This window comes from Marinobacter denitrificans (assembly GCF_008795955.1).
Classification (GTDB): domain Bacteria; phylum Pseudomonadota; class Gammaproteobacteria; order Pseudomonadales; family Oleiphilaceae; genus Marinobacter; species Marinobacter denitrificans.
In genome coordinates, this window is sequence record NZ_VMHN01000014.1 from 1 (window position 1) to 46,631 (window position 46,631).

At 56.8% G+C, this 46,631-nt stretch carries 41 protein-coding genes and 3 pseudogenes; 22 read left to right on the plus strand and 22 right to left on the minus strand.

Annotation, left to right across the window (positions count from 1 at the left end; translation table 11 throughout):
• From FO268_RS21755 to FO268_RS21795, 9 genes are all read right to left on the minus strand, one after another.
• Positions 1-932, minus strand: a 932-nt coding sequence (locus FO268_RS21755; protein WP_150995309.1) for an ABC transporter permease, incomplete at its 3' end; no start/stop codon positions are given.
• The gene (locus FO268_RS21760; protein WP_150995310.1) at positions 932-2,026 is read right to left on the minus strand and encodes an ABC transporter permease; all 1,095 of its coding nucleotides are present in this window, start codon (positions 2,024-2,026) and stop codon (positions 932-934) included. The genes FO268_RS21760 and FO268_RS21755, both read right to left, overlap by 1 nt.
• Positions 2,023-3,753, minus strand: coding sequence for an ATP-binding cassette domain-containing protein (locus FO268_RS21765; RefSeq protein WP_075195127.1), 1,731 nt, complete (start codon positions 3,751-3,753; stop codon positions 2,023-2,025). Before FO268_RS21765 ends, FO268_RS21760 begins: the two co-directional genes overlap by 4 nt.
• Positions 3,754-3,759: 6 nt before the next feature.
• Positions 3,760-4,722, minus strand: a complete 963-nt coding sequence (locus FO268_RS21770) for an HlyD family secretion protein (protein WP_191967028.1) — start codon at positions 4,720-4,722, stop codon at positions 3,760-3,762.
• Between the two features lie 175 nt (positions 4,723-4,897).
• Positions 4,898-6,253: an MBL fold metallo-hydrolase gene (locus FO268_RS21775; RefSeq protein ID WP_150995312.1), complete on the minus strand. Its 1,356-nt coding sequence runs from the start codon at positions 6,251-6,253 to the stop codon at positions 4,898-4,900.
• Positions 6,253-7,167: a ribose-phosphate diphosphokinase gene (locus FO268_RS21780; RefSeq protein ID WP_191967029.1), complete on the minus strand. Its 915-nt coding sequence runs from the start codon at positions 7,165-7,167 to the stop codon at positions 6,253-6,255. The genes FO268_RS21775 and FO268_RS21780 overlap by 1 nt, the downstream gene beginning before the upstream one ends.
• Before the next feature lie 2 nt (positions 7,168-7,169).
• Complete coding sequence (locus FO268_RS21785) at positions 7,170-8,681, minus strand: thymidine phosphorylase family protein (protein WP_150995314.1); 1,512 nt, start codon at positions 8,679-8,681, stop codon at positions 7,170-7,172.
• A gap of 48 nt (positions 8,682-8,729) precedes the next feature.
• Positions 8,730-9,188 carry an ATPase gene (locus FO268_RS21790; protein WP_150995315.1) on the minus strand — a complete coding sequence of 153 codons (459 nt, stop codon included), beginning with the start codon at positions 9,186-9,188 and terminating at the stop codon, positions 8,730-8,732.
• Positions 9,189-9,269: 81 nt separating this feature from the next.
• Complete coding sequence (locus FO268_RS21795) at positions 9,270-11,678, minus strand: phosphoketolase family protein (RefSeq protein ID WP_191967030.1); 2,409 nt, start codon at positions 11,676-11,678, stop codon at positions 9,270-9,272.
• A gap of 525 nt (positions 11,679-12,203) precedes the next feature.
• Between FO268_RS21795 and FO268_RS21805 the strand changes: the two genes are divergently transcribed.
• The gene (locus FO268_RS21805; RefSeq protein ID WP_191967031.1) at positions 12,204-12,635 is read left to right on the plus strand and encodes a hypothetical protein; all 432 of its coding nucleotides are present in this window, start codon (positions 12,204-12,206) and stop codon (positions 12,633-12,635) included.
• 67 nt (positions 12,636-12,702) lie between these two features.
• Here FO268_RS21805 and FO268_RS21810 read toward each other — a convergent pair whose 3' ends face one another.
• The 4 genes and pseudogenes from FO268_RS21810 to FO268_RS21825 form a co-directional block, all read right to left on the minus strand.
• Positions 12,703-15,066 carry a heavy metal translocating P-type ATPase gene (locus tag FO268_RS21810; RefSeq protein ID WP_150995316.1) on the minus strand — a complete coding sequence of 788 codons (2,364 nt, stop codon included), beginning with the start codon at positions 15,064-15,066 and terminating at the stop codon, positions 12,703-12,705.
• Positions 15,059-15,286, minus strand: coding sequence for a DUF805 domain-containing protein (locus tag FO268_RS21815; protein WP_075195217.1), 228 nt, complete (start codon positions 15,284-15,286; stop codon positions 15,059-15,061). Before FO268_RS21815 ends, FO268_RS21810 begins: the two co-directional genes overlap by 8 nt.
• Before the next feature lie 30 nt (positions 15,287-15,316).
• Positions 15,317-16,084 (minus strand): annotated as a pseudogene (locus FO268_RS21820) (amino acid permease); the annotation flags it as partial.
• An 87-nt stretch (positions 16,085-16,171) separates the two neighbouring features.
• A pseudogene (locus FO268_RS21825) lies at positions 16,172-16,618 on the minus strand (efflux RND transporter permease subunit); the annotation flags it as partial.
• Between FO268_RS21825 and FO268_RS21830 the strand changes: the two are divergent.
• Positions 16,618-16,848, plus strand: coding sequence for a hypothetical protein (locus FO268_RS21830; RefSeq protein ID WP_075195133.1), 231 nt, complete (start codon positions 16,618-16,620; stop codon positions 16,846-16,848). The pseudogene FO268_RS21825 and the gene FO268_RS21830 sit on opposite strands and share 1 nt — an antisense overlap.
• Before the next feature lie 30 nt (positions 16,849-16,878).
• Here the strand turns inward: FO268_RS21830 and FO268_RS21835 are convergent, their stop codons facing one another.
• Positions 16,879-17,493 carry a TetR/AcrR family transcriptional regulator gene (locus FO268_RS21835; RefSeq protein ID WP_150995317.1) on the minus strand — a complete coding sequence of 205 codons (615 nt, stop codon included), beginning with the start codon at positions 17,491-17,493 and terminating at the stop codon, positions 16,879-16,881.
• Between the two features lie 258 nt (positions 17,494-17,751).
• On the opposite strand from FO268_RS21835, the gene FO268_RS21840 reads away from it, so the two are divergent.
• Genes FO268_RS21840 through FO268_RS21860 form a run of 5 tightly spaced genes read left to right on the plus strand, consistent with a single transcriptional unit; the run spans position 17,752 to position 23,742 of the window.
• Positions 17,752-18,237 carry a PaaI family thioesterase gene (locus FO268_RS21840; protein WP_014422288.1) on the plus strand — a complete coding sequence of 162 codons (486 nt, stop codon included), beginning with the start codon at positions 17,752-17,754 and terminating at the stop codon, positions 18,235-18,237.
• Positions 18,234-18,725, plus strand: coding sequence for a PaaI family thioesterase (locus tag FO268_RS21845; protein WP_008170315.1), 492 nt, complete (start codon positions 18,234-18,236; stop codon positions 18,723-18,725). Before FO268_RS21840 ends, FO268_RS21845 begins: the two co-directional genes overlap by 4 nt.
• Positions 18,715-19,617 (plus strand): alpha/beta fold hydrolase, encoded by a 903-nt coding sequence (locus FO268_RS21850; RefSeq protein ID WP_053115258.1) that lies wholly within the window; start codon positions 18,715-18,717, stop codon positions 19,615-19,617. The genes FO268_RS21845 and FO268_RS21850 overlap by 11 nt, the downstream gene beginning before the upstream one ends.
• Positions 19,618-19,654: 37 nt before the next feature.
• Positions 19,655-20,707, plus strand: coding sequence for an efflux RND transporter periplasmic adaptor subunit (locus tag FO268_RS21855; RefSeq protein ID WP_150995318.1), 1,053 nt, complete (start codon positions 19,655-19,657; stop codon positions 20,705-20,707).
• Entirely contained in the window at positions 20,704-23,742 is a 3,039-nt protein-coding gene (locus FO268_RS21860) for an efflux RND transporter permease subunit (protein ID WP_150995319.1), read from the plus strand. Before FO268_RS21855 ends, FO268_RS21860 begins: the two co-directional genes overlap by 4 nt.
• Before the next feature lie 246 nt (positions 23,743-23,988).
• Here FO268_RS21860 and FO268_RS21865 read toward each other — a convergent pair whose 3' ends face one another.
• A complete protein-coding gene (locus FO268_RS21865) occupies positions 23,989-24,765 on the minus strand; it encodes an enoyl-CoA hydratase (protein ID WP_150995320.1) in 777 nt (258 codons plus the stop codon).
• 210 nt (positions 24,766-24,975) lie between these two features.
• Here FO268_RS21865 and FO268_RS21870 point away from each other — a divergent pair, with 210 nt between their 5' ends.
• From FO268_RS21870 to FO268_RS21890, 5 genes are all read left to right on the plus strand, one after another.
• A complete protein-coding gene (locus tag FO268_RS21870) occupies positions 24,976-26,640 on the plus strand; it encodes an AMP-binding protein (RefSeq protein ID WP_150995321.1) in 1,665 nt (554 codons plus the stop codon).
• Between the two features lie 36 nt (positions 26,641-26,676).
• Positions 26,677-27,444 carry an SDR family NAD(P)-dependent oxidoreductase gene (locus FO268_RS21875; RefSeq protein WP_053115253.1) on the plus strand — a complete coding sequence of 256 codons (768 nt, stop codon included), beginning with the start codon at positions 26,677-26,679 and terminating at the stop codon, positions 27,442-27,444.
• Between the two features lie 32 nt (positions 27,445-27,476).
• Positions 27,477-28,262, plus strand: a complete 786-nt coding sequence (locus tag FO268_RS21880; protein ID WP_150995322.1) for an enoyl-CoA hydratase-related protein — start codon at positions 27,477-27,479, stop codon at positions 28,260-28,262.
• Positions 28,263-28,316: 54 nt separating this feature from the next.
• Entirely contained in the window at positions 28,317-29,456 is a 1,140-nt protein-coding gene (aliB, locus tag FO268_RS21885; RefSeq protein WP_150995323.1) for a cyclohexanecarboxyl-CoA dehydrogenase, read from the plus strand.
• An 83-nt stretch (positions 29,457-29,539) separates the two neighbouring features.
• On the plus strand, positions 29,540-30,037 hold the full coding sequence (locus FO268_RS21890) for a MarR family winged helix-turn-helix transcriptional regulator (protein ID WP_041336258.1): 498 nt from the start codon (positions 29,540-29,542) through the stop codon (positions 30,035-30,037).
• Positions 30,038-30,234: 197 nt separating this feature from the next.
• Here the strand turns inward: FO268_RS21890 and FO268_RS23395 are convergent, their stop codons facing one another.
• Entirely contained in the window at positions 30,235-30,723 is a 489-nt protein-coding gene (locus FO268_RS23395; protein ID WP_404802940.1) for a GGDEF domain-containing protein, read from the minus strand.
• 48 nt (positions 30,724-30,771) lie between these two features.
• Here FO268_RS23395 and FO268_RS22895 point away from each other — a divergent pair, with 48 nt between their 5' ends.
• From FO268_RS22895 to FO268_RS21910, 4 genes are all read left to right on the plus strand, one after another.
• On the plus strand, positions 30,772-31,053 hold the full coding sequence (locus FO268_RS22895; RefSeq protein ID WP_041336255.1) for a carboxypeptidase-like regulatory domain-containing protein: 282 nt from the start codon (positions 30,772-30,774) through the stop codon (positions 31,051-31,053).
• 9 nt (positions 31,054-31,062) lie between these two features.
• The gene (locus FO268_RS21900; RefSeq protein WP_075195142.1) at positions 31,063-31,410 is read left to right on the plus strand and encodes a carboxypeptidase-like regulatory domain-containing protein; all 348 of its coding nucleotides are present in this window, start codon (positions 31,063-31,065) and stop codon (positions 31,408-31,410) included.
• Between the two features lie 324 nt (positions 31,411-31,734).
• Positions 31,735-31,968, plus strand: a complete 234-nt coding sequence (locus FO268_RS21905) for an acetyl-CoA hydrolase/transferase C-terminal domain-containing protein (protein ID WP_225316959.1) — start codon at positions 31,735-31,737, stop codon at positions 31,966-31,968.
• A 107-nt stretch (positions 31,969-32,075) separates the two neighbouring features.
• The gene (locus FO268_RS21910) at positions 32,076-33,653 is read left to right on the plus strand and encodes a hypothetical protein (protein WP_053115248.1); all 1,578 of its coding nucleotides are present in this window, start codon (positions 32,076-32,078) and stop codon (positions 33,651-33,653) included.
• A 50-nt stretch (positions 33,654-33,703) separates the two neighbouring features.
• Here the strand turns inward: FO268_RS21910 and FO268_RS21915 are convergent, their stop codons facing one another.
• On the minus strand, positions 33,704-34,174 hold the full coding sequence (locus FO268_RS21915) for a hypothetical protein (RefSeq protein WP_075195143.1): 471 nt from the start codon (positions 34,172-34,174) through the stop codon (positions 33,704-33,706).
• 245 nt (positions 34,175-34,419) lie between these two features.
• Positions 34,420-34,659, minus strand: a complete 240-nt coding sequence (locus FO268_RS21920; RefSeq protein WP_041336913.1) for an AbrB/MazE/SpoVT family DNA-binding domain-containing protein — start codon at positions 34,657-34,659, stop codon at positions 34,420-34,422.
• Positions 34,660-35,722: 1,063 nt separating this feature from the next.
• Here FO268_RS21920 and FO268_RS21930 point away from each other — a divergent pair.
• Positions 35,723-36,412 (plus strand): hypothetical protein, encoded by a 690-nt coding sequence (locus FO268_RS21930; RefSeq protein WP_150995324.1) that lies wholly within the window; start codon positions 35,723-35,725, stop codon positions 36,410-36,412.
• A gap of 2 nt (positions 36,413-36,414) precedes the next feature.
• On the opposite strand, the gene FO268_RS21935 is transcribed toward FO268_RS21930, so the two are convergent.
• Entirely contained in the window at positions 36,415-36,747 is a 333-nt protein-coding gene (locus tag FO268_RS21935; protein ID WP_053115231.1) for a hypothetical protein, read from the minus strand.
• Between the two features lie 253 nt (positions 36,748-37,000).
• On the opposite strand from FO268_RS21935, the gene FO268_RS21940 reads away from it, so the two are divergent.
• A complete protein-coding gene (locus tag FO268_RS21940; protein ID WP_041336099.1) occupies positions 37,001-37,963 on the plus strand; it encodes an IS1595 family transposase in 963 nt (320 codons plus the stop codon).
• A gap of 793 nt (positions 37,964-38,756) precedes the next feature.
• On the opposite strand, the gene FO268_RS21945 is transcribed toward FO268_RS21940, so the two are convergent.
• The gene (locus tag FO268_RS21945) at positions 38,757-40,370 is read right to left on the minus strand and encodes a methyl-accepting chemotaxis protein (RefSeq protein WP_150995325.1); all 1,614 of its coding nucleotides are present in this window, start codon (positions 40,368-40,370) and stop codon (positions 38,757-38,759) included.
• Between the two features lie 295 nt (positions 40,371-40,665).
• On the opposite strand from FO268_RS21945, the gene FO268_RS21950 reads away from it, so the two are divergent.
• Both FO268_RS21950 and tnpA (FO268_RS23400) read left to right on the plus strand, forming a co-directional pair.
• Complete coding sequence (locus FO268_RS21950) at positions 40,666-42,480, plus strand: phosphodiesterase (protein ID WP_075195212.1); 1,815 nt, start codon at positions 40,666-40,668, stop codon at positions 42,478-42,480.
• Entirely contained in the window at positions 42,453-42,965 is a 513-nt protein-coding gene (gene tnpA / locus FO268_RS23400) for an IS66-like element accessory protein TnpA (RefSeq protein ID WP_227716614.1), read from the plus strand. The genes FO268_RS21950 and tnpA (FO268_RS23400) overlap by 28 nt, the downstream gene beginning before the upstream one ends.
• A 66-nt stretch (positions 42,966-43,031) precedes the next feature.
• On the opposite strand, the gene tnpB is transcribed toward tnpA (FO268_RS23400), so the two are convergent.
• Complete coding sequence (tnpB, locus tag FO268_RS21965; RefSeq protein WP_053115228.1) at positions 43,032-43,367, minus strand: IS66 family insertion sequence element accessory protein TnpB; 336 nt, start codon at positions 43,365-43,367, stop codon at positions 43,032-43,034.
• Positions 43,364-43,684 (minus strand): annotated as a pseudogene (tnpA, locus tag FO268_RS23405) (IS66-like element accessory protein TnpA); the annotation flags it as partial. The pseudogene tnpA (FO268_RS23405) and the gene tnpB, both read right to left, overlap by 4 nt.
• A 145-nt stretch (positions 43,685-43,829) precedes the next feature.
• On the opposite strand from tnpA (FO268_RS23405), the gene FO268_RS21975 reads away from it, so the two are divergent.
• Positions 43,830-44,867, plus strand: a complete 1,038-nt coding sequence (locus FO268_RS21975; RefSeq protein ID WP_053115227.1) for an IS110 family RNA-guided transposase — start codon at positions 43,830-43,832, stop codon at positions 44,865-44,867.
• Positions 44,868-45,530: 663 nt separating this feature from the next.
• Complete coding sequence (locus FO268_RS21980) at positions 45,531-46,262, plus strand: reverse transcriptase domain-containing protein (protein ID WP_150995326.1); 732 nt, start codon at positions 45,531-45,533, stop codon at positions 46,260-46,262.
• Positions 46,263-46,631 lie beyond the last annotated feature (369 nt).

Below are 46,631 nucleotides of genomic sequence, written 5' to 3' on the forward strand. Positions count from 1 at the left end.
AGGAAAGCCGGCATGGCTTCTACCGGCGTCAGACTGCCCGACAGGAACATCAGCGGGAAAAGTCCGAAAAAGGAGAGCAGCAACGCCTGCTGAAGGGTCCGGCTGTAGGCGGCAATCAGTACGCCCAGCGCAATCGCACTGAGCAAAAAGATGGCGGTCAGCACCAGAAATAAAAGCAGACTGCCCTGAAGGGGCACATCAAAGACTCTGACAATCACCAAACTCGGAAAGATGGACAGTACGCCCATGATCAGCGTGGGTGTGACCTTGGCCAGGAACAGTTCCAGGGTGGAAATGGGCGTCACCAGCAGCTGCTCGATAGTGCCTCGCTCCTTTTCCCGGACAATAGAGGCGGCCGGGTGAATAACGCCCACCATCATGCCGGCCAGAGCAATCATCGATAACACGATAAAACCCGATGTTGTCAGATCGGGGTTATACCAGATACGGATGAGGGGTACCGCGCCCCCCTTCTTCCCGGCAGCAGGGAGCGCTTCGCGCTCCTGGCGCTGGACGATCTGCAGAGCATCATTGACGGCATTGGCGGCAATGTTGGAATTGGTGCCGTCCTGGAGCAACTGGAGCTGAGCACTCTTGCCAGCGAGAAGAGCACCTTCGAACCCGGCGGGAACGACCAACACCATGGTGGCATCGCCTTTCTCCAGGAGGTCAGTGGCGGTTGCCACACGGGTTTCCTGAAATTTCAGGTCGAAGGTTTCGCTCACCGCAAATTTCTGGATCAACGAGCGACTCAAGGCGCTGCGATCCTCGTCCACCACCGCCAGGGGCAGGTGGCTTACATCAAAACTGAGCGCAACGGCACAAATGACGACTTCAATGGTGTAAAGCCAAAGTATCAGGGTCAGTATCAACCGGTCACGAAAGAACTGCACGAGCTCCTTGCGCAACAAACCAAATAAGGCAATTCCCATCAGGCCACCTTCTGCTTCATTCGCCAAGCCGCGAAGACAAATACCAGGACCGTATAGACGATCAACATCATCAGATTCGGCAGAACGGCTTCAAGGCCGGCTGATTTCAACACGATGCCCCGGGAGATTTCCATAAAATAACCGGCAGGGAAAAGCCAGCTATACAGTTGCAGGGCAAGAGGCATGGTGAACAGGGGGAACAGAAAGCCGGAAAACAAAAACGACGGCATCAAGGTGACAATCAGCGTTATCAACATGGCCGCCAACTGGGTACGGACCAGCGATGAAACCAACAGGCCGATACCCACCGTGGTCAGCACATAAACGAAAGCTGACGTCAGCAGCAGTATGGGGCTGCCGGCAATGGGGACCTGAAACCAGGCAAACCCCACCACCATGACCATAAGAATCTCCAGGAAAGCCACCAGACCGTAGGGCACCAGCTTGCCGACAACAAACTCGGTTGAGGTGACCGGCGATGCATAGATCTGCTCGATCGTACCGGTCTCTTTCTCACGCACGATCGCCAGGGCGGTCAACAGGGGTGGGAACGCCATCAGGATCACGGCGAATAATCCGGGGATGACGAAATTGACGCTGCGCAGGGAGGGATTGAACCAGACCCTGGCCTGGACCCGGACGGCGCTCTGACGCGGGGCGGGGAAATTTGCGATTACCGCCTCGGCATAGGCCGATGCCAATCGACCCAGAACAGGATAGCCGCCGTCCACGATCACCTGGACAGGCGCCTCGTCGCCTCTGAGCAGTTGCCGGGCAAAGCCGGCTGGAATCACCACGCCCATGCTGATGGTCGAGCTTTGCAGTGCCGACTCCAGATCGCGGAGATCGGTCGTTTTCTGCTCTAATTGAAAATACCGCGAGCTGTCGAAACGGGCTGTCAGGTCGCGGCTTGCCGGCGTGTTGTCCAGATCGTAAATGCCCACGGCAACCTGTTCCACATCCAGATTGACCGCATAACCGAACAGAAAAAGCATGATCAGCGGCATGATCACGGCCAGCGCAACGGTAACCGGGTCGCGAATCAGCTCGCGACTTTCCTTGACGATGAGGGCTCCAAGCCGATGAGCCTTCATGGTCCCAGCGCCCGGGAATTGGCCGTTCCCGCCTGTTCTATGGCCGCCGTGAAGAGCGTCTCCACCGTGGCGTCGGCTTCGAGGCCGAGCGAATGATTCAGCGATGATCTGCTACCGTGTGCGAGCAGCCGCCCGTCCAGCATTAACGCGAGACGATCACAGTAGGCCGCTTCCTCCAGGTAATGGGTAGTGACCAGCACGGTCATACCGCTGGCGGCCAGCTCACGGATAACCCGCCAGAAACGGTACCGGGCGACGGGATCGACACCCGAGGTGGGCTCATCAAGGAACAGCACCCGGGGCCGGTGAAGCAGGCTGCAGGCCAGCGCCAGACGCTGGCGCAAGGCACTTGAAAGATCACCGGTGAGCTTGTCGGGAATGTCTGTCAGCCCCGTTACTTCCCTGGCCCAGTCGATCGCAGCCCGCGCCGCGCCTCCGGCAAGGCCGTAGGCATTGGCAAAGAAGCGGAGATTTTCCCAGGGGGTCAATTCCAGATAGAGTGAAAACCGTTGGGACATATAACCAATTTGCCGGCGCAATGCGGTGCTACCCCCACCGGAGCTCACCCCGGCTACCCGGGCGCTGCCCTCATCGATGGCCACCAGCCCGCACAAGGCCCTGATCAGAGTCGTCTTGCCCGCCCCGTTGGGCCCCAGCAAGGCAAGCAGTTCGCCAGATGGCGCCTCGAAACTCACCCGGTCAACGGCCTTGAAATGGCCGAAGCGGACGCTCAGACCGGTGGCCACCAGCCCTTCCTCTTTTCCCCTGTCTTGCCGGGCCAATTCCGGAAACTGCTGCTCGCCGGTCCTCTTCTCCGTCCGCAGCACAAACAGGTCCTCGAGCCGGGGCTCGGCCGCCGCCAGGTGGGTTCCCGCGGGCAATAACTCGGCGAGCTGGTTTTCAGCGATGTCCGCGTTCATCACCAGTCGCAGGTGATCCGGCAACCACTGCACTGAATGGACGCTTTCAATGTGAGCCAGGATGCCGGACAACTCCCGCAAGCCTCGTCCGGTATTTCCAGCATTTACAGTGAACACCCTTCCGGCGGCGGGCCTCAGCAACTCTTCCAGCGACCCATCCGCGAGAACGCGGCCTTGTTCGAGCAGCAGTATTCTGTCACAGAGTTCCGCCTCGTCCATGTAGGAGGTGGCCACAACCATGGTAAGGCCCTGCGCCCGGAAACGGTCGAGCATGGCCCAGAGGTGCCGCCGGGACAGGGGGTCGACGCCGAGCCCCGGTTCGTCAAGGATCAGCAGCTCCGGTTCATGGACCAGATTGGTACATAGCGACAACTTTTTCCGCATGCCACCGGACAGCTTGGCTGCGGGCCTGTCTGTAAAGCGGCCCAGCCCCGACATGGTTAGCAACCTCTCTGAACGCTCCCGATAGAGTTCGTCGGGCACATCCCGGATGCGAGCGGCAAATCTCAGGTTTTCCTTGACGCTGAGTCGATCGTAAAGCGTAAACCCCTGGGACATATAGCCAATCCGGGCAGCAATCTGCTTGGCCCCGCGGCGGGTATCGAAGCCCAGCACCCGGCATTCCCCCTCGGTGGGGTCGAGGATGCCGGCCAACATCTGTAACAGCGTCGTCTTGCCAGCGCCATCAGCACCGACAATGCCCACTCGTTGGCCGCGATCAACCGAAACATCCAGTGGCTCGATGACAACATTGTCTGCGAATTGGCGGCCAAGGCCCTTGGCGACGATGGGTTCCGGGGAAGACATGACGGCTCAGCGTGCCGGAACCGAGAGGGTCGCTGGCCACTCGGCGTCCGGGTCCCAGCGAATCCAGGCATCCGCCGGCATACCGGGTTTCAGAGCATCGGCCGGGTTATCCAGCACCAGGGTAACGCCATAGACCATCCGAACTCTCTCGTCGGGCATGTGGACATCGCGGGGGGTGAACTGGGCGAAATCATCGATTCGGCCGACTTCGGCGGAAAAGTCCCTGGGCAAACCGTCCACGCGGATTCTGGCGGGATCCCCGAGACTGATCCGGGTGACGACATCGCCGGGGACATAGACCTTGAGTTCGAGCTGCTGCAGGTTCACCATTGTGGCCAGCGGCTGGCCGGCATCGACAACCTCTCCCGTCTCCACCGCCCGGATCAGTATGGTTCCGGATAGGGGCGCGGCAACCTCCGCTTTGTCCAGTTGCGATTCAGCCAGCGCCACCTGCGCCGCCCTTGCAGCCACCTGTTCTTCGGCGGCATCCTTCTGCCGCTGGAGAGACTGGAGCCGGCCCCGGGCCTCACTGACGGCATTTTCCGCCTGATCCAGGTCACTCGAGCTGGCCAGATTGCGGGACCGCAAGTCCCGGATCCGCTGCCGTTGTTTCTCAGCATTCTTGAGATGATGACGCCAGGTGGTGATTTGGCTGTCGAAGCCGTCACGGACTTCCCGCGCGGCGGCCAGCTCGGCCTGTGCCGAGCGCAGGCGGTCTCTGGCATCGGCGGGGTCGATCACGGCGACCCTGTCGCCAGCCGAAACCTTGCTGCCTTCCACGAGATGGTGCTCGATGACCCGACCGGCCACTTCGGCCGCGATCCGCACTTCCCGCCCCTCGATATGGCCATTGCCATAGACGATTCCCTGAGGTAAGGGCTCTTCCCCGAACAGAACAAAAACCCCATAAGAACCGCCGGCGAGCACCAACACCGCTATCAGAGACCAGAGCCAGGATTGGGATTTCACCAAACACTCCTTATGACATTATTGTTCAGGTTGGAGCCGGGACCAGGGCCACTGCCTCTCACTCCAGCCAATGAGTTCACCCACTCTAGCACTTGGCAGCCGCCGCGACCAAGGTCGTTGCCGGATTTCAAGCGGCTCATTCAGGTCGCCCTCGAAGATGGCCGCCAGGGCATCGTCAAAGACGCAAAATGGATTGGTAGCCAGCCACATCCACCTCAAACCGGGTGTTCTGACGCAGGTGATCCCTCATCGCCTCCAGCGCCTCCGGATCACCGTGGATCAGATTAATCGGCATTTCGGGGTCCAGAGCACTCTGGGCAAGCCACTGTTCAATCTCTGCGGAATCCCCGTGTCCGGAAAGCCCACTCAACACCTCCAGCCGAGCCTTGACGGGGAACCAGTCACCGTGGATCTTCACCCTCTCCGCTCCACCAACCATCTTGGCCCCTCGTGTTCCCCCGGCCTGATAGCCGGCAAAAATAACGGTTGTGCGGTGGTCGCCAAGAAGACGTTTGAAGTGATGAAGTATGCGTCCGCCTGTTGCCATGCCACTGCCGGCAATAATTACGTGGGGGTATGCCTGGTCAGCCAGCGCCTTGGAGTCCTGAACACTACGACTGTAATGAACGGTGTCGCACATGTCCTGACACTCTGAAAGGCTCAGCCGGTGCTGATCTTCATAGCGGCAGTAAACCCCGGAGACTTCGATAGCCATGGGGCTATCCAGGTATACTGGCAACTTTGGAATCCGCCCCGACCGCATCAGGGTCGTTAACATGTGCTGCAACACCTGCGCCCTGCCCACGGCAAAGGCCGGAATCAATACATTGCCCCCCTTGTCGACGGTTTCATTAACGATGTCTGCCAACTGCGAAAACGGGTCCGCGCTGTCATGGCGGCGATTGCCATACGTTGACTCCAGCATCAGCATGTCCAGAGCTGGCAAAGGAGCCGGCGCCTTCATGAAAATATCATTGAGCCGCCCAACATCGCCGGAAAACCCGATCCGTTTACCTTCGGCCTCAATAATGATGCAGGCGGCCCCGAGAATATGCCCTACCGGCTGCAGGTGGAAGCGTATATCACCAAGCTGGATCTCCTCGTAAAAGTCTACCGGCTGAAACAGTTCCATACAGGCTTCGGCATCGTTCTGATCATACAGTGGCTCCGGAACCTCATGTTTACTCAGTCCATGGCGGCCGAGGTAATGCGCCTCCTCTTCCTGAAGGTGGCCGCTATCGGCCAGCAGGATCTCACTCAGATCACGGGTTGCGTGGTGGGTATAAACCGCCCCGCGAAAACCCTGCTTGTACAACACCGGGATATAGCCTGAGTGATCCAGGTGGGCGTGGGTCAGAAGCACCGCGTCCAGTGACTGTATATCCAGCGGCAGTGGCTGCCGGTTGCGTTTTCTCAGCCACTTGTAACCCTGGAACAGGCCGCAATCAACCAGAACCCGTGTCTCACCCGCTTCAACCAGGAACTTGGATCCGGTAACCGTCTCAGCGCCCCCCAGAAACGTAATATTCATCAGTTCTTACTCCTGTCTTGATTGAGAAAATGCCTGATCGGTGGCGCAAGCAACTCACTGATATCAATCTCGTTGGTACTGTGTGGAATGGTGTTGGTGGTGACCAGAGACTGTAAACCCGCACCCAAAAGATACTGATCCGAAGCCTCGGCAAAGATGCCGTGCACCGCAGCACAGAGAATAGCCTCCATACCCTGTGACCTTAGCGCTTTGACGCATTCGCCAACCGTGCGGCCACTGGAGATGACGTCATCTATGATGATGGCTGTGCGGCCCTGGTACCGAGATATATCCGGCAGTGCGACTTCGACACGCCGGTCGCCCAGGCGCTGCTTGGCACCGATGACATAAGGGTGACTGCTGGCCTCTGCAATACTGGCAACCCATTGCTCGCTCTCGGCATCCGGGCCCACCAGCAGAAGATCGTTCTGCCCCCTGAGCCACCCCGCCAGTGCAGGCGCCCCCTGAACAACCTGGGTGGGTACGCTATAAATTTCACCAAGGGAGTGATATCGATGCAAATGCGGGTCAACCGTAATCAGCCAGTCGATATGGCGCGACAAGGATCGCGCAAACACACCGGAGGTGACCGCCTCCCCGTCCCGGAAACGACGGTCCTGGCGCATGTAGCACAGATAGGGGGCGACCAGCCCCACCGAGCGTGCACCGAGCTCCCGAAGGGTCTCGAAAAGGAACAGGTGGGCAAGGTACCTGGCGTCCGGATTGGACAAGTCGGCCAACACGATACACCGGGCACCACTGACCGGAGTATCAACGCGCAGGTAGGTCTCACCATCGGGAAACCTGCGAAACTCCAGACGACCCTGCTCCAAGCCAAGCTGATCACACAGCTTTTCCCGTAAGGGATGGCTTTCCAGGCAAAACAGAACCACTCGCCCGCTACTACTGCCCATAATCACCTCTCCGTCCGAAGAGAAAAAATTGGCACCTCACCCGCTACATAGGCCAGGGCGTAATCCCGTTCGCCGATGCTTTCACTCAGCAACTCGTAGAGCGGGTCCCCCACCGCTACGGTATCGCCCACGTTGGCAAACAGCCGCAACCCGGCCGCAGGGCTCTCCGGTGCACCGGCGAGCTTGGCCAGCCGCGCTAGCCGGCGATTATCAACAGACTGAATGGTCCCCGGTTCGGTGGCTAATACCCGGTGCCGGAACCTGGCATTCCCCAATTGTTTCAGTCCGCCCTGCTCCTGAGCAATACGCCGGAACTGTTCCCAGGCCCGGCCACTTTCAAGGATGTCCCGGGCCTTCTGCTGGCCGGCCTCCAGCCCGCAGTTATCCGCCATATCGAACACATGGGCCGCCAGGAGCAAGCCACGCTCTCTGAGGTCATCCGGGGCTTCCGGCCCTCCCTGAAGCACCGCCAACACATCCCGCGCCTCCTCCACGGGCCCTATGCCGGCGCCGACCGGGCGGCTGCCATCCGTCAGAACGCAGCGGACAGCCAACCCGCAGGCTGCACCCACTTCCGAAAACAGGAAGGACAGCCGGTCAGCCTCCTTACGGCTTCGGACTTTTGCCGTCGAGCCCACCGGAATGTCAATAACCACATGGGTTGAGCCGGCAGCGATCTTCTTCGATAGAACCGAGGCCACGAGCTGCCCTTCACCGTCCAGATCCAGCGCCCGCTCGATACGGATCAGAAGGTCATCCGCCGGGCTGAGGTTGATGGCACCGCCCCAGGCCAGGCAGGCACCGGTGTTCCTGACGATACGCTGGATTTCGACCAGCTTCAGATTGACGGTCGTCAGGGCTTCCATCGTATCCGCCGTGCCGGCAGGCGAGGTAATGGCCCGGGAAGACGTCTTGGGCATGACCAGCCCTGCCGCACTGACGATGGACACCACAAGCGGTGTGGTCCTGTTGCCGGGGAGACCGCCCACGCAGTGCTTATCGAACACCCGGGTGGCACCCTCCCACGTCAGGTGTTCTCCGCAGTCCACCATGGCCTGGGTCAGCCCGGTAATTTCATTCAAAGCCAGCCGGCCACCGGCGCAAGCGCTTAAAAAACAGGCAATTTCAAGATCACTGTATCTATACTCGGAAATGTCGGCGACGATTCTGGTCAATTCATCCTGGCTCAGCGCGTGGCCGAACACTTTCTTTCGCATCAGGCTCAGCGATTGGGTAACCGGCGCATGATGGACTGATATCAGCTCCTCAGCCGATACGCCGAGACGCTCCATAGCAATGTTGGAAAGCCCCGCATAGCCTTCCGGAACCGTCCCGCCGTAGACCACATTGAGGGTCGCGATAACAGATTTGTTCTTTGCCGTAACGCCCACCCTGGTGCGTGCGGCCAGCCCCTCGGATCGGCACACCTCACAATCATCCCGCATGAAGATAACGGGCTCCTGATGCGTATCAATGCCGATCAGAAAGGCTTTTAACTGGTTGGCTGAGCCCATAATCCCTCACTGCGCAAAACTGACAACTGTTTGCCGGATCAACAACTCTCAGAGATCGTCCATGCGGCCAATCTGACGGGCCAGGCGCATGGATTCATTTTCTTCCATGGTCAGGAGCGACTCGAGCAGTTCCCGTGCTTCAGGAATCTCGGCTTTTCCGGCCATGGTTTTATAGAGATCAATGATCTGGTCATGGAAATCGAAGACCTCTCGGCAGATGCCCGCAAAATCAAGCTTCGCGTATGGCTCGTCGCAGGTTCGGTGGGTTTTGATCGGGTTATGGGACAGATAATCGTAGACCCGGGTTTCCAGGGCCTTGGCATCCCCCTGCCGTTCAAACTCATTCACAATGCGCTCCATTTCGGACTCATGGGTTGCCAGGTAGTCCAACAGCGCCCTTGCCCTTTCCTCTTCATTCTTTGTCGCGCAATGGGACATGCAACGTGCCAGATTGGCATGCAGATCCCGCGTCCAGTCAATCAGCTCTCGAAACGTTCTGATATCCATTCCCTGTTACCTCTTACACATGGTTAACGATAAAAGGGCTAACACTCCTCGCAGTCCTGCCCTCGTTACAAGAAGACTTCCTCAGCCTGCTGCTGCGCCCCATTGCCACTGGGTGACTTCCGGCATATCAACACCGTGCTCGGTGATGTAATGCTGGTGCTCAATGAGCCGGTCCCGCAGCCACTGTTTGAGATAGGCCGCTCGAGCCCCCAATTGCGGAACCCGGTCGATAACGTCTGCCACCAGATGGAAACGGTCCATGTCGTTGCGCACCACCATGTCGAAAGGTGTGGTGGTGGTCCCTTCCTCCTTATAGCCACGCACATGGAGATTCTTATGATTGGTGCGCCGGTAGGTCAGGCGATGGATCAGCCAGGGATACCCGTGGTAGGCAAAGATAATCGGTTTGTCGGTGGTGAACAGGGTATCGAAGTCTTTGTGAGACAGACCATGCGGGTGTTCCGCCTGATCCTGCAGGGTCATGAGATCCACCACACTGATCACCCGCACCCTGAGCCTGGGCAGGTGATGGCGCAGGATATCCACCGCCGCCAGAATTTCCAGGGTCGGCACGTCGCCGGCACAGGCCATCACCACATCCGGCTCGCTGCCCTCATCGTTGCTGGCCCACTCCCAGATGCCAATACCCGCGGTACAGTGCTTGATGGCCGCGTCCATGCCGAGCCACTGTGGCTCGGGCTGCTTGCCGGCGACAATCACATTCACGAAGTTGCGCGAACGCAGGCAGTTGTCGGTTACACACAGCAGGGTGTTGGCATCAGGCGGCAGGTAGACGCGAATAACGTCGGCTTTCTTGTTAACCACATGGTCGATAAAGCCGGGATCCTGGTGTGAGAAGCCGTTGTGGTCCTGGCGCCAGACATGGGAGGTCAGAAGATAGTTGAGTGAGGCAATGGGGCGACGCCAGGGGACCTCTTTACCGGCAACCTTAAGCCACTTGGCATGCTGGTTGAACATGGAGTCGATGATGTGAATAAAAGCCTCGTAGCAGGAAAACAGCCCGTGCCTGCCGGTCAGCAGATACCCCTCCAGCCAGCCCTGGCAGGTGTGCTCGGAGAGGATCTCCATGACCCGGCCGTCCGGCGCCAGGTGATCGTCTCCCGGCAGGGTCTCCGCCATCCAGGCGCGGTCGGTCACCTCGAACAGCGCGCCAAGGCGGTTGGAGTTGGTCTCATCCGGCCCCATCACACGGAAGTTCCGCGTCTCGTTATTCAGTCGCATCACGTCGCGCAGGTAAGTACCCATAACCCGGGTCGATTCCGCCTGCTCCGTGCCGGGGCTGGTGACTGCAACGGCAAATTCGCGAAAGTCGGGCAGTTGCAGGTCCCTGAGCAGCAGCCCGCCGTTGGCGTGCGGGTTGGCGCCCATGCGCCGTTCACCTTTCGGGGCCAGGGCTGCCAGCTCCGGTTTCAGGGCCCCGTTCGGGTCGAACAGTTCTTCAGGGCGGTAGCTTTTCATCCAGTCTTCAAGCAGTTTCAGGTGCTCCGGCTTGCCCGCCATCGCTGAGAAAGGTACCTGGTGCGAGCGCCAGGTCCCCTCACTCTTCAGGCCATCCACTTCTTTCGGGCCGGTCCAGCCCTTTGGGGTGCGCAGGATAATCATTGGCCATCGCGGGCGCCCGACGGTGCCCCTGGTGCGGGCTTCGTGCTGGATTGCCCGGATCTCGGCCATGACCGTATCCAGGGTCGCCGCCATACGCTGGTGCACCCGCGCGGGCTCATCGCCTTCAACGAAATAGGGCCGGTAGCCGTAGCCGATGAACAGACTCTCCAGCTCCTCACGGGGAATGCGCGCCAGCACGGTGGGGTTGGCGATCTTGTAGCCGTTCAGGTGCAGAATCGGCAGTACCGCGCCGTCCTGGGCGGGGTTGAGAAACTTGTTGGAGTGCCAGGCGGTGGCAAGCGGGCCGGTTTCAGCCTCGCCATCACCGACCACACAGGCGGCAATGAGCTCCGGATTGTCGAATACCGCGCCGAAGGCATGGGACAGGGAGTAACCGAGCTCGCCCCCTTCGTGGATGGAGCCCGGGGTTTCCGGCGCCACGTGGCTCGGTATGCCACCGGGAAACGAGAACTGCCTGAACAACCGCCGCATGCCCGCTACGTTCTGCGGAATGTTCGGATAAAGCTCGCTGTAGCTGCCTTCCAGCCAGGTATTGGCAACCAGGCCCGGCCCTCCATGTCCGGGGCCGGTGATGTATATGATGTTCAGATCCTGCGCCCGGATCATCCGGTTCAGGTGTACGTAGATGAAGTTCAGCCCCGGGGTGGTTCCCCAGTGCCCCAGCAGTCGCGCCTTGACGTGCTCCAGAGTCAGCGGTTCGGTGAGTAGCGGGTTGTCGCGCAGGTAGATCTGCCCCACCGATAGGTAGTTGGCGGCCCGCCAGTAGGCGTCCATTCCGTGGAGTTCACCCGGCGTCAGCGGGCCCGGTTCAGCATTGCTTTTTTCGGCTTGCGTCGTTTGTTTCAAGATCAGATCCTCCACAAAAATCCAGCATGGTGGTGCTTCAGATCAGGGCCGCACCCGGATAGCCCCGGGGCACGCCAGCAAAGCACAGCCACCTGAATTCAAGCTGAATTATTGGAGCGGATAGAGTGGCACGTTGATCTCAATCAAACCCGTAATCACCCAACAAAAAATAACAATGCTTTAGCTTGACGTATGGCTTGATCAAAGGTTTCATCCGGGTCTTAATAGTCAAACTCGTTATTCTGATTGCCGCCTTTCCTGGGATCAAAAGCATTTAAACCAGGGTATAGGTCAACGAACCCTCCGAGTCATCAGTCCGTCTGGCCTCTAATGGCGGGGCAGCCCCGGTATGGAGACCGGTCGCAAGGACGGTTGCCAGGTGATTGCCTTCCGTGCCAACGGGCAGCAAAGCGTATTCCGCGAACATAAAGATTACTGAGGCCGGAAAGTCTGACTGGCCGGAAAATAATAGGGGGCTCCATAATGCATTCAAGTCGCTTGCTGTGCAGGGGTTGGGTTCTCGCTATGATGATCTGGTCCGTCAGCTTTTTTTTGCACTTTCTCTGGGAAATGATCCAGGTGCCTTTATTTATAGGGATGGCTGAGGCGTCTCATGGAGAGGTAGTTTGGCTATGCACCCGGGCTACGGTGGGCGATGCCAATATTGCGCTTTTGGCTTATGGCGCTGCTGCTTTAGTAACGAAAGATGGCTTCTGGATACAGGGCCCCTGGCGGGGCCGTACCTTGGGGATCTTTCTGGCAGTCGGCTTACTGATAACCGTGCTTTTCGAAGCTTGGGCTACCGGCACAGGTGACCGCTGGCAATACAGTCAATCAATGCCGGTGCTACCAATCACTGGAACCGGAGCGGCTCCGTTATTGCAATGGTCGCTGATTCCACCCTTATCACTTTACGCCCTGCGCTGGATGTACAGTGGGTGGATTGAGCAGCGTTGACCGCCAGTTACTGATAGCCGCCAATGGCGGTCATACATGATATGGCCACCTCCAATGATTCAGATATTTATTGCTTCGGTTCAAGTTTGATCACTCGCAAACGCAGCGCATTCACAATCACGCTGACCGAAGACAGTGACATGGCGGCAGCCGCAAATATCGGCGACAGCAGTATGCCGAAAAACGGATACAGAACACCCGCGGCAATGGGAACGCCGGCCGAATTGTAGATAAAGGCAAAAAACAGGTTCTGCCGGATATTGCGCATGGTTGCTGAAGACAGTCGACGCGCCTCCACAATCCCCATCAGATCGCCCCGTAACAAGGTTATACCGGCACTTTCGATGGCGACATCCGTGCCGGTGCCCATGGCAACGCCGACATCCGCCGTTGCCAGAGCCGGCGCATCGTTAACGCCATCGCCGGCCATCACCACAATACGGCCCTCGTCTTTCAGGCGCTGGACAATCTTGCCCTTGTCTTCCGGCAGGACTTCTGCCTCCACTTCATCAATATGAAGTTTTCGGGCAACCGCCTCGGCCGAGGTGCGGTTATCACCGGTCAGCATCACTACCCGGATGCCATCTTTCTGGAGGGCTGCAATGGCAGCTTCGGTGGTTTCCTTCACCGGGTCGGCGATGGCCAGCAGGCCGGCCACTTTGCCGTCGACGGCTGCAAAAATAACGGTGGCTCCATCCCTTCGGAGCTGGTCGGCCTCAGACTCAAAGTCCGAGGTATCAACGCCTTCGGCCTCCATTAACAGCCGGTTGCCAATCAGTACCTGCTGCCCTTCGATCTTGCCAGTCACACCTTTTCCATTTGGCGAATCGAAACCCTCGGCATCGGGCAGCGTCAGGTTCATGGCCTTGGCTTTGTCGAGAATGGCGTGGGCCAGCGGATGTTCACTGCCCTTTTCCAGGCCGCCGGCAAACCGCATCAGCTCTTCCTCACTGAAGCCCTCGGCGGTAACCAGCTGTGTTACCTGAGGCTTGCCTTCAGTCAGGGTGCCGGTTTTGTCCACCACTACCGTATCCACCTTTTCCATGCGCTCCAGAGCTTCGGCATCCCGGATCAGCACACCGCTTTGGGCGCCCCGCCCGACCCCCACCATGATAGACATGGGGGTTGCCAAGCCCAGGGCACAGGGACAGGCAATGATCAATACGCTCACTGCGGCAATCAGGCCGAATGCCATAGGCGGTGTCGGTCCGAAGAATGACCAGGCAATAAAGGCGATAATGGCAATCACGATCACGGCCGGCACAAAATAACCCGCCACCTTGTCGGCCAGGCTCTGGATCGGGGCGCGGCTGCGCTGGGCACTGGCCACCATCTGCACAATCTGGGACAGCATGGTATCCCGGCCAACCTTATCGGCCCGCATGATAAAGCTACCCTGCTGATTGATGCTGCCACCAATCACCTGGTCGCCAGATTTTTTACTGACCGCCAGGGGCTCGCCGGTCACCATGGACTCATCCACATTGGAGTTGCCTTCGAGTACCTCGCCGTCCAGTGGCACCTTGTCCCCGGGGCGAACCCTCAGGCGGTCGCCAACCTTGACCTGGTCCAGCGACACATCGGACTCCCCGCCCTCCTCGTCCAGTTTCCTGGCTGTCGCGGGCGCCAGGTCCAACAGGGCCTTGATGGCGCCGGAGGTTTTCTCCCGGGCTCGCAGCTCCAGCACCTGCCCAAGCAACACCAGTACCACGATGACCGCCGCTGCCTCGAAATACACGGCAACCGAGCCATCGTCCTGCCGAAAGGCTGAAGGGAATACCTGGGGAGCAAGGGTCGCCACCAGGCTATAGATCAACGCCACGCCGGTGCCGATGGAGATCAGAGTGAACATGTTCAGATTGCGACTGACCACGGATTTCCAGCCCCGGACAAAGAACGGCCAGCCACACCAGAGGACAACCGGCGTTGCCAGCACCAACTGGATCCAGTTGGATAGCTGAGGGGCGACAATGTGATCGAGCCCGGTCAGGTGCCCGCCCATTTCGAGAACAAGCACAGGCAGAGTCAGAACCAGTCCGATCCAGAATCGGCGGGTCATGTCCGTAAGCTCTGCAGACGGGCCCTCGTCCAGGCTCACCTGCTCCGGCTCAAGCGCCATGCCGCAGATAGGGCAGTCACCCGGCCCCTGCTGGCGAATTTCCGGATGCATGGGGCAGGTGTACATGGTGCCCGGCGCTACCGGTTCCTGCTGCTTCTGCTCCTCACCAAGGTACTGCCCCGGATTGTCTTCGAATTTGGCCTGGCAGCGAGACGAACAGAAATACCAGGTTTTGCCCGCGTGCTGGCTTCGATGCTCCGCGGTGTGCCGATCCACCGACATCCCGCAGACAGGATCCCTGGCCTTGTGTTCGCCGGATTCCTCGTGATGATGCTCATGATCGTGATGATGGGCGTGCTGGTGCTCAGCCATTGCTGCCTCCACTCTTGTCCGCCGGCCAATCGGCGAAGGCAATGAAATAGAGCAGAATGAGGTTGACCAGAGGGACCAGCATCAGAAAGCCCATCCAACCCGGGTAACCCGTGCGCTGGCAAATACGCCAGGCCGGGATGACAACGATGATGGCGATCACCAGCATCCACAGCCAGTGCCCCGCCCACATGGTATTGCCAAACATGTTATCTCCCATCACGGCACTGCCCTCCACGTTAAAAAGTACCGGTTACTGATGATGGTCATCATGCGCCCCCTCGTGTTTCGATTGCCGGGCATTCCCGGACCTGGTTAGGAAAATCTGCTCGGCCACGGCGGTCACGATCATTGTGACAACAGCTACGCCGATTACAAACGGATCGGTATGGAGTTTGACCGAAACAAAGCCCCCAGCACCAGGAGATCCAGAATAATGGCTGTGGCCGGCACCCAGATATTGGCCTTTATATCCTTGCGCAGATACCGCAGTACACCCCAGTGAATGGCGATATCCATGACCAGTTAGAACACGATCCCGAGCGCGGCAATCCGGGAAAGATCAAAAAAAGCCGTGAGGACAAGCCCCAGAACTACAGTGTAGACCAGCGTGTGCTTCTGGATACTGCCCGGCATGCCAAGGTGACTGTGCGGAACCAGTTTCATCTCGGTCAGCATGGTCAGCATCCGCGAGACTGCAAAGATGCCTGGCACGACCAACGTTCCGGTGGGGGTCTTTGACCTCGGAGCCACTGTTGGTGATCGTGGTGAATCCCTTGAAGGCCAGTATCCCTAGTGCGGTTGCCCCGAAGAAATTACCCATGGTTCCGGCCTCTCCGGGGCTCGAGAAGTCTATCGATAGGGAGTCGGCGATCCAGACACCCACCAGCCCGAAGGTCAGGATACCTCCGATTTTCAGAATCCCGGTAAATGACGCTATCCCCTGGCTCATTCGGTTACCCAGCAGGTTAACCAGAAAGGCAACCAGAATGAGCGATACGCCGAGAACTGGCACCATCCGTTAAGCACTTCGGCCTCATCGAGGAACACCGCCCCACCGTGATCCAAGGTGGGGCGGTACAGGCGATTTTCTTTTGCTCAATATTTCCTAATCACCGCTTTTTAAACCTTTCCGCCAGTCCCCCAAATCCTCAATTAACTTGTAGTACAACGGCACAAAGAACAGCGCAAGTGTGCTGGCGGCGATCATACCCCCAACCACCACGGTACCAATCTCCTGTCGGCTAGCAGCACCGGCGCCGGTGCTGAAGGCCAGCGGCAGGGAGCCAATGATGAACGTCAAGGCGGTCATCATAATGGCCCGGAACCGCTGTCTGGCTGCTGCACTGGCGGCTTCCGCTGCGGACATACCGGCTTTACGATTCTGAGCGGCAAACTCCACAATCAGAATGGCATTCTTCGCTGCCAGCCCAATCAGCACCAGCAAGCCAATCTGGAAGTAGATGTCGTTGGGGAAGCCCCGTATCCTGGCAGCCAGGATCGCACCAAAAACCCCGAACGGAACGGCCGTAGCAACCGCTACCGGTAGACCCCATGGCTACCAACTTGCCCGCCAATGTCATCCCGGATTATGCCTATCTGGAAGAGCAGTCGGGGCGCTACGATTATGACCAGCGTCCTGTTGTTGGTCTGGGTGGCGTGGGCGTTGGTTGGCATTCGCCTGGAATCCAGATTGCCCTTACACTCAGAGCGACGACCAGTCAGGATGAAAGTAATAAAGATGCACTTTCTTTTGGGACTGTGTCGGCTGCGTATCGCTTCTGAGTGCCGAGCCATTTTCGGGCAGTGTTTACCCTATGCCTTGATTCCTTTATTGATCACACCGTCCATAGCGATCTGCCAGATCAAATCACCAATGGCGTCGAGTGAATGAGCCCCGCTCGGGTCGAACCAGGTTGCAACCCAGTTGAGCGCCCCAAGGCCGATCAGGCGGAGCAAACGGCCGTCAACATTCTTCCGGACCACGCCCTGCGCAATCATTGTTTCGAGGATACCGGCCCACAGGGACTCGTACTGGTCACGCAGTTCGATGATTTCCTCGCGAGCCTCCGGGCCCAGCGCCCGCCATTCAAACAGCAGCACGTAAACCGCGTCCGAATCCACCAACAGGGTGCGCAGATGCGCGTTGATACAAAGACGCAAACGCTCAACCGGGTCGTCCGAGCTTGCGTAAGCCGACTCGACCTCTGCGGTCACCAGGTCCACTCCCCGGCGCATCAGCTCGACAAGCAGCGCTTCCTTGCTGTTGTAACGATAATACAGACTTCCGGGCAGCATATTGCAGGCCTCGGCAATCTCCTTGAGCGACGTCCTTTCAAAGCCTTTCTCACGAAAAAGCCTGGCTGCGTTAGACAAAACGTCGCCCTGGTCGCCCAGTTTGCTTGCAGGAGTCATCTGTCTGTTAACCATCGCTTAAGTATCTCCTCAGCAAGCCAGTTCGTTATTCATCAGAGCGGCCACCACCTGACTCGTTACACTGATCGTACGCCATTGCACGGGTGGCGTGCCATTTGCCTCAACAGATTCTTGACTTTTGGTTGGTTAACCAACCAAAATCCAGCAACAATGTTATTCGGAAGAAACTGACATGGCAATGACCTATGACAATCAGCTGTTTCCCGCCACTTCCGCCCCTGTGCGAAATGCAAACCGGGGTGGGCAGATCTGATGACGGAGTCGAACAGAGCTCAGCACAGTGACGCTGTGACGACGGCGTGGCAGTTCACCGAACAGGTTCCCCACGGCAGGGATCTGGGTATGCAGGTTGTCTCTGTGAACGGAAACCAGGTCTGCATGCGCCTGACCCCTCAGCCATGGATGTTCGCCGAAGAGGATACAAAAGAAATCTGCACCAGCGTGCTCTACTCGCTGGCCGACTCCGCCGGAGGCTTGGCGGTATTCGCGGGGGCCCTGGAGTTGATGCCCATTGCCACGCTGGATCTGCGCATGGATTATCTGCGGCCCGCCATCGGCGACCGTGCCCTCTTGGCGGTGGCCACCTGTCGTCATTTAACGGACGAGGTCGCGTTCATCCATTGCGACATCCTCAGCGAGAGCGATAGTGCACTGTTAGCGACGGCAAACGCCACCTTCATGCGCAACACCCAGGGCCAGCGATTCCAGGCCGGTGGACGAAAAAAGGAGGGCGCATGAGCACGACCGGCGATTCGGCACAACCCATCTCAGGCCCTACCGAAAGCGGGAAAGAATGTTCCGACTGGCAGGCTCTGCTGGAGCGCATTCCCTACGCACGGCACCTTGGGCTTGAGGTTCAACGCGACGATGTAGGTCTAGTGGTTCATATGCCGTGTCGTGAAGCGCTCATTGGCAACTTTATGCTACCCGCCCTCCATGGCGGCGTGCTTGGCGCCCTGATCGAACTCACCGCGCGGGTCGCTGCGCAAAGCCAGGATACAGACAAACGTTGCCCACGCATTCTCGACAGCCACATTAACTACCTCCGCTCCGCGCAGGCCCGATCGACGTTCGCCAGCGCCGAAATTGTTCGACAAGGCAGGCGGAGCAGCCTGGTCCGGGTGACCTGCTGGCAGGGCGATAAGCGCAAACCAATCGCCAGCGGTCAGGTTCAGTTGTTGCTCCCGACAATGGCGGCCAAAGAAGCAGATCTTCATGAACAATAAGCACAACAACCCTGAACGCGACCAATTCCAGGCGCCGGATGGCGCGGAGATCGCACTGTGGCGTTGGCCGCAATCCAAAGCGCGCCCCACGGTGCACTGGGCGCATGCAACGGGTTTCCATGGCCGCCTGTACCGCCCCCTCCTTGATGAGCTTGCCACGGACGTCAATGTCCTGGCCTGGGACATGCGGGGGCACGGGGCCAGCGCCGGTGCGGCGAACTTTTCGACATTCCGGGGCTGGGAAACCTACTATCGCGACATGATCGCTCTGCTGGATAGCCTGGACGAGCCGGTCTGGCTCGCCGGCCATTCCATCGGTGCCACCACCAGCATCATGGCCGCTGCCCGACGGCCAGACAAAGTGCTGGGCCTGATTCTGGCGGAGCCGGTAATCATGGATCCGGGGCAGGGCCTGAAGCTGTGGCTGGCCAAACTGCTACGCCAGTCACATCGGTTGTCACTGGCCGCCGGAGCCGCACGTCGGCGCAGGGTATTCGACTCGCACGCTGCTGCACTGGACAACTATCGGGGCCGCGGTGGCTTCAAGACCTGGCCCGAAGCATGGCTGGAAGCCTACATCCAACACGCCTTCGAACCGCAGGAAGATCAAGTTCAATTGGCGTGTGCGCCGGAGTGGGAGAGCACCACTTTTGCCCATACCGAACACAACCCCTGGCCCGGTATTCGTCAGTTGCGGTGCCCGGTTATCGCGCTGGCGGCGGAACGCGGGTCAACCTTCTCGCCGGCGGCGCGAAAACGCCTGCAGACCCTGCTGCCCAGGGCTGACGTCATGGTTCTTGAAGGTACGACCCACTTCCTGCCCATGGAGCAGAACGAAACCGTTCGCGATGCCATCCTGCAACTTGCTTTGTCCGGACACCGCGAGAACTGATACCCACACCTTGATTTTGCTAATCGGGACACCTGCCATGCGCTGTATGCTGACACTGTTTATCTCGCTGCTCATTCTGTCTGGTTGTCAGCAGTCTTCGGAACCGCCCCCAGAGGCCCGCGCCCCTATCCCCTGGGTAAAAACAGTTGAACTAAAGGACGCCGGCCCAACAGCGCACAGATTTTCAGGAACCCTGCGAGGCCGCCACGAAGTTCCTCAGGCCTTTCAGATCGCCGGTCGGATTCAACATCGTTACATTGATGCCGGTCAACGCGTGGAAAAAGGCGACTTACTGTTCAAACTCGATACACGAGACCTTGTAGCAACGGCGGAGGGAGCCGCGGCGGATCTGAAGCGTGCAGAAGCGGCCCTGGCAATTACCACCAATGAGCTCCAGCGCCAGCAGCAACTTGTGGGGCGTCAGTTTGTCAGCGAACAAACCCTGCAACGCCTTGAATTGGCAGAGCGTGAGGCGCGCAGCCAGGTGCAAACGGCTTCTGCACGCAATCAGCAGGCTCAGAATGCCTTGGGGTATGCGGAACTGAAAGCCGCCAATGCAGGCGTGGTCACTGAGGTCATCGTTGAACCCGGCCAGGTTGTGGGTGTCGGTCAAACCCTTGCCGTTCTGGCCGAAGATCAATCGCTGGAAGTCGAGGTTTTTTTACCAGAGGGCAGTAACCCGCCCAGGCGCGGTTATGTTCCTTTGCCCACTGGCGAACAGCTTGCTGTGAGCCTGAGAGAGATTGCCGGGGCTGCCGACCCCGCAAGCCGGAGCTGGCGTGCCCGATACAGCCTGGAGGGGCCCTACCCCTCATCTTTAACCCTGGGTTCGGTAGTGAGTGTCCGGTTAGCACAGAAGCAAACCGCGCCCAGCCATCGCGTACCGCTGGGTGCCCTCGATGAGAGAGGGCAAACGCCGCAGGTCTGGTTGGTCTCCGATGGCACGGTGAAGCCCCTTGCGGTCGAGGTGATCGATCTGGGTGAAGAGTATGCGCAGATCAAGGCCGATATCAACGCGGGAACGCCCATCGTCGCGTTGGGGACACACCTGCTCACGCCTGGCATGGCGGTGCGGGAGATGGCTCAATGAGCTTACCGAATCTTTCCGCGCTGGCAGTGCGCGAGCGTTCGGTCACCCTATTTTTTCTTTTGCTGTCCGTTGTTACTGGTTTCTACGCGTTCTCCTCCCTTGGTAGGGCGGAAGACCCTGCGTTCACCGTCCGGGCGATGGTGGTTTCTGTCGTCTGGCCAGGAGCAGCCCCCGAGGTGCTGCAGAATCAGGTCGTGGATCGTCTGGAAAAGCTAATTCAGGAGGTGGCGTATACCGATACCATTGAAACAACCATCCGGCCCGGGCAGGCCGCCATGCTTATCCGATTCCAGGATTCTACGCCCAGCGAAAAAGTGCCGGACCTCTTCTATCAAGTCCGCAAACGCATGCTCGATGAGAGGCCCAATCTGCCCCGGGGTGTGATCGGCCCCATCGTCAACGATGATTTCGCGGATGTGTATTTCTCCCTGCTGGCGCTGACGGCACCCGGGATGCCGATGCGTGAACTGACCCGCGAGGCAGAATCGATACGGAATCGCCTGCAACGGCTGCCCGGCTTGCAAAAAGCACAGCTCCTGGCGGAGCGTCCTGAGCGGGTGTATCTCGAATTTGATCAGGACCGGCTCAACAACCTCGGTTTGTCGGCAGAAGAGGTGTTGCAGGCGATAGAGGCCAACAACCGTCTTCAGCCTCTTGGCTTTGTTGATCTTGCCGGCCCGCGGGTTTATGTCCGCAGCAACATCGACCTGTCTGACCTTGAGCGCCTCACCTCAGTGCCTCTGCGTATCGGAGACCAGCTTATCACCGTGTCTGATCTGGCCGAGGTGCGTTTAGGTTATGAAGATCCTTTGAGCTACATCGTCCGCTCCAACGGTGAGGATGCGATCCTGTTAGGTGTCGTCATGCGCGCGGGTGAAAATGGCCTGGAGTTTGGTGAGCGGCTGCGCGAGTTTGTCAGTGCCGAACAGGGCAGGCTGCCGCTGGGAATGTCAATACAGACCCTGACCGATCAGGCGGAAGCCATCACTCAGGCGGTTGACCTTTTTCAGGTCAAGTTTCTGGTTGCGTTGGTCGTCGTGATGGGGGTCAGCATACTGGCGATCGGTCTGCGCGCGGGTTTGGTGGTGGGCATTGCGATTCCTGTGACCCTCGGCCTGACTTTCTTGTTGATGAAAATGGCGGGCATAAACCTGGACCGCATCACCCTGGGAGCCTTGATTATCGCACTGGGCCTGTTAGTGGACGATGCGATCATCGCCATTGAAATGATGATTGTGAAGATGGAGAGCGGCTGGGACCGGGTACGGGCAGCCAGTCATGCCTGGAGCGTAACAGCCGCGCCCATGCTGTTTGGAACGCTGGTGACGGTGGCCGGATTTGTCCCCATCGGATTTGCTCAGTCCGGGGTGGGGGAATACACCGGCAACATCTTCTGGGTGCTGGCTTTTTCGTTGTTGATTTCCTGGGTGGTGGCGGTAACCTTTACGCCTTATCTGGGCGTCAAGCTCTTGCCCGATTACATCGGGCATACGGGCCAGGACCTCTACCAAAGCGCGTTTTATCAGCGGTTGCGCGGGGTGATCACAGCGTGTGTACAGTACCGGAAAACCGTCGTTTTTATCACAGTGGGTTTGCTGGCGATCAGTGCTTTCGGGATGGTAACCCAGGTGCAGAAGCAATTTTTTCCCAGTTCTGATCGCCCCGAAGTTCTGATCAGTGTCTATGCTCCACAGGGGAGCGCTATTGCCACCACGGATCAAAGTGTCAGACGCCTGGAAGCGATTCTGATGGACATGCCGGAGGTGAAAAGCCTTTCCGCTTACATCGGTGCCGGTGCACCCCGATTCTTCGTATCGGCAAACCCCGAGCAGCCGGACCCGGCATTTGCCAAGTTGATTGCCATTGGGCAGGACGTTGAAGGGCGCGATCGCATCATCTCGGCACTGGAAGCCAGAATCGCGGCGGGGGAATTTCCGGAGGCACGAGTGCGTGTAACGCGTTTGCTGTACGGTCCCCCGGTGGTCTGGCCGGTCAGTTTTCGTGTGCTGGGTCCGGAAGCCGATCAGCTCAGAGAGATCGCGCACCAGATCCGGACTCTCATGACCGGGCATCCGAACATCGTCATGCCGCATCTCGAATGGGATGAGCGTGTGCCCACTCTCTATCTTGATATGGACCCGGAAAACCTGGGTTGGATGGGCCTGACCCCGGCGGAAGTTGCCCGGCAACTGCAGTTCCAACTCCGCGGAGTGGCCGTCACCGAACTGCGCCAGGGCATAAGGAGCGTTCAACTGGTGGCGCGTAATGCCCGTGGCGAAGTGATCATGCCGGAAAATCTTGAAATCAAAACCCGCGACGGCCGCAAACTTTCCGTACAGCAACTGGGCAAGTGGCAGGTTCGTTACGAGGACCCCGTCATAAAGCGTTACAACCGTGACCCCTTCCTGGCCGTTCAGGCCGATGTAGAAGGTGCCCAGCCACCGGATGTCACCAAGGAAATCTGGAGTGCGATGACAGCCCTGCGTGAACAGTTGCCGGAGGGTTACCGTATTGAAATTGGCGGTACGGTGGAACAATCAGCCAAAGCCAATGCTTCAATCCAGACATTACAACCGGTGATGTTGGCGTTGATGCTGATCTTCATCATGCTTCAGATGCGTTCATTTATCGGCACATTGACTGTTCTTGCCACCGCGCCACTGGGGCTGATTGGGGCTGTGCTGGCTCTGCTGCTGTTTAATCAACCCTTTGGCTTTACCGCGCTGCTGGGGCTGATTGGCCTGGGCGGCATCCTGATGCGAAATACCATGATTCTGACGCAGCAGGTGCAGGACAACTTCAAAGCAGGAATGGCTGCCCGGGAAGCGGTTATCGAGGCGGCAGTCCAGCGTGCCCGGCCCGTGGTGCTCACCGCCCTGGCGGCCGTTCTGGCGTTTGTACCTCTGACCTTTGACCTGTTCTGGGGGCCGCTGGCTTATGTCCTTATCGGTGGCGTGGCGGTCGGCACTCTGATCACGCTATTGTTTGTCCCGGCGCTTTATGCCCTCTGGTTTCGCCTAAAGAACGAATACTGAGGAAAGCCGGCTACGTGAGTGCGGACAAGTGCCCTGTCACGCAGTCACCGATCTGCAGATCGAGGGTGTTTTTTGCCTGCATTGCTTGTTGGTGCAGGTCCTTTAACCAATCTGCGCCTACTGGGCACCCTGGAGCCGGGCGTAAATCTGCGTCTGGAGCAGGAGCGGATTTCGTTTACGGCCTTGCGGGAGAGGTGAAATAAATAGCCATAGCCGCGCCTGGGCATGTGTGGGTTAACGGTTCTGTTACCGGTGCTGCCACCGGGGCTGACGTTTCTCGAGAAAGGCGGTCATGCCCTCGTTGCGGTCTTCGGAGGCAAAGCTGGACCACAGCAGACGGCGCTCGTACTCGATGCCCGCTCTCAGGGGAGTCTCGAACGCCTGGTTAACCGCATCCTTGTTGATCATGGTCGCCATCTGCGAGTAGCCGGCGATCTCGGCCGCGACCGCGAGGGCCGTCTCGAGCAGATCGTCAGTCGGCACCACCCGGCTGACCAGACCACTGCGTTCGGCTTCCTGCGCATCCATCACCCGACCCGTCAGGCACAGGTCCATGGTCTTAGCCTTACCGATGGCCGGGGCCAGTCGCTGGGTTCCTCCAGCTCCAGGCAGGGTGCCGATCTTCACTTCCGGCTGGCCGAAACGGGCGTTATCGACGGCGATCAAGAGGTCGCACATCATCGCCAGCTCACAGCCACCGCCGAGTGCCAGGCCGGCCACCGCGGCAATCACCGGTTTGCGGCATCGGGTCACGGTTTCCCAGTTAGCGGAGATGAAGCGCTCCCGGTAAGCCCGGGAAAAGTCCAGGGCGTGGACTTCGGAAATGTCTGCGCCGGCGGCAAAGGCTTTCTCGTTGCCGGTAATGACAATCGCGCGAATGGCGTTATCTGCTTCCAGGGCTTCCAGAGCGGACGTCAATTCGTTCATCAAAGCGTTGTTCAAAGCGTTGTACACTGCTGGCCGGTTGATCCGGACGAGAGCCACCGCCTTGTGCCTTTCAAGCAATATGTTGCTGTACTCCATAACCACCTCTACTAATATCTGCTTTCTTATTACTGTTTTTAGAAATCTATATCGTTGATGACGTCGATTTTAAAGGCTACACTCGAGAATTTTTTAACGCAACATGTTGACATATTAATTTGCGAAGGCGTATGTTGAAGCGGACAAGGTAATGACCTGCTTTTGTGGTCAGGTCACCCAACAACAAACCAGACACAACAGGTGACTCAGATGGATACAGGCATCACTCTCAATCCGCAACGCCGTGCCGCCATGATCGAAAGCGGCGCCTGGACCGACAAGCTTATTACCGACTATCTGGATCAGGCAGTAGCCAGCACCCCGGACCGGGAAGCCATCGTCGGCTACCAGGTCACCAGCGACACGCGCGGTGCCCTCACCTATCGCGAACTCAATGACAGGGTCACCCGCATGGCCGCAGGCCTGGCGGCCATGGGTATTGATAAAGGCGACCTGGTGGCCTGCCAATTGCCAAACTGGTGGCAGACCACCGCCCTGCATCTGGCCTGCATCCGAATCGGTGCCATTCTCAACCCGCTGATGCCCATCTTCCGGGAGCGGGAACTGCGCTTCATGCTCAAACATGGCGAGGCCAAACTTCTGGTGATTCCAAAGATCTTCCGTGGCTTTGACTACGAGGCCATGATTGACGGTATTCGCGGAGAGCTGCCGAACCTCGAAACACTGCTGGTCATCGACGGAGAGGGGGAACGCAGTTTTGAACAACGTCTGATGGAGACGCCCTGGGAAGAAAAGCAGGACACCAAAGCCCTGTTTGCCGAGCGCCAGCTCAGCGCCGATGATGCGGTCCAGATCCTCTACACCTCCGGCACCACTGGCGAGCCCAAGGGGGTTGTACATACCTCAAATACGTTGCTCTCGAACGTCAGGGCCTTCTCCGACCGGTTGCACCTGACCTCAAATGACAAAGTACTGATGGCGTCTCCGGTGGCCCACCAGACCGGCTTCACATACGGCATACTCGTGCCCATCTATCTGGGCACCACCTCCATACTTCAGGACATCTGGGACGCAGAATACGTCTGCAACGTAATTGCCACCGAGAAACCGGCTTTCACTATGGCGGCGACACCGTTCCTGGCCGACCTCGTGAAAACCGCGCCCAAGCACGAGGGTGAACTGGATTCCCTGAAGATCTTCGTCTCCGCCGGCGCACCGATCCCCAGCGCCGTTGTGGAACAGGCCGGGAAGGTATTGAATGCAAAAATTGTTTCAGCCTGGGGCATGACCGAAAACGGCGCGGTCACTACGACCTGCCCGGAGGATCCCGACGAGCGAGCCAGCCAATCCGACGGTAAGGCCCTGACCTACACGGAAGTGAAAGTCACCGACTTCCAGGGCAACGAACTGCCTGCCGGAGAAGAAGGCAGCCTGCTCGTCCGGGGCTCCAGCCTGTTTGTCGGCTACCTCAAGCGACCCGAACTCTATGGCGTGGACGAAGGCGGCTGGTTCAACACCGGCGACCTCGCGCGCGTGGACAAGGACGGCTACATCCGCATCACCGGCCGCACCAAGGATGTGGTGATCCGTGGCGGCGAGAACATCCCCGTGGTTGAGGTGGAGAACCTGCTCTACAAGTTTCCCGGCATTGCCGATGTGGCTTTGGTGGGTTGCCCCGACGAGCGCCTGGGTGAGCGGCTGTGCGCCTACGTTACCCTCGACGAGAACGCCACCGGCCTGACCCTCGACGAGCTCAAGAGCTACCTGACCAAACATCAGCTTTCCAAGAGCTATCTGCCGGAATACCTGGAAGTGATCGAGGCCATGCCCCGCACCGCCTCCGGCAAGATCCAGAAATTCAAACTGCGGGAACAGGCGAAAGAAGTGCGCCTGGAACCGGCCAAACGCGCCTGACCCGACCCATTACTCTGAGCAACAGGAGAACAACCCATGAAAGGCCTTAACGGAAAAACAGTCATTGTTACCGGTGGTGGTGGCGGCATCGGCCGCGCCGTATCGCTCCGCTTTGCCGAAGAAGGCAGCCTGGTTGCAGTTCTGGACCGTGACGAAGCCACAGCCCAGGCCACCGTGGACCTGATCACCGAAGCCGGTGGCAAGGCCCGCGCCTACGCCGCCGATATCACCGATTATGCGGCCATTACCGAGACGGTGGCGGCCATCGAAAACGATCTGGGCGTACCCACGGTGCTGGTGAACAACGCCGGCTTCGACCGCTTCATGCCGTTCCTGAAAACCGAGCCCAAGCTCTGGGACCAGCTGATTGCGGTGAATCTCACCGGTGCCCTGAACATGCATCACGTGGTGCTGCCGAAGATGATCGCCGCCGGTGGTGGCAAGGTTATTAACGTGGCCTCCGACGCGGCCCGGGTGGGCTCCTCCGGCGAATCCGTCTACGCCGCCTGCAAGGCCGGCCTGGTGGGCTTCAGCAAGACCGTGGCGCGGGAACTGGCCACCAAGAACGTGTGCCTGAACGTGGTCTGCCCCGGCCCCACCGACACCGCGCTGCTCAAGGGCGTGGCGGAAACCGCCCCGAACCCGGAGAAGCTGCTGGAAGCCTTCCGTAACGCCGTGCCCATGAAGCGCCTGGCCCAGCCGGAAGACTACCCCGGCATCATCGCCCTGCTCGCCAGTGACGACGCCAACTTCATTACCGGCCAGGTGATCAGCGTGTCCGGTGGCCTGACCATGGCCGGCTAAGCCACCCATTACATGATTTAGGAGAATCCATCATGAATTACGAAGACATCCTGTACGACGAAACCAACGGTGTCGCCACCATCACCATCAATCGCCCGGACCGTTACAACGCCTTCCGCGGCCAGACCTGCATGGAACTGCTGGACGCCTTCAACCGCGCCGGCTGGAACAAGGACATCGGCGTGATCGTGTTCACCGGCGCCGGCGACAAGGCGTTCTGCACCGGTGGTGACCAGGGCGCTCACGAGGGCGGCCAGTATGACGGACGCGGCCTGATCGGCCTGCCGGTGGAGGAACTCCAGCGCGTGATCCGGGAAGTGCCCAAGCCGGTGATCGCCCGGGTCAATGGCTTCGCCATCGGCGGCGGCCATGTGCTGCATGTGATCTGTGACCTGAGCATCGCTTCGGAAACCGCCATCTTCGGCCAGGTCGGCCCCAAGGTCGGGTCGGTGGATCCCGGCTTCGGTACCGCTTACCTCGCGCGGGTTGTCGGTGAGAAGCGCGCCCGGGAAATCTGGTACCTGTGCCGCAAGTATTCCGCTCAGCAGGCACTGGAGTGGGGCCTGGTCAACGCCGTGGTGCCGCCGGAGCAGCTGGACGAGGAAGTGCAGAAGTGGTGCAACGAAATCCTTGAAAAAAGCCCCACCGCCCTGACCATCGCCAAGCGCTCGTTCAACGCGGACAGCGACAACATTGGCGGTATCGGTGCCCTCGGCATGCAGGCCCTGAGCCTGTATTACGACACAGACGAGTCCAAGGAAGGCGTCAATGCCTTCAAGGAAAAGCGCAAGCCGGACTTCCGGAAATTCTACAAGTAAGCGGTCCGGCCCGGTGGCAAAACCACCGGGTCACCGACACTCCCGGAGAACACCATGAATTTCGCATTTAACGAAGAACAGAACGCGATCCGCGACGTTGTGGCCCGCTTCAGCGCCGAGGTGCTGGCTCCGGGCTACCGCAAGCGGGATCAGGAAGGGATCATCGAGAAAGACGTCATCCGCCAGCTCGGCGAGATGGGTCTGCTCGGTGGCGAACTGCCGGAAGAATTCGGCGGCAGTGGCATGGACTGTGTCACCAGCGGCCTGATCATCGAGGAAATCTCCAAAGGGGATTTCAACGTTGGCTACATTCCCCTGCTGACCTCCCTGAACGGCCAGATCATTGCCAGCCACGCCGCCCCGGACCTGGCCCAAGAATGGCTGCACGGCATGACCACCGGCCAGAAAGTTGCCTGCATCGCCCTGACCGAGCCCCACGGCGGTTCCGACGCGGCCAACCTGCGCCTGAAGGCGGAGAAGAAGGGCGCCGTGTACGTGCTTAACGGCGAGAAGACCTCCATCTCCATGGCCGACCAGGCCGACGTGGCGGTGGTGTTTGCCCGCACCGGCACGGTGGAGCAGCGGGCCTCCGGCATCAGCGCGTTTCTGGTGCCGATGAACACCCCGGGCATCACCACCACCCGGTTTGAAGACAACGGCCAGCGCGCCATTGGCCGTGGCTCCATCTTCTTCGACAACGTGGAAGTACCTGCCCACAACATGATGGGCGACGAAGGCAAGGGCTTCAAACAGGTGATGCAGGGCTTCGACTACAGCCGCGCCCTGATCGGCCTGCAGTGCCTGGCGGTGGCCCAGCAATCCCTGGATGAAACCTGGCAGTGGCTGACCGAGCGCAAAGCCTTCGGCCAGAACCTGTCAGCCTTCCAGGGCCTGACCCATCCGCTGGCCGAATACCAGACCTTCGTTCATGCCGCGCGCATGCAGTGTTACCATGCGCTCTGGCTGAAGGACAACAACCTGCCCCACAATGCCGAAGCCGCCATGAACAAATGGTGGGGGCCCAAGCTTTCCTTCGATGTGGTAAAACAGTGCCTGCTGGCCCACGGCCACACCGGCTGGGGTGAAGACCTGCCCTTTGCCCAGCGGTTGCGGGATGTCCTTGGCCTGCAGATAGGTGACGGTACCGCGCAGATCATGAAGAACATCATCGCCCGCGAATACCTGCCGAAGTGATGCACCCCATGTCCTCTGCGATTCGGGGTGCTGGTGACAGCCTACCCTGGCCTGAAAGCCAGGGCGGCACTACAGGAGCACAGATGATCGTCAACGAATCCGGAGGCATACCCAACCGCCTTTTTTTCCGTCTGTTCCAGACCGGAAACATCCTGCAGCGGCAGGTCCAGAACGAAATGGGCATCAGCGCCGTGCAATGGGCGGTACTGGGCGCGCTGTCTCGGGAAGGGTTTGAGGACGGAACTTCGTTCAACCAGCTCAAAGAATATCTATACGTCAGTCGCCAAAACCTGGATGGTGTTCTGAAGCGAATGGAGAGAGATGGCCACGTTGTCCGGATACCGGATCCCCAAGACCGCCGAGCTCGACTGGTGGTACTTACCGAATCTGGTCGGACTTTCTGGAATCGACTGCAGGACACTATTGCCGAGTTTTACAAACAGGCCATGCAGGGGATGAGTTTTGATGACGGCGTCAGCTTGCTTCACCTTCTGAAGAAGCTTCAGCATGGACTTAGTGACGTTTCGCTGAAATCGACCATCCCGGAGCACAATGATACTGAGGATCTCGACGCCGAATGACGCCTAACTCAGCAGCTTGGTCATGGAAGTAGCTGGCGGCTTTACAGAAACGTACGCATTGCAGCCCTGTTCTTGCCAGACCGCTTCGCGAGGTACATGGTTTCATCAGCTACCATGAGGGGCTTTATCGACTCGACCGGGTGTTTCATTGAAGGTGACCACGCCAAGTGAAAACGTCAACGGCCAGTCATTCTTCTTCATCTTGTTCTCCAAGGTCTCGACCAGGCGCGGGATAAACTTCCTGGCCGCGTCGAAATCCGTATCAGGAAGCAACACCGCAAATTCGTCGCACCGATGCGTGCTGGGAAATTGCCGCTACGAAGGCCAGACCTGAGGGTATCCCCCACGTCTTTGAGCACTTTGCCCCCCTCTGCGTGGCCGTAGTCATGGTTAATCGGCTTGAAATTATCCAGATCAATACTGATTAGCGTGAAATGTCGACCGTATCGAGAAAGTCGCTCGATGGAGCGTTCAAGCTCTGCTCGAAAGCTCCGAATGTTAGCAATCGACGTAAGGGGATCTGTCCGGGCAAGCGGTCGCTCCTGATCCAGTTCGTTCCGTAGCCTGGTCACAAGGTATCGCTGCTCGGACACATCCTGACAAATCGCCGGAGTGTAACTACCGCAGGCCAACGTAATCTGCCTCAGAATAATAACGATGGCGAAGCGTGTCCCGTCCCCTCGCACAGCCTCCAACGCAGAATTTGTAATCCGTGACTCCTTCTCTGGAGTTTCGTGGAAATTGCCAGCGTCAGCAAGAGAAACGGAAAGTTTGTTGAAGAAGGTTATGCGGCCGTATTCATCTCCGAAGCTGAACGAGTTATCTCCATCATTTCTGGCGAATTCGAACCAGAAACAATGATGATAAATGGTGGCGTGTTTGGCCTTAACGATAAGGCACCTGTGAGTGGCGCAACCGTTGACGTCGGTTTCATTGAATCGGGATCGACTTTTACAACATCCACCGATAACGATGGTCTTTTTTCGATTGGGGATCTGACGGAAGCTGGGCTTTAGGTTGTTGATGTGACAACGGTTGATGGTGAAACAGGCACCGCGCAAGGCAGCTTGCTTGAAACTGAAAATACATCTTCTGTGCTCGTTACTGTAAACCTCGCTGGTAGTGGTGCAATCTATGGCACAGTTTATGACGAAGCCGGACTCCCTGTTCCCTCCGCTCTCGTAACAGCAATCTTTCCTGATACAGACAGGAAGTACTCGGCAATATCGACAAGCGACGGATCATTTGCACTGACAAATGTGCATGGTGATGGAACCCTGATTCTCGTTGGTATCAACAACGACACTGGTGAAAGCGGTTCTGCCACTGGAGTTCTATCGAGCTTCGCCTCCCAGATCACGCGCAACGTGTGACAATAGCTGCTCCTCAAACAGTCAATGCCGAGTTCCTGAACACAGGGTTCGAAAATGGCTTAGAAGGCTGGTCTACAGAAGGCTCAGTGACCATCGTCGATCGAAACCTCATGTTCACAACCCCCGACTCTGGCAACTAAGGGAGAATTACGATATGGATATTATGAGCAAAGCAACGCCAAAGTTGGGCGTCGTTATCTCTTGCACTGCAATTATACTTCTCAGCGGTGCACAAAATGCAGCTGCAAATGGCTGCCTGACCCTGACCCCCGTAATAGGTCCACCCAGAGTTGGAAAAATCCGGCCAGAAACGTTTGGTCGTTCGTGGCCCTTCGCTCGACGGCGCAAGGCGGAAGCGTCAGCCGTGTCGTGCCAAAGCTACGGGGCGGCACGGTGACGGACCCCAGGAACGACGTTCATATGGTCGTAACGGAACATGGTTGCGTGAATCTTAAAGGCCTTTCGATTCCGCAAAGAGCCAGAGAACTTATTAATATCGCAGATCCGGAATTTCGAGAAAGCCTGGAACACGACGCTAAGACGATAGGATTGCTATAAAACCTGGAGGTCAGAAACACAGGCATATAGATGAGCTACAGGTTTAACCAGATCTTAATGGTTGCAGGCTAGAGTCTGAGGTTCAATTCAACGAAGAGTAGTTCCCTATGTCTGGCGATTCTTCCCTGTTAGTCGAAAAATTATGGCGATTAAAACGTCGCATTGATAAGGGCGCCTGCCCCGGCGTCGAATTCGTTCATCTGAATACGCTTCTCAGAGAACCCGCTTATCGTGCGGATGTACTCAGGCGGGTTGAGCTGTCAGGTAAGCCGGAACTTCAGGCCCTGGCCAAAGAGATACAGCTTAGCGACAACGGCCAGCCGCTCATGGCGAAAGAAACTACTGCCCGCTTTGAAGCAACAGAAGAACCTCGTACTGCGCAAAAGAGCTGGTTGCGACGCAACTCTCTCATCGTTTTCCCGGTCTTGGCCATTGGTTCGGCGGCAGTCGGGTTCACTGCATTTGAAGACCGTTCTGTACGCGTTGATTCTGACATTCTGGTTGATACCACCTGGGAATCCGGCAAACGGTACATCCTTGAGAAAACCATCTATGTTGAGAACTCCAACCTCAACATAGAACCCGGTGTTACCGTCGAAGGCGAACATGGATCAGCGCTTGTCGTGACCGCAAATTCGAAGCTTTTTTCCCGAGGTTCAGCAGACAAGCCAATAGTGTTTACCAGTGCCCAGACTGAGGGCAACCGATCGCGTGGCGATTGGGGCGGCGTTGTTCTGCTTGGCAACGCACCGGCGAATCAGCCCGAAGCCTCCATCGAGGGGCTTCCCGAGGGTGAAACCCGAGGTGCATTTGGCGGCACTGACGCCGAAGATTCCTGTGGGGTTGTGGAATTTACCCGAATCGAATTTGCTGGTTTCGAGGTTTTCAAGGATAACGAGCTCAACGGCCTGACGCTGGGCGGGTGTGGCAACAGCACGATTGTCAGAAATGTTCAGGTCCACCGGTCTCTCGACGATGGCATTGAAATGTTTGGCGGCAATGTCGATCTCAAGAACATCGTCATCACTGGTGCAGGAGACGACAGCATCGACTGGGATTGGGGCTGGACCGGAAATGTCCAATTCGCAGTAATCCAGCAGCATCCAGATGCCGGCGACAACGCCTTCGAGGGTGATAACAACGGTAACGACCACGAAGCCCTTCCCCGCTCAGAACCCACCTTCTACAACGTCACACTCGTGGGTGGCGGCAACAGCCAGAAGAAACACCGCGGCATGGTGCTTCGGGAAGGTTCAGGTGGCCATTTTCACAATATGTTGATCGACAGCTACGCAATTGAGGCTATTGATACTCGGGATAACGTGCTCTCGGTTATCAATCGCGGCCGACTGACGTTTGGTAACAACCTCTTGGCCAACCTAGGGCATTTAGGAAGGGTCACCCAAGAGTCCGGCAAGGATGACGACGACTTCGGCTTCAGCGAGCAAGCCTGGATGGAAGAACCACAGAATAACAATGTATTCCGTGTCGAAACTGCGTTGTTCCCTAACGCCAAAGACCTCACCAATCCGGTTTTCATGCCTAGGGTGCAACTGCGGCAAATGAACGCAACACGCCCACCACAAAGCGAATTCTTTGATGAGTCGGCTAACTTTGTAGGTGCTGTGAGCCCGGTATCTGCCCAAAGCTGGCTCGACGGCTGGACGGACTTTCCCGCAAATTAACCATCAGACCAGCTTCACGGGCCACGGAAGGCCCTTCTGACATCTTTAAGTCAGTTCCAGTCCTGGCTCGATTTGAGCATTTGGTTTTTGTAGGGCGCGATCGTCTCAAGCAAAACATTGGAGCGGGAAAACCAGCTGCGAGCCCAGGCGATTTCATTCTCCGCTTCATCATAAATGGTCGACTCAATGGTCCATTGGTGAAGGTCGGAGTGAATGACTCGGGCAACAGCTGCAACGCGGCTTTCCCAAAGGGCCTGGAAAGGCTGCAATTCAAACTTGTAACATTTGGCCAGCCGTGAGGTTTCCTGAGTATTGGCAGCTAAAAGAGAGGCATCATGCAATAGTTGAAAGATCACAGATTCTTTGACCACCCCCCATGGAGAATTGGAGAACGGAGTGAGCCTTACAGAAATCGAGCAATAACCAATTTCCAGCTCAATGTTGGGACGGATCCAAGCATCGGATGTTGATGACAGGTACAATGACGTTAATGCTTTGAAATGGCTATTTTTTTGAGACATCGCCTCCCATCCTCCAATCCGCTCTGCCCGATTGACATGGCATTTAAACGATGGAATCAGGCCTCTTTACCCACTCCAAGAAAAAAGGCTTGGCAGCTCGGGCGAAAGGTGGGCCATGATTTCGAGCAAGAGTAGCTTCATGCCACTGCTTTCAGCTCCTAGAATCCTCTCATAGTATGTCATTGTGGAGACAGCCTCTTTTTAGGAATGTCCGCAGTAACGGGGTAGCACCCGACATGGAGGTATCAGCCTTTGCCCAACGGCTGATCCCGTTCCACCATGAAATCCTCTGAAACTCGCTCACTGGAGTCAAAGAATTCATCCCAAACGGGATCGGTAGGTCGCTCATAGCGTTTAACTGAACCTCTCAGTCGCTCCAGTGGTGAGTGCCCTTTCATATTGGGCTGAGCGAACTCTTCGGTATGCGCCGAATCCGCATCCAAATCTTCCAGCAACTCCTGCTCAGTAAACTGTTTCTTTTTCACCTCGTTTATTCCCTCAGTGAGAATCATTGCCTCGAAGGGTAGTTTAGCAGGGAGTCAGCTGCGGCAGCGCTCCAGGAACGCTTTCAACCATCGAGCTTCCGGCTTTGTCGGCTTAAGATCGTACTGTTTCACGATACGAACGAACCTTGCCACATAACCGCACTGGCCTGACGGTGGCACCCATTCATCCGGACCCTGGGCACCCTTACTTCTATTAAGACTAGCTCGACGGGCGAGAGATTGACCATATCGTTTGCAAACCGTTCTCGTTTAGCTCGCGTCCAACCCTTCGCTCCGCGCTTCCAGCGCCCACTTGAGCGGAACTACGTGTTTCAATGTCAATCTCGCTGCTGTTCTGGATGACCTTGCCTGTGAACGGACTGATCCATCGGCCTGAGACCACCCTACAACGACTTTCGTCTGCAAACCGGACGTTGGTTGTGGATTGGGCAACCAATGCCTCAGCACGGCTGTCCTGACAGTCTCCATCAGCATCATCCCAACCGTGACCAAACGCAGACCGTTCATAGCTACGTAGCCTGCTTTGCTGCTCCTGGGCCTGTCGAACCGATGCAAAAGAGACTCCATCTGGTAGTTTACCACCTGAATCCAAACAGGCATCAAGGGAGTCGTAGGGTTGATAATTCTGGGTTCGCTCATACCAACTGCTTTGCGGTGGATGGCAAAGGCCACTGTTCGACTTTTTTATAACGGACGCATGGGCCGGAACACTGACGAAACCCACTACCAACGAAAAGAAGAGGGGCAGGATTCTTAAAACGCAAACTATGATGTGTAAATGTCCTCTGGGGTGTAAACTTGCCGTAGGGTGCCAACGTATCATCCCCCGCATCCTGACGCCCCATGGACGATGCTCCACTCCAAGGAAATGACAACGACTAACCAACGGTCGGTGTTACGAATTTGCAGCCCAAAAAGGCTGCGAAGTTTATTCACCAGTAACAGTCGCAGCAAGCTGGCATCAGCCTGAGAACAAAGCGAAGACGTTTGCTTGGCTGCCTAATATCTTTAACGTGAATTGAACGGGAAAGATCGACTATCCATGGCTATTAGCTTTTATGAAAAAGGGGAGCTGACCTCTGGCTTCCACGGCTGGCGAGTTGTTGCCACCATCCGAGGCAAACGCTATCAGAAGTATTTCTCTCTTAAGAGGCCGAACACCCGAATTACTCAAGAACTCTGGTACCAATATCAAGAGACCAGGGCCAAGTACTATGAGGCCCGTTACATGGCCCGCTCCGCAGCACTTCAATATTTGGATTTCATTGGGAAAGACCATCCCACAACCCTCCCCTGTCGCGGTGTTGGCTTCCAGGGCATCACGCTTGGCATCGGAAGTGGGAAAAGTGCTGCACAAGAAACCTGCTATTTCTTCGTAAACAAACGAGGCGCTGCCACCAAATTCTACATTGATGAGCGGGCATCTCTTTCTCAGGCATGGGAGCAGGCCGTAAAACATTGGGGAGAAGCGTTCGATATCCGACCCAAAGACATCGCTAAAAAGCTCGAACAGGTTCCCAGTCCTGATCAGTTCAAATCGCTTCGCAAACAACTGAACGATCACGAGGGCTGCGACTATCAAGCCAGCGTCCTCCATCACGTCTACGCCGAACAGCGAAGCCAGCTGGAAAAACATAGGGCTAAGAAAACCACTAGAGGAAAGCTCAACGAGGACGAACTTCTGGCAATGTACGCGAACCTGGAACGCCAGGTGTCAGAGTTCCAGAATTAGATCTATTCAGTGTCGTGGCCGAAGGACCGGCCCAGCGCGTCCGGTTTAGACGACAAAACCCTGACCATCGGCTGTCGTCCTTCCATGACGCCAACAACTCTGCCATCTCCAATGAAAGCCACTACAATGTAGACACCGGAGCCAAGCCGTTTGTAAGGTTCAAGAATCATCGTTCGCCAAGCTTCGATATCCAATAGAACCGACTTTAACCCCGGAACTAATCGTAGAATCCTTCGATCTGCCACGCCGAGCCAATGATAAAGCTCAATACCATCTTCTGTAACGATGCCTACGGTTTGCATTGAAGCAAACGCTTGAAGGGTGGCATATGCCATATTATGTCGGCGACGAAACTCCATCCCCAGCCCGCTAATCCCCGTGCGCCCAGAGTGGCAAACCAGTATGGTCAGATGGCAAATACCGTAACTTTTCCAAAAACAATGCGGACGGCAACCGATGCTAATGGAGAGTGATGGAATGCCTCCGACTCAATATTGTATAGGCAAGGCTATGTTGGCTTCGGCTGTTGGTACACTCTGATAGTACTGTATATACTACTGTATAAACAGTCCTTCGGTGGAGTGCAACATGAAAAAAGCTGACCTTAGTGCCCTCGAAAAGGCCTTGGCCCACCTCCCGGTTGATCTCAAACAACACCTTGCCCATCAGCTTCTTGGGCAGATCAACGCTCAGTCTCACACTTTGCTTGAAGCGGCCAGATCTCACCGCCGATGCCCTCGTTGTGGATATGAGCACGTCGTCAAATGGGGGCGTTCCAGTGGGTTGCAGCGATATCGATGCCAGAGCCTGACTTGTCACAAGACCTTTAATGCCGTCACAGGAACATCACTGGCCAGGCTGCATCACCGCAACAAGTGGTTTGATTACCTGAGATGTATGCGAGACAGCCTGACCCTGCGGGTATCGGCAGTTCGAGTAGGCATTGATTTAAAGACAGCTTTTAGGTGGCGTCACCGTTTTCTAACAGCCAGTGCAAATGCCAACGCGAATGCCCTCTCCGGCATTGTCGAAGTGGATGAAACCTTTTTTGCCGAGTCCTGCAAAGGCAAGCGCAACATCACGCATCGCAGTTCCAGGAAGCGTGGCGGGCAAAGTAACAGGAAGCATAAAGCGGATAAAATCCCGGTACTTATTGCACGGGATCGCAACGGTAACATCAGCGATCTGGTAGATCCTGCATTAAACAAACCGACGGTTCATGCTTTTCTGACGCCGATTATCAATCCTGACTCGATTCTATGTTCAGATGGCCACAGCTGGTATAAAACCTTTTCCAGAGAGCACGGCATTGCCCACCACCGACTGGTTACACTCGATAATCAGCGAGTGATCGGGAAGGAATACCACATACAGAACGTCAACAGTTATATGAGTCGATTGAAGGGCTGGATGGCGCGGTTTCATGGGGTTGGAACGGCATATCTGCCAAGCTATCTGGCATGGCGGAGGCTATTTGAGCGCGCTCAGCCCTCCGAAGAGGCTTGGCTCCGAATTGCGATCGGCGCAAACCAACAGCCAATGCCAACATAGCGATATGCAAACAGTATTCTGCTGTGCCTGATTCAATAGGTCAAGATTGGGTCGATCAAAGGGGAAAAATTGTGACAAGCGCGGGTGGTGCCAAGTCTCTCCCTGGCGCGTCACACCACTTGGCAGGTGTCGCGTTTGCCTGGCATCCGTGCCGGCGTTGAGTCCCGGTCGTCCTGACCAACTGACTCGGCCCCAACCCTATCATTGTCAATGCAGGATTCGTGTGAGATATACCTTAGAGCTGCGTAGGATCCTGAATTGGGCGTGGCGGCGACTGTCTGACCAGGGATGAGGAGGATTAACAATCAACCCGTTTCGCAAGATAGGCTCTACCGACCTTCCTTGTATCGAGTCTAATCTACCGACATACTCCTGAAGTCGTTAAGTGCGAAAGACTCAGAAACAACATTTAAACAATGGATCAGCCAACTGGTCATGCCGCTATAGCGTGGTCGGAAATTGACACAACAAATTATCCTGTAGGTCGCAAAGCGGACATTCAGATTGGAAGATCACCCTCGATGCTTAGCGGCCGGTTTGGAGGTCCGTTAGGGGCAGGGCCGAAATTTTCCAATTCTGGACGGATCTGAAACGGGGTCAGGGTCAGAATTCAAGAGCTGGCGGGCCAAAAACCTCGACGAGTGGCCGGTTTATAACCGTCCCCAGTAACGCGGTAGAACTCCATATTTGCACAGTGGCGATGTCACAATTCCGTGACGGCGAAACGTTTGTCGATTGCTGAAAAGTACTAAGAAGTGCGGGAGCAGATCCGGCTTTGATGGCTCTACATACTTCAATCAACAGTTATCCGGAAACGGCCGGTGAGATCACTCATCAAGTGCGCTTTCTGCTTCAAACCCAAACTTATCTCTCGGCTACCAGCCACATGTTGGCTAACTGTCGCCGCATGGGCATCAAGCGCCACAAACCGCTCACCCACACGTTCAATTGCCTCACGTTGCAGCGAGAGCGCCTCATTAATTGTGACACTCCGCCCCTCCAGATCCGAAAACCAGTGGTTCATCGAGACAAGATGACCTTTAAGATCGTCAAGAGTCTGCCGGTTATCATCACCGGCCTCCGTCATTTCAGCTATCAAGTATTCAACACCCTGCACGCCCTTAACCAGATCAGCTACCCATTGCCGTGTTTCATGAGTGGAATCGGCAGTGCGTTTCGAAAGTGTTCGAACCTCATCAGCAACAACGGCAAACCCGCGTCCATATTCGCCCGCCCTTGCTGCCTCGATTGCTGCATTAAGGGCCAGCAAATTCGTTTGCTCAGCTATGTCAGCAATTACCCCGATCACCTTCTCGATTTTCGAGGCCGATTCCGTCAGATCTTGTATCGCCCCGGAGACCCGACCAATGACCTCTACAGTGCGCTCTACCGCCGTATCACTTTTTATTAAGCTGGACTGAATGTCCGAATTTGCCGTCACGGCCGCCTGAACAGCTTCAGTGGATTCACGAGTCGATGCCTCAATGGTGGAAGCCTGATCTGCCATCGCCTTCATTGAGTCTGTCACATCTTGAATCTGATGCTGTGTCGTTTGAGATGCTGACTCCAGGTCTCCCGCCTGGATACCGAGGCGATCAGATCCCTCGTTGATACTTTTTGAAGCTTCCCTTATTTCTTTGATGAACCCTTCAAACCGACCGACCAGCCGAATCAGAGCTGCAGCAACTCCTGCGACTTCGTCAGACCCGGCCAGACCCGGCGGATTGGCCAAATCCGAACACTCATCCATTCTCTGGATATCCCGCTCGATCCGCTGCAGCCTCACAATGACTGTTTGCCTCAGCCAGAGCGTCATCAGAACAATGACCGCCAAAAAGGCAACAGATCCGATAATCAGCGAAACCTGTTGGCGGTCGAGATACCCCAGTAGCTCATCAGATTCCTCAGCGATATGAGTGCGACTTCCCTCCTTGCGATCGTTGATGCTCTCAAGCAATGGCGACAGAGCAGCAAATAGTGAAAAGTCCACCGTTTTACCTGCCTGATAGTAACTCTTCTCCTCGATTCCTTCCGCGAGTTCTTCTAGGTATACAACCACCGCTTCGTGGATACTTTGGTTATCTTTTGCCCAGGCACTCAGCTGTGCACTTCGCTGAATCGCGCTCCACTTAGCAGGAATAGACTCTGCAAGTGACTCGTATTCTTCGTTGATCTCACCCCACAGCAGTAACTGACCTTTGATTTTGAAAGAAAGGTCCTGCACAAGCCGCAGGTCCTGCTCCAGATCATCCAGTAACCAGGCTTCATGCATGCGATTCTGGATCAAATCTTTTGCGGCGTTTTCCGCCTTTCCAATAATTGACCAGGACAACAATGCAAGTGCCAAGAGCGCAAGGACCGAAAAAAATGAAAAGAACAGTATTCTACTTCGAACGGTTTTGAGCATGACGCCACCACATATTAATGATGGCTATAAGGCTGCAGATCGATTGTGACATTCTTGTTACTTTAGCCACATAACACTCTGATTTAATAAATTAATTTACAAAAAATAACATCGATTAGCACACGACTTCAGCATCACTGAAATATTTCGGTAATGTTTAGCGAGGAGTATGTGAATGGCATGAAGATACTTGGCACAACCGGATATGAGCCATTCGAATCAGTAGGTTTGGGATCTGCGACGGAGCGACAAAATTTGGTTTCCCGAAGCCGCACTCACATCCAGGAGTGACCTAATGCAGGACTGCCTCAGTCAAGAACTGAATCGCTTGTTGTTGACAGAAGACATTACGACACTTCTACAACCAATCGTAAACATTAATAGAAAATGTGTGTTTGGTTTTGAGGCACTGAGCCGCGGACCTTCGGACAGCCCCTTGCACACGGCCCCAATGCTGTTTGAAACAGCAGAACGCTGCGGCCAGACGCTAGAACTGGAAACGCTCTGTCTTCGCACCGCTGCACGCCATTGGTCCGGTCATGGCACTCCGCTGAAACTTTTCGTCAATATCAGTCCGGCCAAGCTGATGCCTCCAGAATTCAACCCGACGCAACTGCAGGAGCTTTTGTTGGCGAACGGGCTGAAGGCATCAGACATCGTTATCGAACTCTCTGAACGCTACCCCACTGCCGATCCTTCAGAGCTTTTGAAGACACTGGTATGGCTGAAAGCAGAGGGCTTTCTCATTGCTATCGACGATCTTGGAAGTGGATATTCCGGATTAAAACTATGGTCCGAGCTGAAGCCGGACTTTGTGAAAATTGACCGGCACTTCATTCGTGATATTCAGGACGACCTCATCAAGCGCGAGTTTCTGCGGTCCGTTATAGATTTGGCAGACCGATTGGGCTGCAAATTAATCGCAGAAGGGGTCGAAACGGAAGCAGAATTCCGGGTTGTCTCGGAGCTTGGCATTGCACTGGTTCAAGGTTTCCTTTTCGGTCGACCAAAACCGATAGCTACAGCCTACCTCGACTCGCTGAACGATCATGCGGCCCTTGCGTCCAAGCCACCCCGGAGAGAAAAGGAAATAGCAGGGCTCTTGTGTCGGTACATCGAACCCGTCACTTCGGAATCGACACTGCGAGATGCATGGGAGCGGCTCCAGAGTGAGCCTGACGTGTTCGCTTTGCCGGTGGTGGATAACGGCAGGCCGCTTGGCCTGATCCATAAGTGGAGGATTATGGAAACTTTCAGCACGCCTTACGGCCGGTCGCTTTATGAGCGGCTCCCAGTTTCCAATAGACACAGTGCAGATGCATTGGTTGTGGATTACGAGGTGCCACTAAACGAAGTGAGCGAAAGGCTGATTAATGACGATGCGCACTATCTCAAACAGCATTTCATTGTTGTCAAGAATGGAAAGTACGCCGGCCTGGGAGCCACGCGCTCGCTGCTCAAACACATCACCGAACAAAAGATCGAAAACGCACGCTACTCAAATCCACTGACCTTCCTGCCAGGCAATGTTCCCATACAACAGACTTTGGTTGCCCGAACGGAAGAAATGCGCGCCTTTTCACTAATTTATTTCGATATCAACATGTTCAAACCTTTGAACGATGTCCTCGGCTACCGGGTTGGTGACCAGGTAATAGTTTTGCTGGCTGAGCTTTTGAAAGAGGTATTCCATGCCAGTGATGACTTTGTCGGGCACATAGGTGGGGACGATTTTGTCGTCATCAGCTCTTCGTCCTCAGCTAATTATAATGCTGGTACCGTACAGTCACTATTCGCCGAACGAAGCCGGCGCTTTTACAGCGATTGCATACTGAAAAGCGGGTTTATTGAATCCGAAGACCGAAACGGCCAGCCCTGCCGTTTTCCACTGGTATCTCTGTCAGCGGGCACTGTAGAGGTAGGCCCCGACGAGAAGGTGACGGCCGATCAAATTTCAGAACTCGCCAGCTTCGCCAAGACAAGGGCCAAAGCCTCACCGAACTTCCGTTTTGTGGTTTTTTCAAGGGCCCGATCCGGTGAGCGATCGAAAGGATCGCAAGACTCAGATGGGTCGTGTGTGTCATGCGTATTGGGGGAAGTGCAGAATTAAGCGTAAACAAACCCTACCAACGCCGTCGCCGGTTTTCTCGGGAATCCAAAGCTCAGATTGTTGCCCAGTGCCAGGAACCCGGTGCTTCGGTTTCCCGGATCTCATTGGATAACGGTCTCTACGCCAACATGGTCCGGCGCTGGATGAAGGACGCGCAGCAAGCGGATAAAACACCAGCAACGCCAGGATTTGTTCCGGTTAATCTGCCTGTGGCAACTGCTTTATCGGGCAACCCATCGGTCTCGGACAAGCGTAGTACCATCCGCATCGAGTTGTTCACTGCGCCTGGCGTACTTGTGACGCTTGAGGATGGCTACTTCGTGGGTCAGCTTCTCGATGATGGCGTTGCTGCGCACCAACTCTCGCTCCTTCAGGCCCAAGACTTGATCCTTGGCGTCCAGAGAGTCCATCAGTTCCGTCGCCAGGGCACGGAGCTGATCGGCAGAGAGTTGGTTGATGTCGGGGCGCTGAGTCACGCCCCCTAGTATGCCAAGTCCCTGTGCGGCAAGCGATTCGCGGTTCTGGCTATAGCGGTACTGCGGCACTTGTGGTTACAGGATGGAGATGACGCCTTCCGCGCCAATGCGCTGCCAGGGCAGGCCCTGAACCCGCGCTGATAGCTGTTCCTCGGTCAAGCGCAGCTGGTCACCGCGCCAGGTTTCACCCCAGTGGAATTTGCCCCGGTTCAGCCGGCGGGCACACAGCCAGATACCCAGACCATCGTGGATCAGCACCTTCATCCGGTTGCCCAGTTTGTTGGCGAACAGGTAGGCGCAATGGGGTCTGGCTGAACCGAACACCTGAATAACCCGGGCCAGGGCCTTGTCGGGCCCCGCCCGCATATCCAGCGGCTCAGTAGCCAGCCAGATCTCGTCGATGCGAATCATCCCAGTAGATCCCGCAACAGGGCAGCACATTGATGCGCCTGCTCCGCAGGCCACTCAACCACAACCGCACCGCCGGTGCGGGGAATCTCGATGCGGATGGTGTTACGTTTATGGTTGGCCCGCGCTGAGGTTGCCGCTGGCAGATTAACAGGTACGAACCCAGGTGTTGTCGCTGGTGCTTTAGATCTTCGCCGTGCTTCGCTGATCCAGCGCCGGACCATGTTGGCGTTGAGACCGTTATCCAGGGAAATTCGGGAAACGGAGACGCCGGGCTCCAGGCACTGCGCGACAATTCCAGCTTTGAATTCCCGGGAAAACCGGCGACGGCGCTAGTAGGGTTTGGTTACGCTTAAGTCGTTCATGTTAAGTGATGAGATGGACGCCTCCCCTCCCGAATCGGCGTCAATTGCGCCAGACTTGAGTGTGTGAAGTCCAAGTCGAAGGATAAAGGAGGCGTCCACCATGGATATTAAGATTCTTGGGATTGATCTGGCAAAGAATGTCTTTCAGCTCTGCGCACTTAGTCCGCATGGCAAGGTGCTGTTCAACCGAGCGGTGAAGCGACCCCGGCTGCTCGACGAGATGCGGCAATTGCCGCCAACCCTCATCGCGATGGAGGTCTGTGGCGGTGCTCACTACTGGGGGCGGCTGTTCCAGGCCCTCGGGCATCAGGTCAGGCTGATCCCGCCGCAGCACGTGAAGCCCTTCGTCCGGGTGAACAAGAATGACGCCGGCGATGCGCTGGCGATCTGTGAAGCGGCGACCCGCCCCGGGATCCATTTTGTTCCTGTAAAGCCCCTGGCTCAGCAGGATCTGATGCTGCTGCATACGGAGCGCCAGCGCTATGTCCAGCAACGCACCGCCATCGGTAACCAGATCCGCGGGCTGGCCAGTGAGTATGGTGTCATTTTTCCGATTGGCCTGAGCGCTTTGCGTTCCGCCTTGCCCGGCGCCCTGGAAGACGCCGAGAATGGATTATCCCCTGTCGCGCGCCAGTGCCTCGCCAGGCTCTATGACGAACTCAAGCATTGGGACCATCTAATTCGTCAAGTGACCCGGGAGCTCAATGCCTTGGCAAGACAACAGCCGGCCTGGCTAGCACTGCAGGCGATCCCAGGTGTGGGTCCGCTGGTCGCCTCGGCCTTGATTGGGCGCATCGGCAACGGACACCAATTCCGCACCGGGCGCCAGTGCGAGGCCTGGATTGGCTTGGTACCGCGACAGCGTAGTAGCGGTGGGCACCAGCAGCTCTTGGGAATCACCAAGAATGGCGACCGCTACCTCCGCACCCAGCTTATCCACGGAGCGCGAGCGATCACTACCGGTTGCGGCCGTTGGGGCTGGGATCACCCATTGGCACGCTGGGTCAACCAGCTCCGGGAACGGCGCGGCTTTAACAAGGCTGTCGTGGCACTGGCAAACAAACTGGCCAGACTGGCTTGGGCGGTCTTGTCCAAAGGAGAGGCGTTCGATATGAGAAAGGCGTTTGCAACACCCTGAAATGCAGTGCTCACCCTGTGAGTTTGCAGTACCCGATGAAGCAACCGGTCATCCGTCCTTGCCAGAACCTGAAAGTGGACAAGCGTTGACTCAAACCGCTTAAGTGTCTAGGTGACAAGGCACGGAACTCATCGAGGCGCGGCGGCTAAAGCCGCCATCAAGACGCCGGATATATGTCCGCGAACCACCGCTTCATCACAAGCTACCCGTTGACTACGGGGAGACGTCCATAAATGTCCACTAGAAAATAAGTGGACACTATCCTGACGGCGGCAGCGCCTGGCTCAAGATGGGATTACCGGCCGCTTAGTACGCCAGGAAAAGCTGGCAAAAGATAGTGGGTGAAAGTCCCGCACGGGGTAAGGCCTAGCCAGCTGCCCCGGCCCCGAGTCATGCGCACCCGATCGCGAGGTCGCGTGTGAAGTGTTGACAGGGGAAACCATGGGCTCGGTATTGAGCTGCGAAACCCAATTCTGGAGAGCGGATGTTGTTAAGCGAAACAGAACGCAACAATCATCTCAGCGCGATGGCAAGCTGTGGTGGCACTCCACGCAGTCGTAGACCCGGTGCACGTGGCGACGTCTTTTGTACGGAACCTGGGAGGTCTCACCCACCCCGGCATAGCCGAGGCGACTTACCGAAGGGTAACACCGCAGGATGAGTATGAACGTGGGTGAGAAGTCGGATCCGGTCGTAGTACCTGAGAAGATCTCGAGCAACGGTGCGAAGGTACCTGCGGAGAGATTGGAGGAAAGGACCGGACCCAAGGGAAACGGTCAGCGAGCCGCCGCAGTCTGGACTCAGAGCCAGGTCGCTGCGTCGCCCGGTTTGCTGACCGTGCGCCAGGCGGCGCAACGGAAGAAAGAAACTCGCTTCTCTGCGTTGCTACATCATGTTGATATTCCGCTGTTACACCAAAGCTACTTTGCGCTCAAGCGCAGATCGGCCGCTGGTATAGACGGAGTGACATGGGAATCGTATGGGAGCGAGCTAGACGCGAGGTTAGAGAATCTCAACCGCCGTATCCACAAGGGGAGCTACCGAGCCAGACCCGCAAGGCGGGTTTACATTCCGAAGGCGGATGGTTCGACAAGGCCTCTTGGCATCCAGTGCCTGGAAGACAAAATTGTTCAACAGGCAGTGGTGTTCGTCCTGAATGCGATCTACGAGCCGGACTTTATGGGGTTCTCCTATGGTTTTCGGCCGGGTCGAGGACAACACGACGCACTGGATGCGGTACAGGCGGGACTTTATAGGAAGAAGATCAACTGGGTCCTGGACGCAGACATCCGTAAATTCTTCGACAGCATGTTGCATGAATGGATGATGCGATTCCTGGAGCACCGCATCGCGGACAAGCGCAATAGAGGGTTGGCAGACAAACGTGAAAAATAGCCCAAAAACACTCTCAACCTATTGAACTACTGGTTTTTTGGTCACCCAACCCCAGAGTTCATGCCATTCTGGCCGATAAGCGGAACTTGGCCTTGTTGTCAGCCCCGCAGACTCTACTAAACTGGGGACTGACCATAGCGAATGCGGATTGCTTGGAAGACGCCGCGCCGAAGACCCGGCTGGTGTCGAGTGAAGATGCTACGGCGTTGTGGAGCGCTTGGCGCCAGCTTTTTTAAGCCGGTTGCCGGTCACGCAGCAAGGGTGTCCACCAGGGCGACAATACGCTGAAGGCCTCCTGTCTCTGAAGAAGTGAGGAGTTACCTGTCTCACTGGAAGGAGAGGTTCCTTAGCTGGCCTCGGAATCCGCGT

What these genes read in the sequence shown, in the direction of transcription:
- FO268_RS21760 (WP_150995310.1), bottom strand. Translation starts at nt 2,026, where the DNA reads ATGAAGGCTCATCGGCTTGGAGCCCTCATCGTCAAGGAAAGTCGCGAG.
- FO268_RS21765 (WP_075195127.1), bottom strand. Translation starts at nt 3,753, where the DNA reads ATGTCTTCCCCGGAACCCATCGTCGCCAAGGGCCTTGGCCGCCAATTC.
- FO268_RS21775 (WP_150995312.1), bottom strand. Translation starts at nt 6,253, where the DNA reads ATGAATATTACGTTTCTGGGGGGCGCTGAGACGGTTACCGGATCCAAG.
- FO268_RS21780 (WP_191967029.1), bottom strand. Translation starts at nt 7,167, where the DNA reads ATGGGCAGTAGTAGCGGGCGAGTGGTTCTGTTTTGCCTGGAAAGCCAT.
- FO268_RS21785 (WP_150995314.1), bottom strand. Translation starts at nt 8,681, where the DNA reads ATGGGCTCAGCCAACCAGTTAAAAGCCTTTCTGATCGGCATTGATACG.
- FO268_RS21790 (WP_150995315.1), bottom strand. Translation starts at nt 9,188, where the DNA reads ATGGATATCAGAACGTTTCGAGAGCTGATTGACTGGACGCGGGATCTG.
- FO268_RS21805 (WP_191967031.1), top strand. Translation starts at nt 12,204, where the DNA reads ATGATGATCTGGTCCGTCAGCTTTTTTTTGCACTTTCTCTGGGAAATG.
- FO268_RS21810 (WP_150995316.1), bottom strand. Translation starts at nt 15,066, where the DNA reads ATGGCTGAGCACCAGCACGCCCATCATCACGATCATGAGCATCATCAC.
- FO268_RS21830 (WP_075195133.1), top strand. Translation starts at nt 16,618, where the DNA reads ATGGCTACCAACTTGCCCGCCAATGTCATCCCGGATTATGCCTATCTG.
- FO268_RS21835 (WP_150995317.1), bottom strand. Translation starts at nt 17,493, where the DNA reads ATGGTTAACAGACAGATGACTCCTGCAAGCAAACTGGGCGACCAGGGC.
- FO268_RS21840 (WP_014422288.1), top strand. Translation starts at nt 17,752, where the DNA reads ATGACGGAGTCGAACAGAGCTCAGCACAGTGACGCTGTGACGACGGCG.
- FO268_RS21845 (WP_008170315.1), top strand. Translation starts at nt 18,234, where the DNA reads ATGAGCACGACCGGCGATTCGGCACAACCCATCTCAGGCCCTACCGAA.
- FO268_RS21850 (WP_053115258.1), top strand. Translation starts at nt 18,715, where the DNA reads ATGAACAATAAGCACAACAACCCTGAACGCGACCAATTCCAGGCGCCG.
- FO268_RS21855 (WP_150995318.1), top strand. Translation starts at nt 19,655, where the DNA reads ATGCGCTGTATGCTGACACTGTTTATCTCGCTGCTCATTCTGTCTGGT.
- FO268_RS21860 (WP_150995319.1), top strand. Translation starts at nt 20,704, where the DNA reads ATGAGCTTACCGAATCTTTCCGCGCTGGCAGTGCGCGAGCGTTCGGTC.
- FO268_RS21865 (WP_150995320.1), bottom strand. Translation starts at nt 24,765, where the DNA reads ATGGAGTACAGCAACATATTGCTTGAAAGGCACAAGGCGGTGGCTCTC.
- FO268_RS21870 (WP_150995321.1), top strand. Translation starts at nt 24,976, where the DNA reads ATGGATACAGGCATCACTCTCAATCCGCAACGCCGTGCCGCCATGATC.
- FO268_RS21875 (WP_053115253.1), top strand. Translation starts at nt 26,677, where the DNA reads ATGAAAGGCCTTAACGGAAAAACAGTCATTGTTACCGGTGGTGGTGGC.
- FO268_RS21880 (WP_150995322.1), top strand. Translation starts at nt 27,477, where the DNA reads ATGAATTACGAAGACATCCTGTACGACGAAACCAACGGTGTCGCCACC.
- aliB (WP_150995323.1), top strand. Translation starts at nt 28,317, where the DNA reads ATGAATTTCGCATTTAACGAAGAACAGAACGCGATCCGCGACGTTGTG.
- FO268_RS21890 (WP_041336258.1), top strand. Translation starts at nt 29,540, where the DNA reads ATGATCGTCAACGAATCCGGAGGCATACCCAACCGCCTTTTTTTCCGT.
- FO268_RS21910 (WP_053115248.1), top strand. Translation starts at nt 32,076, where the DNA reads ATGTCTGGCGATTCTTCCCTGTTAGTCGAAAAATTATGGCGATTAAAA.
- FO268_RS21915 (WP_075195143.1), bottom strand. Translation starts at nt 34,174, where the DNA reads ATGTCTCAAAAAAATAGCCATTTCAAAGCATTAACGTCATTGTACCTG.
- FO268_RS21930 (WP_150995324.1), top strand. Translation starts at nt 35,723, where the DNA reads ATGGCTATTAGCTTTTATGAAAAAGGGGAGCTGACCTCTGGCTTCCAC.
- FO268_RS21935 (WP_053115231.1), bottom strand. Translation starts at nt 36,747, where the DNA reads ATGGCATATGCCACCCTTCAAGCGTTTGCTTCAATGCAAACCGTAGGC.
- FO268_RS21940 (WP_041336099.1), top strand. Translation starts at nt 37,001, where the DNA reads ATGAAAAAAGCTGACCTTAGTGCCCTCGAAAAGGCCTTGGCCCACCTC.
- FO268_RS21945 (WP_150995325.1), bottom strand. Translation starts at nt 40,370, where the DNA reads ATGCTCAAAACCGTTCGAAGTAGAATACTGTTCTTTTCATTTTTTTCG.
- FO268_RS21950 (WP_075195212.1), top strand. Translation starts at nt 40,666, where the DNA reads ATGCAGGACTGCCTCAGTCAAGAACTGAATCGCTTGTTGTTGACAGAA.
- tnpA (WP_227716614.1), top strand. Translation starts at nt 42,453, where the DNA reads ATGCGTATTGGGGGAAGTGCAGAATTAAGCGTAAACAAACCCTACCAA.
- tnpB (WP_053115228.1), bottom strand. Translation starts at nt 43,367, where the DNA reads ATGATTCGCATCGACGAGATCTGGCTGGCTACTGAGCCGCTGGATATG.
- FO268_RS21975 (WP_053115227.1), top strand. Translation starts at nt 43,830, where the DNA reads ATGGATATTAAGATTCTTGGGATTGATCTGGCAAAGAATGTCTTTCAG.
- FO268_RS21980 (WP_150995326.1), top strand. Translation starts at nt 45,531, where the DNA reads ATGAACGTGGGTGAGAAGTCGGATCCGGTCGTAGTACCTGAGAAGATC.